Source organism: Arthrobacter sp. SlRoot2-15 (assembly GCF_059739345.1).
In genome coordinates, this window is sequence record NZ_AP046058.1 from 2,431,638 (window position 1) to 2,487,623 (window position 55,986).

A 55,986-nucleotide genomic window follows, 5' to 3' on the forward strand; every position below is an offset into this window, starting at 1 on the left:
ACGAGAGCTGCGGTCGTGGGAGGGCGTTGGTGGTCCAGGGAACCGTTCGGCGCGGACTGGGGCGTCGGTTTGCCGGAGATGGCCGCTATGCGGGGTGGAATTCCGGCCGTGTGTGGTGATTGGCCGTTGCGAGGGTTGGGATACGGGCCGTGTGTGGCGAATGGAGCGGGTGCCTCGCAGAGGGCTACGTCGGACGTCGGGCCGCCTCGGCGGGGCAGTGGGCCGAATCCGTGGCGGAATCGGCGGAGGGTCGCGGTGGGCTACTTGACCTCGTCGGTGCCCTGCGTGGTGTCGCCGCTGGCTTCGCCGGATTCCGGGTCGCGGGAACGGCCGGGGTCGTCGCCAAGCTCACGTTCCTTGGCGTCCAGCTCATCCTTGAGCTTCTTGAGCCGGTCGGCCTCCGCCTGGTTGCGGCGGCGCAGCTCCAGGTTGCGGAGGAAGTCGGGATCGTCATCCGGAGCGGTCGGGTGGCGGTAACTGGCAGGTGCGGCGGCACTGCCGCGGGGCCGGCCGATGAGGAACCAGAGCGCGGCGCCGAGGACCGGCAGGACGATCTGCACCACGATCCAGGCAGGCTTCGAAATGCCCCTGGCCAGGCGTGCGTCGGTCCGGATCAGGTCGATCAGCCCGTAGACAAACACGACCAGCAAGACGATGGGTACCACGACACGGAGCATAGCTTCAGTTTAGCCTCCATGCGAGCTTCCGGCTTAGGACCGGGGAACCGGGGGCCGGGCGGGGACGGCTAAACTGGGAGGGTGGCTTTCCTGAAATACTCCCTGATCCGTCTGGCGCTGTTTGTGCCGTTGTTCGCACTGTTCGTCTACCTGCAGCTGGGCTGGCTGCTGGCAGCGCTCTGCGCCGGAATGATGGCCTTTGCCATCAGCTTCCTGTTCTTCCAGAAGCAGCGTGACGCGGCCACAGCTTCCATTCGCCACCGCTTCTCCGGCCAGGCCAAGCCGCTGCGCAGCGCGGGGGAGGCCGAGGACGCCGCCGCGGAAGACCGCCTGGTGGACGAGCACCCGGACGTCACCGTGCGCACGGACAGCCGGCCCAAGGACTCCTAGCTCCCACCGCCGCCGAATGCGCGGCGGGCCGCTGCCGGCATGCGCGCCGCGGCTCCCACCGCCGCCGGAATGCGCGCCGGGGCACCTGCCGGACCAGGGGGCCGAAACATGCTGGCCTGGGCCAGGCCGGCGCCCCTAAACTCGGCGCCCCAGAACTCCCGGCTGCCGGCGATTGCCGGCAAACGCCCTAGAACCCGTGGCTCAGCACCAGGCCGAGTGAGAACAGCACGGCGTAGCCAAGGTTGATGAGGCCGGTCTGCTTCAGCACGGGGATGAGGCTCTTGCGGCGGCGCCCCGCGATCATCAGCCAGGACGGCATCAGGATGGTCGGGATGAGCAGCAGCACAACAAGCATCCACGGCTGCCGGGGCGCGAGCACAATCACCAACAGAATCGCGACTGCCAGCATCAGTACGTAACTTTCCCGGGCGTGTTTGTCGCCCAGCCGGACGGCCAGCGTCTTCTTCCCCGCGACGCGGTCGGTGGGAATGTCTCGGACGTTGTTGGCCATCAGCAGGGCGCAGGCGATCAGTCCCGTACCGATCGCACCGATGACGGCCGCCAGGCTGATCCGGCCGGCCTGGGTATAGGTGGTGCCCAGCGTGGCCACCAGCCCGAAGAACACAAAGACGAACACGTCGCCCAGGCCGAGGTAGCCGTAGGGGTTCTTGCCCCCGGTGTAGCCCCACGCGGCCAGGACGCAGCCCACGCCCACGAGGATCAGCCACCACGCCTGCGTAATGATGACCAGGGCCAGGCCGAACAGCATGGCCAGTCCGAACGCCGCGAACGCAGCCCGCTTGACGTGCGCCGGCACCGCCGCCCCGGAACCGACCAGGCGGAGCGGGCCCACCCGGTCCTCGTCGGTGCCGCGGATGCCGTCGGAATAGTCATTGGCGTAGTTCACGCCGACCTGGAGCAGAAGCGCCACCATGGCGGCCAGCACTGCGTTGACCGGACGGAACCCATCCAGCTCATAGGCGGCTGCGGAACCGATCAGGACCGGCGCGATCGCGGCCGGCAGGGTGCGCAGCCGGGCGCCCTGGATCCATTGTGCGGCTGTGGCCACGTTCAGTACCTCGTTGGTTTTGGTGACGATCTGGTTGGACAGACTTGGTTGAAGCTTTTCTATTTTCCCTGATGCAGGGCTTCCAGCCGAACCGTCATGCCCAGCCGGTCCGGTTTTCCGTTCGGAAGCATCAACAGTTCCGCCGCGGTCAGCACGGTTTTTGGGACCCGGGCGCCCGTCAAAGCGCCCGTTCCGCCGGCTGCGAACCGCGCCCTGAAGTCATCGGACGCCCCGGGGGAAGGATCGGCCAGCACCACGTAGGCCGCCAGCGCCTGGCCCCATTCGGCGGACGGAACCCCGGCCACGAATGCCGCCCGCACGCCGTCGAGCCGCTCCAGCTCCGCCTGCACGTTCGCGGCGGACACCTTGACGCCGCCGGTGATCACGACGTCGTCCGCCCGGCCCAGCACGGTCAGCGTGCCGTCCGCAGCGAGCTCTCCGAGGTCGCTGGTGCGGTACCAGCGGACCCCGTCGTTCTCGACAAACGCGTCCGCGCTGAGTTCCGGGGCGCCCAGGTACCCGGCGGCGATGGTGGCGCCGCCCAGCAGGATGCGCCCGTCCTCGCCCAGCTTGACCTCGACGCCGTCCAACGGCACGCCGTCGTAGACACAGCCACCGCAGGTCTCGGCGGAGCCGTAGGTGGTCACCACCCTGACGCCGGCGTTGCGGGCCGCGGCGAGCAGCTCTGCCGAGGCGGGGGCGCCGCCGAGCAGGACCGCGTTGAAGCGGCGGAGCGCGGCCAGGGTCTGCGCGGAGGGGGACTCGAGCAGCCGCTGCAGCTGGGTGGGCACCAGCGAGGTGTAGCGGAGTTTGTCCGTGAGCTCCCGGGCTGCGGCGGTGAAGGCCTCCGGGGTGAAGCCGCCGGAGAGGTCCATCGCCCAGGGCCGGGTGCCGGCGAACAGTGACCTGACCAGCACCTGCACGCCGGCCACGTACTGCACCGGCAAGGCGAGCAGCCACTGGCCCTCGCCCTTCAGGGCGATCGCCGTCGCCATGGAGGAAGCCGCGAGGGCATCCACCGTGAGCACCGTGGCCTTGGGCGTCCCGGTGGAGCCGGAGGTCCGCACCACCACCGCGGCATCCTCAAAGCCGGGGGTCTCCACCAGGCTGACGACGGGGGATCCGTCCGGACCGGCGGAGAGTTCGACGGCGGGCCCCTCCCCGTGAAGGGCGGCTGCGAGGGCCGCGAGGGCGGGCTCGATGTTGACGGCAGTCACGTGCGGCGCCTCAGAAGTAGTACGGGAACTGGGACCAGTCCGGATCGCGCTTCTCCAGGAAGGCCTCCTTGCCCTCCACCGCCTCGTCCGTCATGTACGCCAGCCGCGTTGCCTCGCCGGCGAATACCTGCTGGCCGGCCAGGCCGTCGTCGGCGAGGTTGAAGGCGAACTTGAGCATCCGGATGGCCTGCGGGGATTGCCGGGCGATGTCGGCAGCGTATTCCAGCGCCACGTCCTCGAGCCGCTCGTGGTCCACGGCCTCGTTCACCGCGCCCATCCTCACCATGTCCTCGGCGGAATATTCGCGGGCCAGGAAGAAGATTTCGCGGGCAGCTTTCTGGCCGATCTGGCGGGCCAGCAGCGCCGAGCCGTAGCCGGCGTCAAAACTGCCGACGGTGGCGTCGGTCTGCTTGAACTTGCCGTACTGGCGGGAGGCGATGGTCAGGTCCGAGACGACGTGCAGGGAGTGCCCGCCGCCGGCGGCCCAGCCGTTGACGACGGCGATGACCACCTTGGGCATGGTCCGCATCAGCCGCTGCACCTCGAGGATGTGCAGCCGGCCGGCGCGTGCCGGGTCGATGCTTTCCTTCGTCTCGCCATCGGCATAGCGGTACCCGTCGCGGCCCCGGATCCGCTGGTCGCCGCCGGAGCAGAACGAGTGGCCGCCGTCCTTGGCGGAGGGGCCGTTTCCGGTGAGCAGCACGGTGGCCACGTCCGGGCTCATCCGGGCGTGGTCCATGGCCCGGTAGAGCTCGTCCACGGTGCCGGGGCGGAAGGCGTTGCGGACCTCGGGCCGGTTGAAGGCGATCCGGACCGTGGGCAAGTCGCGGACCACGGTGCCGTCCGCGGAGCGCTCCACCTGCCGGTGGTAGGTCATGTCTTGGAAGTCGTCGAAGCCGGATACGGTGCGCCAGCGGGTGGGGTCAAAGACGTCGGATACCTTGGCGGGGATTTCGTTGCTCACAGACCGAGTCTAGTAATCGGCTCAGCTGATGCAGAACTCGTTGCCTTCCGGGTCCGCCATGGTGTGCCAGGAATGCGGTCCCTCGTTGGCGGTCCAGAGGTACGTGGCGCCGCGGGCCTCGAGGGCGGCGCGCACCTGGTCCTTGTCCGCGCCGGCCAGGTTCACGTCCCAGTGCACCCGGTTTTTCACGGTCTTGGCCTCCGGTGCGGTCTGGAACAGGATCCTCCGGGTGGCCGGCTTGGCGTCCAGGTCCTCGGGTGGCCGGATGGCGGCGCCGGTGCGCCAGACCAGTTTGCCGTGGTGGAGCTTGGTCTCGGACTCCGTGGCGAAGCCCTGCTCGATCATGGAGCGGATGAAGTCCTCGTCCTGCGGCTCCACGGCCCAGTCGAGGGTTTCGGCCCACCATTCGGCGAGGCCGTGGGGATCAGCGCAGTCGACAGCGATCTGGATGTTCAATGCCATGGGAAGAACCTACGACGCCGGCGGCCCCGGCGCTAGGGCTGCGGCGCCGGCGGTTCGGCGCAAGTCCGTCCGGGCTTACTGCAGTTGCTCGAGGACTTCCGGCGGAATGGCGTAGATGAAGATGACGGCCAGCAGGTTTTTCGCCGCGTGGACGAAGTAGGAGAACATCACGTTTTTGCCGGTCCAGACGTAGACCAGCACCAGGATGGCGCCCATCGCGAGGTACGGCATCAGGACGGGCAGCGACAGCGCCTCCTGGCCCACGATGTGCACGGCCGCGAACAAGGCGACGGAGAGCCCGCAGCAGAGCCAGATGTTCAGCTTCCCGCTCAGTTTGCCGATCAGCAGGTGCCGGAAGATGTACTCCTCCACGAAGGGGCCCACCACCACCAGCAGCGGCACCATCAGCCAGGCCGGGACCTGCTGCATCAGGGCCTGCAGTCCGGCCTGGTTCACTGAGGTCTGCGGCGGCCCGGTCAGGGCCACCAGCACGGCGGTCAGGATCATCGCGGCGATGACGGACAGCGGCACCATCAGCAGCGTGAACCAAGGCCGCGTGGCCAGGACCCGCAGGTCCCGGCGCGCCACGTGGCGCGCCGCGGCCAGGGCGAGCAGGCCGATGACCCCGTAGAAGACCAGATTGACGGCGTAGGACGCCACGGCCGGGTTGGGGGAGAGCTGCAACAGCAGCGGGGCCAGCAGCCCGGACGCGGTGGCGAAGAAGGCGCTCACCGCCGTGTAGATCGCCGCCGTCGCGTAGTCCAGCCGGGAAAAAACGTACAGCTCCGGACGTGGTGCGGGTAGTTGACGGAGAGCGGTGCCCATGGCATCAGCCTAGCTCCCCGGAGGGGCCCGCGATGTTGCCCGCGTCACGGTCCGGCACCGAAAGCTAGTACTATGGATGAGCCGCGCGACGCTGCGAGCCATTGCGGGCTCCGGCACCACCGCTGACCCCACATCCCGGGCTTACCCCCTGATGTGGCGCGCCCCGGCCTGCCTGCCCGTCCCGGCGAGACCCCGACCCCAAGGAACAGTTGTGCCACAAAGTACTTCCACAGAACCCCAGAGCACGACGGCGTCACCCGCCGTCGTCGACTCGACCCTCAGCGCCGAGGGCTACAAGAAGTCCCTGAGCGGCCGCCAGGTCACCATGATCGCCATGGGCGGCGCCATCGGCGTCGGACTCTTTATGGGAGCCGGCGGACGCTTGGCCTCCACCGGGCCCGCGCTGATCTTCTCCTACGCGATTGCCGGCGTCATCGCGTACCTGCTGATGCGTGCCCTGGGCGAGCTCATCATGTACCGCCAGACCTCCGGCTCGTTCGTCAGCTACGCCGGCGAGATGTTCGGCAAGAAGGGCGCGTACCTCTCCGGCTGGATGTACTTCATCAACTGGGCCATGACCGGGATCGCGGAGCTGATCGCGATCGGGCTGTACTTCCAGTTCTTCTTCCCCAACGTGCCGGTGGAACTGACCGCGATCGCGGCACTGCTGCTCCTGGTCGGTGTGAACCTCCTGAGCGTCAAGGCGTTCGGTGAATTCGAGTTCTGGGCCTCCGTGCTCAAGGTCGCGGCGATCCTGATCTTCCTGGCCGTGGGCACTTTTATGGTGGTCACCAACGCCAAGGTCGGCGAGGGCCACGCCTCGGTGAACAACCTCTTCGCAGCCGACGGCGGCATGTTCCCCAAGGGCGCGCTGGTGATGATCCTGGTGCTCAACGCCGTGATCTTCGCCTACAACGCCATCGAACTGGTGGGCATCACCGCCGGCGAGATGGAGGACCCGGCCAAGGAGGTCCCGAAGGCGATCCGCGCCGTCGTAATCCGCATCGTGGTGTTCTACGTCGGTTCCGTGACCCTCCTGGCCATGCTGCTGCCCTCGGACCAGTACAAGGCCGGCACCTCGCCGTTCGTCACCGTGTTCGGCCAGATGGGCCTGCCGTGGATGGGCGACGTGATGAACATGATCGTGATCACTGCGGCACTGTCCTCCTGCAACTCGGGCCTGTACTCGATCGGCCGGATCTTCCGCACCATGGCCAACAACGGGCACGCCCCGCAGTGGCTGACCCGGATGTCCAGGAGCCACGTGCCCTACGCCGCCATCCTGGCGATCGGCGCGGTGTACCTCGTCGGCATCCTGCTCAACATCTGGCTGGGCGGCTCGCACGCCTTCGACCTCGCGCTGAACACCGCCTCGATCGGCGTGATCTTCACCTGGGGTTCGATCTTCGCCAGCCAGATCGCGCTACGGAAGACCAAGGGCAACGCCTCGTCCCTGCCCATGCCGGGCTCCCCGTGGACCAGCTGGGCCGGGCTTGTGGCGCTGCTGGCGATCACCGTGCTGATCGGTTTCGACACCATGACCAGCAAGAGCGGCGAAGTTTTCCAGTTGGGCCTGTGGACGCTTGCGACCATCCCGTTCTTCGCGGTGGTGCTCTGGCTCGGCTGGCAGAAGGTCAAGCACAACGAGCCCAAGAGCGAGCTCTTCAGCTAGTCCCCGCCCCATCGATTGCTCCGTAACCGCCGTTCTGGGACTCCAAAAGGGCGGTTACGGAGCAATCGATCCGGGATTCTTCAGGTACTGGGCGAAGTGATCCTCGATCCGACGCCAGGCCTCCGGGGCGGACTGCGGATCCGGGCCGATGCCGAGCACCCGGAACAGCGGGCGCAGCGGCCTCGGCCCGGCCTCGGCGTCGTTGAGGAAGGCGTGCCCGGCCGTCTCGAACTCCTTGACGTCGTGCTCGATGCCCAGCTGTTCGAGGACCGACTCGAGTTGTGCCGCCGCCCCGGGCAGCGTCCGGTCCCTGGCTCCGAAATTGGCCACGATGGGGCAGGCGCCGGCGAGTGCCGTTTCCGGGTCCCTGGGCAGCCTGCCGTAGTTCACGGCCGCGGCGTCGAAGCCGTCGTTGGCCATCAGCAGGGCAAAACTGCCGCCCATGCAGAAGCCGATCACGCCGATCTTCCCCGTCGTGCGGCCGGAATCCAGCAGCCACTGCCGGGCCGCCGCCAGGTCCGTAAACGCCCGCCCCTGCCCGGCCGCCAGGGACCGCATGGTCGCCACGAGGCAGCGGCGCGCGCCGCCGTCGCTGTACAAGTCCACTGCCAGGACCAGATACCCGGAGGCGGCCAGCCGCTCGGCGTGCCGGACCGTGATGTCGTCGAGCCCGAAGGCTTCATGGACCATCAGCACGCCGGGGAAAGGCCCGGCCCCCTCGGGCTCGGCCACGTAGCCGTAAAGCCGCGGTGAGCCGCCGGCGGTGCTGCTGGCCGCGCTGAGGTCCAGGTTGTGCCGAACAGTCTCCGGCGCCCCGGGCCGGCCGGCGGGATTCCTGGCCATGTGCACTCCTCTGTCTGCAGACGGATGTTGCCTGGGGACAGTCTTGCATCCGGACACACAAAACGGCGCCGGGCATCCCCCAAAGGAATGCCCGACGCCGTCGAGGTTAAGGACTAGTCGCGCTTGACCGCGTCCTTGACGTTCTCGCCGACCTTCTTGGCGTCGGCGACGACCTGGTCCTTCTGGCCTTCGGCCTTCAGGCGGTCATTGCCGGTGGCGTCGCCAGTAGCTTCCTTGGCCTTGCCGCCGAGGTGCTCCGCTTCGTTCTGAATCTTGTCTCCGATACCCATGGTGTGTTTCACCTTTCGTTTCCGGTTGAAATTCAACGCATTTTCACCATAACACAAAGCATGCTTACTAATTCAAGTCCTTTCTCGGATCATTCGATCCTGCCCCGGCTGAAGGGTCGCTGGCGGACCCGGATAGGCTCGAACCATGAAGCCCAAAATCATTGCCCCGCGCCTCACGCCGGTGCGACTGGCGGACCTTGTGGAGGATCCGGCCCCGGACTTCCGGCGCGGCGAACGCTACGACGGCGTCCGGTACAGCCGGGCGGCCGCAGACGGGCTGGAGCTCAGCGGCACGGACTTCGCCGAGTGCGAGTTCGACGGCGCCTCCTTCAACGAGACGCAGCTGCGCGGCGCCGGCTTCCGCGACTGCGTCCTCGCCGAGGTGTACGCGCCGGTGTTCACCGCCGCGCGCTCGAGCCTGCGCGACGTCGAGATCCGCAACCCCCGCTGGGGTTCGGCGGAACTCTATGAAAGCGGCTGGCAGTCCGTGCGGATCGACGGCGGGAAGCTGGACTACGTCAATCTCCGCGGCTCCAAGCTCGTGGACGTGCAGATCAGCGACTGCATCATCAACGAGCTGGACCTGGGCTCGTGCACGGCCACCCGGGTGGCGTTGAAGAACTGCACCGTCGGCAGCCTGGACTTCAGCGGTGCCCGGCTCAAGGACTTCGACCTGCGCGGCACCGATTTCCGGTCGTTGAGCGGCCTCGACTCGCTCACAGGGCTGGTCGTCGACGAGTACCAGCTGACCCTGCTGGCGCCGTTGCTGGCCGGACAGCTCGGCATCACCGTCGCCTGAGCCGCCGCGTCATCCGGGGACGCCCGGTTGACCCCCTTGCCCTGCCGTGTAATCTTTATAGAACGAACGGTCGGTAATTTCCCCTGCTGCCGGCCCTGCTCCCTTGGTGAAGGATGTTCTCATGGTCGAGGCTTTTCTTGTTGGCGGTGCCCGCACTCCCGTGGGGCGGTACGGCGGGGCGCTCTCCGCTGTCCGTCCGGACGACCTGGCGGCGCTGGTGGTCCGTGAAGCCGTGGCCCGTGCCGGAGTCGACCCCGACGCCATCGACGAGGTCATCCTCGGCAACGCCAACGGCGCCGGTGAGGAGAACCGCAACGTCGCCCGGATGGCCACCCTCCTGGCCGGCCTTCCGCTGCACATCCCCGGCATCACCGTCAACCGGCTCTGCGCCTCGGGCCTGAGCGCCATCATCATGGCCAGCCAGATGATCAAATCCGGCGCCGCGGACATCGTGATTGCCGGCGGCGTCGAATCCATGAGCCGCGCCCCCTGGGTGCAGGAGAAGCCGCAGACTGCCTTCGCCAAGCCCGGCCAGATCTTCGACACCTCCATCGGCTGGCGCTTCGCCAACCCGCTGTTCCAGAAGGGCGAGCTCTCCCGGGACGGCAAAATGACCTACTCCATGCCGGAAACCGCCGAGGAGGTCGCCCGCGTGGACGGCATTTCCCGCGAGGACGCCGACGCGTTCGCCGTCCGCTCGCACGAGCGCTCGCTCGCCGCGATTGCTGCCGGCCGCTTCACCGACGAAATCGTCCCCGTGACCGTCAAGACCCGCAAGGGCGAGACGGTCGTGGACACCGATGAGGGCCCCCGCGCCGGGACCACCCTGGACGTGCTCGCCGGGCTCCGGCCCGTCGTTGCGGGCGGCTCCGTGGTCACCGCCGGCAACTCCTCCACCCTGAACGACGGCGCCTCCGCGATCATCGTCGCTTCCGAAGCAGCGATCAAGAAGCTCGACCTCACGCCGCGGGCCCGCATCATTGACGGCGCCTCCGCCGGGTGTGAACCCGAGATCATGGGCATCGGCCCCGTCCCCGCTACGCAAAAGGTCCTCGCCCGGAGCGGGCTCGACGTCGGCGACCTCGGCGCCGTCGAGCTCAACGAGGCCTTCGCCACGCAGTCCCTGGCCTCCATCCGCCGGCTCGGCCTGGACCCGGAGATCGTGAACCGCGACGGCGGCGCCATCAGTCTGGGGCACCCGCTTGGTTCGTCCGGATCCCGGATTGCCATCACCCTGCTGGGCCGGATGGAACGCGAGGATGCCAAGATCGGCCTGGCCACCATGTGCATCGGCGTCGGCCAGGGCACCGCCATGCTGTTGGAGCGCGTCTAGTGGCCGCCGCGGCGCTTGAGCCGGGCGGCTTCGCCACGCTCCTGGTCGAAGAACGCGAAGACCGGGTGGTGGTGCTGCTCAACCGCCCCGAGGTCCGCAACGCGATCGACCAGCAGATGGTCGACGAGCTGCATCGGGTCTGCGCCTACCTGGAGCAGACGCCCAAGGTACTGGTGATCGCGGGCACGGAGGGTGTGTTCGCCTCCGGCGCGGACATCGCCCAGCTGCGCGAACGCCGCCGCGACGACGCGCTGCAGGGTATCAACTCGACCATCTTCGTCCGGATCGCCAAGCTGCCCATGCCGGTCATCGCGGCCATCGACGGCTTCTGCCTCGGCGGCGGCGCCGAATTGGCCTACGCGGCCGACTTCCGGCTCGGCACGCCCGGGATCCGGATCGGCAACCCCGAGACCGGCCTCGGCATCCTGGCCGCCGCCGGTGCCAGCTGGCGGCTCAAGGAGCTGGTGGGGGAGCCCGTGGCCAAGGAAATCCTGCTGGCCGGCGCGGTGTTCCGCGCCGACCGCGCGCTCGCCGTCGGACTCATCACCGAGATCCACGAGCCCGAACAGCTGATGGACGCGGCGCACGCGCTGGCGGACCGGATCGCGCAGCAGGACCCGCTCGCGGTGCGGATCACCAAGTCGGTGTTCCATGCCCCGGCGGAAGCGCACCCGCTGATCGACCAGCTGGCGCAGGGGATCCTTTTCGAATCGCAGGCGAAGTTCGACCGCATGCAGTCATTCTTGGATAAGAAAAAAGCTAAGAAGTCAGCCAAGGAATCAGACCGGAAGAAGCAGCCATGAGCAACTCCGCACGCCCCGCGAACCTGCCCACTACCGTCGGGGTGCTCGGCGGCGGCCGGATGGGCGCGGGCATCGCCCACGCCTTCCTGATCAAAGGCGCCAACGTCCTCGTCGTCGAACGCGACGAGCAGTCCGCCGAGGCCGCCCGCGAGCGGGTGGAATCCGCAGCGGCCAAAAGCATCGAACGCGGCGCCACGGACGGCAACCTCGACGAAATGGTCGCCCGGCTCTCCGTGACCGTGGACTATGACGATTTCAAGGACCGGCAGCTCGTCATCGAGGCCGTGCCCGAAGAATGGGACCTCAAGGTGGCCTCGCTGCGCGGGATAGAGGAACGGCTCGCGCCGGACGCGTTCCTCGCCTCCAACACCTCCTCGCTCTCCGTCAACGGCCTGGCCCGCGAGCTGAAGCGCCCGCAGAACTTCCTGGGCCTGCACTTCTTCAACCCGGTCCCCGCGTCCACCCTGATCGAGGTGGTCCTGGGCGAACAGACGTCCGAGACCCTCGCCCAGGCTGCCCGCGGCTGGGTGGAGGCGCTGGGCAAGACCGCGGTGGTCGTCAACGACGCCCCCGGATTCGCGTCCTCGAGGCTGGGCGTCGCGATCGCCCTCGAAGCGATGCGCATGGTGGAGGAAGGCGTCGCCTCGGCCGAGGACATCGACAACGCCATGGTCCTTGGCTACAAGCACCCCACCGGCCCGCTGCGCACCACCGACATCGTCGGCCTGGACGTCCGTCTGGGCATCGCCGAATACCTGGCCTCCACGCTGGGTGAGCGCTTTGCCCCGCCGCAGATCCTCCGGGACAAGGTGGCCCGCGGCGAACTCGGCCGCAAGACCGGCAAAGGCTTCTTCGACTGGACCGCCTGAGCCGGACCCGGGCGGACATTCATTGGGGGATTCGTCCGGGCCGGTCAGGCGCCCGGGCCTACTGCGCGGCCCGCGAGTCGAGGGCCCTCTTCATGCCGTCCATGGCGGGTCCAGCCAGGGACTGGAACGCCGGCCGCACGATCGGTTCGGCGAGCCTGCGCCAGCCTTTGAGCTCGAATTCCGCGGTGTACCTGACTTCAGAGCCGGGTCCCGAGGGCTCCACCTCGATGGTGTCCACCGAGATGACGGCTTTATTCTCGCCGCGCAACGTGATCCGGCTTTCAGCGAGCTCCACCACTGCGTAGATCAGCGTCTGGCGCTTGCCGCGGAACTCGGCCTCCGCCTCGTACCGGTGGCCCACCGCGACGGGTCCGTCGGTAAGCTTCCTGACCACCGGCGTTCCGGGATCCCATTCGGGCGTGTGCTCGAACGCCGAGAGGTACTCGAAGGCTTCGCCGGCCTCCAGTGTGGAGCGGACCGTGCCGGTGACTGTGATCATGGGCCCAGCCTACCCAGAAGTCTGCGATTGGACAGCGCGCCGGCGGCCTGTCCATCGCGGGGGCCGGGGCCGGCCGGGAGGAGCGCCACCGCACTTAGGATGGTTCCGTGAACCGCATTCAACCCCTCACCCTCACCGGCCAGTACGTGGTGCTGGAGCCACTGAGCCAGGACCACCACGACGGCCTGGTGGACGCCGTCCGCGACGGCGACCTCTGGAAACTCTGGTACACCTCGGTCCCTGCACCGGAAGCCGTGGCCGCCGAGATCGACCGGCGCCTCGCGCTGCAGGGGAACGGCTCGATGCTGCCCTTCACCACCCGGCTGCTCGACCCGGCCACCGGCGCCCCGGGCCGGGTGATCGGGATGACCACCTATATGAATATCGACGCCGCCACGCCCCGGGTGGAGATCGGATCCACCTGGAACGCCGCCTCCGCGCACGGCAGCGGCAGCAACCCGGACTCCAAGCTACTGCTGCTGCGGCACGCGTTTGAGACCCTCGGCTGCCCGGCCGTCGAATTCCGCACCCACTGGCTCAACCATCAGTCCCGCGAGGCGATCGCGCGGCTGGGCGCCAAACAGGACGGCGTCCTGCGCAGCCACATCCGGACGGCCGACGGCGTGCTGCGCGACACCGTGGTGTTTTCCATCCTGGAACATGAGTGGCCGATGGTCCGGAGTGCCCTCGAGTTCAGGCTGGCGAAGCGGCGCTAGGGTGCCGAATAGGCTCCGGCGCTGCTCAGTGCCGTGTAGTACGCCTGGTAGCCCTCCGAGTTCGGGTGGAAACTGTCGGGGCTGCCCGGAATGGCGCCGTTGATCCACGGGTCTGCGGAGTAGATGCCGTGCCCGGCGAAAGCGGTCCGGACGTCGACGTACTTCACCCGGCTCGCCGCGGGGTCGGCGGCAGCCGCGGCCAGCGCGATGGATCCGTTCAAGCCGTCCGCCAGGTCCGTGGCCTGGTAGATGAACTGGGACGCCGGATCGGTCCGGCCTGCGGGGATCGGATCGAAGAGGTAGGGGTATCCGGTGAGGACAATCCTGGCGTTGGGAGCGGCGGCCTTCACACTCTGGATCATCGCGGCCACCTCCCCGGCCAGCTCGCCGCTGACGATCTTGGCCCTCGCGGCAGCGCTGGCAGCGGCGCACGCCGCGGCAAAGGAAGGATCGAAGATTGCGCTGCCGCAGCTGGTGACGATGGCTCCGAAACCGAGGTTGTTGCCGCCGGCGGTGATGGTCACCAGCTCCGTGGTCCTGTTCAGCTGTACCAGCTGGGTTGCCACCACTTCCTGGGTCGTTTTGCCGCTGCAGGCCGCGTTGGTGACGAGTTTGATGGCCTTGGTATCGGCCGCCAGTTGGGAGTAGGCGTTCACGCTGCGGTAACACGTTGCGTCTGCGTACGGCCCCGCGCCCTGACCCGCGGCGTAGGAGTCGCCCAGGGCGATGTACTTTGTCTTGTCCACGGCCTGTGCGGGGGCGGCGGCCAACCCGGCGGACATTGCCAAGGCGGCGAGACCGGCAGCCAAAGCCGTACGACGGCGTCGAAATTTCAGAGTTCCCATGGTGTTCCCCTCAGTAAGCACACGGTCCAGCACCCTTGACGGGATCCCAGTCCCCCCAGAGAGCTGAAAAGAGCCCGGCAGCTGCCGGGTCCACCGCCACCCTACGCGGGCCCCGGAACGCGGCACCGTGCCAATGGTCCCGTGCTGGCCACCTTTCGCGGTCTCCCACCCCCGTGGAGCGGAGCCCGCGGGTGTGCTTAGCTTTCAGGATGACGATCCCCGCCACGCCCGCCCGGGCCGCCACCGGAACCGCTGCGTCCGGCGCGGTGGGCTGGGACGGGGCGGTCAACGCCTGGCATGTTGCCGGCAGCGTTTACCGGATGGGGCGCCGGGAATGGCTCACCGAGACCGGCTGGCAGCAGGCCTACGACGGCGGCATCCGTACGGTGATCGATCTCCGCAACCCGGAGGAGATCCGCCGCCGCGACACCGACCCGCCGGTACGCGAGGAGGCCCTGGCGGCGTTCGACGTCGTGCACGTCCCCACGGAGGACCCCTCTAACAGTGAATTCCGTGCCCTGTGCGTCCCCTACCTGAACGACCCGGCGTCCTACCCGGACAACGCCAGGATCTTCCCGGGCAAGCTCACGGCGGTGTTCCAGGCCGTGGCAGCGGCCCGCGGCGGCGTCGTGATCCACTGCTCGGCGGGCCGGGACCGCAGCGGCATGATCGCGGCCATGCTTCAGGACCTTGCCGGAGCCGGGGAGGACGCCATTGCCCTGGCCTATGAACGCGCCCTGCGGTCCATCAACGAACACCACCGCGTGGCCGCCACCCCGCATCCGCACGAGCGGTACCTGCCCGAGGACATCCTCGCGCCGCTGGTCGCCCGCCGCCGGGAAAGCCTCCTGCGCTTTGTGCGGCAGGTGAAGACCGCAGAGTTCCTAGGGCACAATGGGGTAACAGTCCGGCAAATGGCCGCCATTTTGGCTAAATTGGGGCGCTAAAGTAACCGGGTGAAGACTCCCAAATACGCGCTGGCCGTGCGAATGGCGGCAGCCGCCGTTGTGCTCGCTGGCTCGTCTCTGGCCGTCCCCGCATTTGCCGAGACCGGGCAGACCGGCTCTGCCACACCGTCCCCGGTTGCGTCCCCAGGCTCCGCACCCACATCTCCCGCCCTCAGCGACGCCGGGCTCGCGGAGGCCATCCGGAGGGATCTCGGCCTGACGCTCGAGGAATTCAACGCCGCGGGACAGCTGGCCAAGCGCGCCGCCGACGCCGCAACAACCCTGCGCGGGCTCCCAGGGTACGTGGGCATGAGCCTTGTGAGCGGCAAAATCGTCGTCCGGGGAAGCGGCGCGGAGCTGCAGTCCCGGATCGCTGAGCTGAACGCGGCGGGCCCGACCGCGGATTTCGTGCTTGAAGTCCCCGTCCCAGCCGCCGCGACGGGGCAATCGTCCGTCCGGCCGGAGGCCTCGAGCGTGGACGAACTGTTCGAGGCCTACGTCCGCGAGGTCGGGCCCGCCGGGCTGCAGGCCGTGGCCTACGCCGACGGCCACTTTGTCATCCGGACCGGGGGGACCAACACAGCCGAGGCGGCGCTGCCGGACTTTCTGGACCCGCAGCCGCCCGCAACGTCCGTGACTCCCGTGCCAGGCAAAATTACAGCCGCAGCTTTCGTGGCGCGCTTTACGAATGTCCAGCTGGAAAAGGGTGCCCCGGTCACCACCCAGGCCCAGGTCACCTCGGACCTCTTCGGCGGACAGGGCTACGTCACGGACAGCAACTTCACGTGCTCTGCCGGCTTCGGAGCCTTCAACCGCACCACCGGAGCGCCACTCATCCTGACCGCTGGCCACTGCGCCGGCGACGGCGCCAGCCACGCCACGGCCATCGAGCCGGCCACCGCCTCGAAGGCCGGGGGTGCGACGACGGCCAAGCCTGCTGTCCTCGCGCCGCTCGGAACCTTCGGGTTCAGCCAGTTCGGCGGCCCCGGCAATACAGCGACTACCGGTACTAGCGCCAGCAACATCGGGACGGACATCGCCGTGATCAATGACCTTGCAGCCGGCGTCAGGGTACAGCCAGCTGTGACCAAGTGGCGCGGCGTCGGGCCGGCATATAACAGCGCGGACCCCGCAAACCCGGGGCCCACCGCCGTCAAAATCATCGGAGCGATGGCCCCGAAGGTGGGCCAGCCCGTGTGCCGGTCCGGCCAGACCACCGGGTGGAAGTGCGGCACCGTCGACTCGGTCGGGATCTGGCTGATTCCGGGACCGAAGAGCCTGTCGCCAAACTTCGCCAACGACCTTCGTGCGGTCAGGGCTTTCGATTCCACCACGGTCACGTCGGACGGCGGTGATTCCGGTGGCCCCTGGATCAGCGGCAACTTTGCAGTGGGAACCCATACCGCGGCGGAGAAGCAAGGCACCACCCAGTTGCGTGCCATCGCGGCCACCCTCGAGGACGCCCTGGAGTTCGTCCCGGACGTGCAACTGCAACTCTTCCTGAACAAACCGGAGCTCGTGGATCCGGCCAACCCGGTGGTGACGACCGGGGCGGCCATCACCGGCCGTGTACCGGCGGCCCCCGCCTCCGCCGTCGCGGCGGGCTCGACGGTGCGCATCACGGTGCCCGGCCAGCCGCCGTCGGACGTACCGGTAGACGGGGCGGGACACTGGTCCTTCCCCGCTCCTGCGACCGCAGGCCGCCTGACCTTCACGGCAGAGACGGTCAACGGCTTTAGCCGGTCCGGTGCGGTCACTCTTGCCGTCGACGTCTCCGTGCCGGACCCGGCTGGCGCTGCTGCTGCGTCGGCGGCCCAGCATGATCCCGGCTTCGTGCCCGCCCCGGCCGACCAGCCGGCCGCGGCGGCCACTGATCCGGTCGGCTCCGCGCAGCCCTTCGAGCTGTCCGACGACGAGGCCGACGGTGCTGTGTGGGCCGCAGCGCAGGGTGGCCTTCCAGGGCAGACCGACGTCGTTCCGGAGATTCAAGCCAAATCGCCGGCCGAGGTGTCGACCGCTGCGCCGCCCCGGGCCGCTGCACCGGCGGGTCCGCCGGCAAGGTCCGGACAGGGGGCGGGGCCGGGCACCGAGTGGCTGCTGCCGGCTGCCGGCCTGGCGGGCGGTTCAGTCCTGCTGGCCAGCGTGCTCATGATTGCCGGCCGCCGCCGGGCCGTGAGGGCCGGCACTAACAGCCGGTCCTAGGCCTTCCGCTCCAGCAGCAGGTTGGTGATCCGCAGCGTGCAGAGCCGCTGGCCGGCCTCGTTGGTGATCAGCACCTCGTGGGTGGTCACCGTGCCGCCCAGGTGAAGCGGCGTGGCCGTGATGGTGATGGTCCCCTCCCGGGCCGACTTGTGGTGCGTCGCCGAAACGTCCACGCCCACCGCGGTCTTGCCCAGGGTGCTGGCGTGAATCACCGCGGCCCAGGAACCCACAGCCTCGCCGACGGCCAGCGAGGCGCCGCCGTGCAGCAGGCCGAAGGACTGCCGGTTGCCCTCCACCGGCATCGTGGCGACCACCCGCTCCACTGACTGCTCCACAATTTTGACCCCCATCTTCTCGTCGAGTTCGCCGAGCGTGATCTTCCACGGCTCACCGGCGGGGGAATCGGGGGTCATAGCGTCTCCTTGGGGCTTGGGCCCGCCTCGGGCCGGTCGGTCCTGCCACTACTAGTGTGCCGCAGGGCTCCTTCATGTACTGTAGACATATTACCGAACGGACGGTCAGTAATGCACTGGCCGTGTTGATCTTGCCCCGCGTTGGAAGGACCCGTCAACGATGACCACCACTGCAACAGCTCCGGAACCCTCAGTCGGCACCGTCGAGATCGTCCCCAGCTTCATCCGGAACTCGTGGTGGACCCCCGACGCCGCCTCCGCAGCCGGAGCGGCCTCGGTCCTGGACGCCAGTACCGGCGAACTGCTGGCCAAGGTGAGCACCGAGGGCCTGGATCTCGCCGCCGTCGTGGACTACGGCCGCACCACCGGCCAGGCGGAACTGGGCAAGCTGACCTTCCACCAGCGCGCCCTCAAGCTCAAGGAGCTCGCGCAGTACCTCAACGGCCGCCGCGACGAGTTCTATGCACTGTCCGCGCAGACCGGCGCCACCAAGGTCGACTCGATGATCGACATCGACGGCGGCATCGGCGTGCTCTTCACCTTCGGCTCCAAGGGCCGGCGCGAGCTGCCCAACGCCCAGGTGGTCGTGGACGGGCCCATGGAGGTGCTCTCCCGTGACGGCTCCTTCGCCGGCGAACACATCTACACCCGGATCCCCGGCGTCGCCGTGCAGATCAACGCCTTCAACTTCCCGGTCTGGGGCATGCTCGAAAAGCTCGCCCCGGCCTTCATCGCCGGCGTGCCCACGATCGTCAAGCCCGCCACTCCCACCGGCTACGTCGCCGCGGCCGTGGTGAAGGCGATCGACGAATCCGGCATCCTGCCCGAGGGCTCGCTGCAGCTCGTCTCCGGTTCCGTCCGCACCCTGCTGGACCACCTGGACTACCGCGACCTCGTCGCCTTCACCGGCTCGGCCTCAACCGCCAACACGCTGAAGTCCCACCCCAACGTGGTCAAGGGCGGCGTCCGGTTCACCTCCGAGACCGACTCCCTCAACGCCGCCATCCTGGGCCCGGACGCCGTCAAGGGCACGCCGGAATTCGACGCCTTCATCAAGTCCCTCGTCACCGAGATGACCGCCAAGGCCGGCCAGAAGTGCACCTCGATCCGCCGCGCGATTGTGCCGCAGGAGCTGGTGTCCGACGTCGTCGCCGCCGTGGGGGAGCGGATCTCCGAACGCGTTGTGCTCGGCGACCCCCGCGCCGACGGGGTCACGATGGGCGCCCTCGCCTCCCTGGAACAGCTCGCCGACGTGCGCGCCGCCGTCCGGTCGATGCTCGATGCCGGCGGTGAACTCGCCTACGGCACCCTCGATTCGCCGAAGGTCACCAGCGCGGACGGCAGCGTCGGCGTCGTCGACGGCGGCGCGTTTATGTCCCCGGTGCTGCTCAGCTGGGCCGATCCGGAGGCCGAGGAGGTCCACTCGCTCGAAGCCTTCGGCCCGGTTTCCTCGGTGATCGGCTACACGGACCTGGCCGACGCCGTCCGCCTCGCCGCCCGCGGCGGCGGCTCGCTGGTGGCCTCGGTCTGCACCAACGATCCCGCGGTGGCGCAGCAGCTGGTCACCGGGATCGCGGCGCACCACGGCCGCGTGCTGATGCTCAACCGCGAAGACGCCCGCAGCTCCACCGGCCACGGCTCCCCGGTCCCGCACCTGGTCCACGGCGGCCCGGGCCGCGCCGGCGGCGGCGAGGAGCTCGGCGGCATCCGCTCGGTCATGCACCACATGCAGCGCACCGCGATCCAGGGCTCGCCGAACATGCTGACGGCCGTCACGGGTGTCTGGCACACCGGCGCGGACCGCAACTTCACCCTCGAGACCGAGGGCCAGCACCCCTTCCGGAAACCGCTGGCCACGCTGCACATTGGCGATGCCATCCGCTCGGAGCTCCGCGAGGTCTCGCTGGAGGAAATCACCAAGTTCGCCAACTCCACCGGCGACACCTTCTACGCCCACACCAACCAGGAGGCGGCGGAGGCCAACCCGTTCTTCCCGGGCATCGTCGCGCACGGCTACCTGCTGCTGGCTTGGGGCGCCGGGCTGTTCGTGGAACCAGCACCGGGCCCGGTGCTGGCGAACTACGGCCTGGAGAACCTGCGCTTCATCACCCCCGTGGCGGCCGGCGACTCCATCCGGGTCACCCTGACGGCCAAGAAGATCACCCCGCGTGAGACCGACGAGTACGGCGAGGTGGCCTGGGACGCCGTCCTGACCAACCAGGACGACGAGATCGTGGCCACCTACGACGTGCTGACCCTCGTCGAGAAATAGCCCTTCCGCCCCTCCCGTTGCCCTATCACGTATGGCTGCCCAGACGCCGGAATAGCAGCCATACGTGATAGAGCAACCGTGGAGGGGCGGGCTCTTTAGCCCCTCCTTCGGCGTAAAATTTGGTTCGTAGGAGGTGGCGAAATGACCCTCGTATTAGATAAAGCCACAACGGTCCTGCCAGTCGATGATGTGGAGCGCGCCCACCGCTTTTATGCGGACACCCTGGGCCTGCCTCACCGTGGAGTGACAGACGACGGAAGTGAACTGTTTGGCTCGGCCGGCGGCCCGATGCTGCAGCTGATGCCAGTCCGGGATGGAAAGCATTCAGAGCACACCACTCTGAGTTTCGAAGTCAGCGAGATCGAGCGCACCGTCAAGGAGATGGAAGCCAAGGGCGTCATGTTCCAGGACTATGATCTCCCCGACCTCAAGACAGAGAACCACATCTGCATTACGGATTCCGAGAAGTGCGCCTGGTTTATGGACACCGAGCACAACATTCTTTGCGTGCACGAGAACATCACCACGGCAGCCGACTACCAGCTCTGAGCGGCAGCTCCACTGCGTCCAGCCTGAGGAAACGGCACCCCGGAGTCCGGGGTGCCGCCTTGCGTGTGAGGGCTGGTCGGGTCGCCGGGCGGGGGCACATTGACACGGACACGCCGGTCTTAGCCGGCGAAACGCGCGCCGAGGCTTTCAAAGTGCCCCCGGACCGCCGCCGTCGCCGTCGGCTCTCTGACCCGCGCCGGAACGCGGCCCGGGCAACAACGGCCGACGCCGTCACGGCGTCCAGTTCCTCGCCGTCGTCGGTGTGCCTGCCGAACCCGGTTCCGGGGTCCAGCGACGCCGCGGCTCGCGCAGACTCTTTTGGCGGCGGGTTCGTCCGGGGGCACATTGACACGGACACGCCGGCGGTCGAAGGCGGAATCCCTGCCGCAACCCGCAAAGTGCCCCCGGACCCCTGCGGCAGGCGCCGGAGGAGGCTAATCCGGGACGTGCAGGCCGTGGAACGCCATGGTGATGACGTCGTCGGCCAGCTTCTGCGGCGACAGGGAACCGCCGGGTTTATACCATTCGACGATCGAGTTAATGGTGCCGAACAGCAGCCGGGTGACCGTGCGGGGGTCAATGTCCTGGCGCAGCGAGCCCTCGTCGCGGGCCGCGGAGATAAGGGCCGCCACCTTGTGGTCGAAGGTGCGGCGGCGTTCGAGGGCGTCCCGTTCGATCTCGGTGTTGCCGCGCAGCCGGAGCAGCAGCGTGACGAACGGCAGCCGCTCCACCAGGACCGAGATGGTCTCCCGCAGCACGAACTCCAGCCGGGCGTCAGCGGAGCCGGTCTGCGCCTCGGGGCGGTCCAGGATGGCCTCAAGGCCGCCCAGGGCGTGGTTCAGCGCGAGCTTCAGCAGGTCTCCCTTGGACGGCACATGGTGGTAGATCGCGGACTTGGAGATGCCCAGGTTCTCGGCGAGAATGCCCATTGAGGTGGCGTCGTAGCCGTGGCGGTTGAAGACGTCGACGGCGATCAGCAGCACCGACTGCTGGTCATAGCCGGGGCGGCCGCGCTTGGTGCTGGTTACTGTGCTGGGCATACTCGCTAGTTTCTCATGAACGGTCGGTCAGTCCGGCCGGGTGGGCCCTGACGGACGCACCCGGCCGGGCTTCTCCGGCGGCGGAGCGCACGGGCCGGGTCAGGCCTTGGGGCGCATGTCGTAGATCCGGCGCAGCTTGCCGTTGGAACGCTCCAGCGAGCCCGGTTCGACGACGTCGACGGTGCAGGAGGATCCGACGTGGATCTTGATCTGCTGCTGCAGGACCTTCGCGGCCGAGGCGACCACCTCGGCGGTGACGGACTCGCGGCGTTCGATCCTGACGGTGAGCTGGTCCATCCGCTGGCCCTCGGGACGGGTGAGTTCGAGCTGGAAGTGCGGGCTCAGCTCCGGGATCCGGAGGGCGATCTCCTCGATTTGCGACGGGAACAGGTTCACGCCGCGCAGGATGATCATGTCGTCGCTGCGGCCGGTGATGCGGCCCATGCGGCGGTGTGCGGGGCGGGCCGTGCCGGGCAGCAGGCGGGTGAGGTCCTTGGTGCGGTAGCGGATGATCGGCAGCGCTTCCTTGGTGAGCGAGGTGAAGACCAGCTCGCCGGGCTCCCCGTCGCCCAGGACCACCGAGGGGTCAAAGGCGTCGATGATTTCGGGGCGGAAGTGGTCCTCCCAGATGTGGCTGCCGTCCTGGGTTTCCACGGCCTCGCCGGCGACGCCGGGTCCCATGACCTCGGAGAGCCCGTAAATGTCGCAGGCCTTGATGTTCATGGTGGTTTCGAGCTCGTGCCGCATTTCCTCGGTCCACGGCTCGGCGCCGAGGACGGCGTACTTGAGCGAGGTGGAGGCCGGGTCAATGCCCTGCTTCATCATCGCGTCCGCAATGGTCAGCAGGTAGGTGGGGGTGGCCAGGATCGCGTCCGGCTTGAAGTCCTGGATGAGCGTGATCTGGCGTTCGGTCTGGCCGCCGGAAATCGGGATGACGGTGCAGCCGAGGGCCTCGGCGCCGGCGTGGGCGCCCATGCCGCCGGTGAAGAGGCCGTAGCCGTAGGCGTTGTGCACCTTCATCCCGGGCCGGACGCCGGAGGCGCGCAGCGAGCGGGCCACGAGCTTGGCCCAGTCCGCGAGGTCCTTCTTGGTGTAACCGACCACGGTGGCGCGGCCGGTGGTGCCGGAGCTGGCGTGGATCCGGGCCACCTCCTGCTGCGGCACGGCGAACATGCCGAACGGGTACTCCAGGCGCAGGTCCTCCTTGGTGGTGAAGGGGAACTTGCCCAGATCGGAGAGCTCACGGAGGTCGGTGGGGTGCACGCCGGCCTCGTCGAACTTGCGCTTGTACAGGGGGACGCGGTCGTAGGCATAGGCCACGGTGTGCTGGAGCCGGCTGAGCTGCAAGGCCTCGAGCTCGTCGCGGGAGATGGTTTCTTCGCGGTCCAGGACGGCGTCGCTGGCGGCGAGGGCAGATTCAGCGGTGGGGGTGGTCATCTGGGGTTCCTACGTTTCTATTTCTTGGAGATGGTGCGGCTGCGGCCGCGGAACTCGGCGATGAGTTCGCCCGGGACGGCGTCGGAAGGAAGTTCGCCCGGGACGGTTGGGGATGCGGCGCCGGCCGGTGCCTGCGTCGTTGCGGGGTCCGCGGCGTAGATCTGGACGTCGTACAGGCCGCTGCGGCCGGTGCTGGCGCGGTGGTTCGCGACGGCGGTCAGGATCTGCCCTCGGAAGGCCGGTTTGATGAAGTTGATGTCCACGCCGGACGCAACCGTAATGGAGCCGGCGTCGGACGCCTCCGGGGCCGCCGGGTTGCAGGCAAGGGCGAACGCGGTGTCGCCGAAGGCGAAGATCATTCCGCCGTGCGCCATGCCGAAGCCGTTGAGCATTTCCTGGCGCAGCGGCATCCGGATGGTGGCGTGGCCGTCGTCGAGCGCCAGGACCTCAATGCCCATCCACTCGGAGGCGTAGTCGTCTTTCAGGATGGGGTGGGTGTGCCCGGAAATCGTCAGTCCAGCCATGCGTCGTTGCCTCCAGCTTTATTTACCGAATGTTCATTAGGTAATCCCATCCGGGTGCCTGCTGTCAAGGGGTGTAAGTATGCTGGGACACATGGCCAAAGGAATCTATGTCAGTGCGACCACGCCGGGATCCGGGAAGTCGCTGGTTGCCTTGGGCCTGGCGGACACGCTGCACCGGCACGCGGACCGCATCGGTTTCTTCAAGCCCGTGGTCCACGGCCGCGCCGACGCCGATCCCATGGTCGCGCTGATGAAGTCCCGCTTCGACCTCGACGACGACCGCTGCCGCAGCGGCCTCACGTTCGCCGAGGTCCGCGGCCTGCTCGCGGAGGGAAAGCGCGAGGAGATCGACTCGCGCTGCGTCGAGATCTTCGCGGAAATGTCCCGGCACTGCGACGTGGTGATCATCGAGGGCACGGACCTGACCGGCCAGGACGCCGCCGTCGAATTCGACCTCAATGCCCGGCTCGCCAACAACCTCGCGGCGCCAATGGTCGCCGTCGTCGGGGCGAAGGGCCGCACCGTGGCCGAAACCGCTGACGCCGTCGAGGTGGCCCGCAAGGAACTCCTCGCCGAGCGCTGCGCGCTGCTGGCGATTATGGTCAACCGCGCCGACCCCGCGGACCTGGAGGCCATCGCCGCGGCGGTCCGGCCCGGCGCCTCCGGCCGCCCGGTCTATGTTTTCCCCGAACTCGAGGACATTGCCCGGCCCACCACGGGCGAGGTGGCCTCCGCGCTGGGCCTCGGCCAGGTGGCCGGCCTGCCGGACCTGGAACGCGATGTGCACTCGGTGAAAGTGGCGGCCATGAACGTGGCCAACTTCCTGCACGTGCTAGACGACGGCGCGCTGGTGATTGTCCCCGGCGACCGGGCGGACGTGCTGGTGGCCTGCCTGGCCTCCTCGTTCTCGCCGGAATTCCCGGTGCCGTCCGCGCTGATCCTGACCGGCGGCCTGGCCCCGGATCCCACCATTTACTCGCTGCTGGCGCAGGCTCCGTTCCCGATCTTTGCCGCCCCGGACGACACCTACGTGACTGCCAAACGCGTCTCCGAGGTCCGCAGCGAGATTTGGTCCGGCCACCGCCGCAAGGTGGCCTCCGCCCTGGGCCTGTGGGCCCGGCGCGTGGACGAGGCCGAACTGCTGGAGCGGCTGCACCTGCCCCGGCCGGAGCGGATGACGCCACTGCGGTTCCTGCACGACCTGATCGAACGGGCCCGTTCGCAGCGCCGCCACATCGTCCTGCCGGAGGGCACCGACGTCCGGATCCTGCGGGCCGCGGAGATCCTGCACCGCCGGGACGTCTGCGAGCTCACCGTGCTGGGCCGCGAGTCCGAGGTCCGTGAGCTTGCGGCCACGCAGGGGATCGATCTCGGCGGCATCAACATCGTGGACCCGGCCACCTCCGAGCTGCGCCAGGGCTTCGCACAGAAATACGCGGAGCTCCGGGCCCACAAGGGCGTGGACCTGGCGAAGGCGCTCGAGGTGATGGAGGACGAGAGCTACTTCGGCACCATGATGGTCCAGCTGGGGGTGGTGGACGGCATGGTCTCCGGCGCAGCGCACACCACGGCGCACACCATCCGCCCGGCGCTGGAGTTCGTGAAGACCCGCGAGGGCGTCAAAATCGTCTCTTCGGTGTTCCTGATGCTGATGCCTGACCGGGTGCTGGTCTACGGCGACTGCGCCGTGAACCCGGAGCCGAACGTGGAGCAGCTCGCGGACATCGCGCTGGCCTCCGCCGAGACCGCCGCCCAGTTCGGCGTCGAGCCGAGGGTGGCGATGCTGTCCTACTCGACCGGCGGGTCCGGGGCCGGGGAGGCGGTGGACGCCGTCCGGCAGGCCACCGAGCTGGTGCGCCAGCGGCGCCCCGATCTCGCGGTGGAGGGGCCCATCCAGTACGACGCCGCCGTCGACGCCGCCATCGCCGAGTCCAAGATGCCCGGCTCCACGGTTGCCGGCCAGGCGACGGTGTTTATCTTCCCGGACCTGAACACCGGTAACAACACCTATAAGGCGGTCCAGCAGTCCTCCGGGGCGGTCGCCGTCGGGCCCGTGCTGCAGGGGCTGCGCAAACCGGTGAACGACCTCTCCCGCGGCTGCACGGTGGATGACATCCTGAACACGGTGGCCATCACCGCGATCCAGGCCCAGTCGGTCCAGCCCTTGCCCGCGCAGCCCGCGCTGCAGCCCGTCGACTCCAAGGCCTAGGAGGCCCCCTTGCTCGTGCTCGTCATCAACTCCGGCTCGTCCTCGCTCAAGTACCAGGTCCGCGACGTCGAGGCCGGCAGCGTCCTCGCCGAGGGGCTCATCGAGAAGATCGGGATGGGCAACGGCGGCGAGGGCGACGGCGAGATCGAGGGCCCCCGCGACCACGCCGAGGCGCTGGAACAGGTGGACGGGGCGATCCACGAGGCTCTCGGTGACCGGCCGCTGGACGCCGTGGGCCACCGCGTGGTGCACGGCGGGGAACGGTTCTCCGAACCCGTGCTGGTCAACAATGAGATCACCCGGGCCATCGAGCGGCTGAACCCGCTGGCGCCGCTGCACAACCCGGCCAACGTGCTCGGTATCCGCGCCATCGCCAAGAAGTGGCCGGAGCTGCCGCAGGTGGCCGTCTTCGACACAGCCTTCCACCGCACCCTGCCCGAGCACGCCTGGCGCTACGCCGTGCCGGACGAGCTGTACACCAACCACGGCATCCGCCGCTACGGCTTCCACGGCACCTCGCACGAGTATGTTGCGAGCCGGGCCGCGGCGCTGCTGGATGTGCCGGTGGAGGAGTTCGACGCCGTGATCGCCCACCTGGGCAACGGCGCGTCCGTCACCGCCATCCGCGGCGGCAAGTCGATTGACACCTCGATGGGCTTCACCCCGCTCGAAGGCCTCGTGATGGGCACCCGCTCGGGCGACCTTGACCCCTCGATCCTGGTCTTCCTCGGCCGGGCCGGCTGGTCCGCCGAGGACCTCGATTCGATGCTGAACCGCCAGTCCGGGCTCAAGGGACTCGCGGGCAACAACGACATGCGCTCGGTCGTCGAGGCGGCCGAGGCCGGGGATGCCCGCTCCGCCATGGCGCTCGCCGTGGCCTCCTACCGGCTCTCGAAGTACATCGGCGGCTACCACGTGGCCGTCGGGGGAGCGAAGGCGCTGGTGTTCACGGCGGGGATCGGCGAAAACTCGCACCAGTTCCGCAGCCTGGTCGCGGAACGGCTCGGCGCGCTCGGCGTGGAACTCGACGCCGGCCTGAACCGGGAACGCTCCAAGGAACCCCGGGTCATCTCGACGCCGGAGTCGGCCCTGCCCGTGCTGGTGGTGCCAACCGATGAGGAGCGCGCGATCGCGGAGGCGACCGCCGCCGTCGTCGCCCTCTCCACGGGTGAACCCAACTAGCTAGCAGCAGGGGCCGTTTTGAGTGCTCAAAACGGCCCCTGCTGCGAGTCAGTTGGGAACGGGACCTAGGCTGGGGGACATGACCGAACTGAACCTGCCCCTCCGCACTGACCGGCTGGTGCTGCGCCGCTTCGAGGCCTCCGACCTGGACGCCTACCACGCCTACCACTCGCTGCCCGAGACCGCCCGGTTCCTCCCCGGGGAGGCGAAGAGCTACACCAAGTCCATGGAGTCTGTGGGCAAGTACGCCAACTTCGTCTTCGAAAAGGAGGGCGATTGGATCTGCCTGGCTATTGAGGCCGCGGACTCGCCCGGCCTGCTCGGGGAAGTGGTGCTCAAGTGGCTGCCCGGCTGCGGGCAGGCCGAGATCGGCTGGAGCCTCGCCCCGGCGGCCCGCGGCAGGGGCATCGCGTCCGAGGCCGCCCGGGCGCTGCTGAAGCTGGGCTTCGAGGACCTGGGGTTTCACCGGATCGACGCCAAGCTGGACGCCCTCAACACGGCCTCCGCGGCACTGTGCGAACGCCTCGGCATGCGGCTGGAGGCCACCCAGGTGGACAAGTGGCACTACAAAGGGCAGTGGGCCACCGAGGTCGTCTACGCCATGCTCGCCGACGAATGGCAGTCCGGGCAGCCGGGCTGACGCTCCCGCCCAGTTACTCCCATCCGCACCCGCCCGGGACGGCCGCACCCCGCCGAAAGCCAGGGCCCCCGTCGGTCTCAGACGAGTGCCGGCGCCGGTAACTGGGCTGGAGCGTTGGCGTTCGGGAGGAGTTGGCTGGCCACGGTGGCGCCACGGGGATCACCGCTTCGCCAAGAATGGCCGACATGGGGGTACCGTGGCGGCCATCTCTGGCAAACCCTCGTTCCTAAGCGGTTCACACACCTACGCCCCGGCCAGTGATGCCGGGCAGCAGTCGGCAGCCGCCAGCTCCCGACGACGGCCTATGGGGCGGGCGAGCGGTCTACTTCAGCCCGGCGCCCGGCAGCAGCTCCGTAGCGCCGAGGGAGTCCGCGACGAACGCGTAGTCCCAGGCGCGTTCCTTCCATTGCACGTAGCGGCCGGACGCGCCGCCGTGGCCGCCCTCCATTTCGATCTTCATCACGATCGGCTCGCTGCCGGTGTTCACCTCGCGCAGCCGCTGCACCCATTTGGCGGGCTCCACGTAGAGCACCCGGGTGTCGTTGAACGAGGTGACCGCCGCGATCTTCGGATACGCCGCGGCCCGGACGTTCTCGTACGGCGTGTAGGACTTCATGTACGCGTACACCTCCGGGTCCGTGATCGGGTTGCCCCATTCCTCCCACTCCAGCGCCGAGAGTGGCAGCTCCGGGTCCAGGATGGTGGTCAGGGCGTCCACGAACGGGACGGCCGCCACGATCGCCGCGTACTTTTCCGGCGCCAGGTTGGCCACGGCGCCCATCAACAGGCCGCCGGCGGAACCGCCCATGGCCGCGATCCGGGCCGGATCCACCCAGCCGGAGCCGGCCAGCCAGTCGGTGGCCGCGATGAAGTCCGTGAAGGTGTTCTTCTTGTGCAGCTTCTTGCCGTCGTCATACCAGTGCCGGCCGAGCTCGCCGCCGCCGCGGATGTGCGCGATCACAAACACGATGCCGCGGTCCAGCAGCGAGAGCCGCGGAATGCCGAAGCCCGGGTCCATGCTCATTTCGTAGGAGCCGTAGCCGTAGACCAGGCCCGCCGCCGTCGCGTCCTGGCGCACCGAGGCGTGCCGGAGCACCGAGAGCGGGATACGGGTGCCGTCCGCGGCCACCGCCCACTCCCGGGTCGCCACGTAGTCGGCGGCCGAGTAGCCGCCCAGCACCGGGCTCTCCTTGCGCAGCAGCAGTTCGCCCGCGGGCTGCTCCGCCGTGGGCAGCACAAAGTCGTACACCCGTGACGGCGTGAAGTAGGAGGTGTAGCCCATCCGGATCACGGGCGCCTCGTAGTCGGAACCGGCCACCCCGGCCGTGTACAGCTCCTCGTCGAAAGCCGGTTCCACCGGCGCGCCCTGGTCCGCGGTGCCGAGCCCGGCCAGCGGCAGGACCTGCACGCGTTCGATCGTGTCCTTGCGGATGGACAGCACGAGGTGGGTGGCGGTGACGCCGGCACCGTTGACGCGCACCTGGTCGGAGTGCGCGACGACGGTCCGCCAGTGCTGCTCGGCGAGCGGCTTTGCGAGCTCTGCCGGGTCCACGAGCGAGACCATCGAGTTGATGGCGTCCTTGTTGTGCGTGATCAGGATGGTTTCCTGCGCGGCTCCCGCGGCGTCGGCCAGCACGAACGGCTCGGCCTCGTAGAGGATGCGCTCGTCGCGTGAGATCACGGTGGTCAGCCCGGCGTCGGGGGCGTCAAACCGCAGCAACCGGGTCTCGCTGAACTCGGAGCAGCCGATCCCCAGGACCAGGTGGCGCCGGTCCGCGGAGAGCTCGAAGCCGAGCCACATGGCGACGTCGTCCTCCTGGTAGATCACCTCGTCGTCGGTGACGGGGGTGCCCAGCACGTGGGCCTTGACCTGGTAGGGCCGCCAGGACGCGTCCACCACGGTGTAGAAGATCCGGGTGCCGTCGGGGGAGAAGGAGAGGCCGTAGAAAACGTTCTCGATCATGTCCGGCAGCAGTTCGCCGGTGCGGAGGTCCTTGATGCGCAGTGTGAACCGCTCGTCGCCGGCGTTGTCCACGGCGTAGGCGTACAGGTTCCCGTCGATGGTCACGGCGGACCCGCCGACGGCGAAGAAGGGCTTGCCCTCGGCCTCGAGGTTGCCGTCCAGGAGGACTTCCTCGCCGGCAATGTCGACGCCGACCTCGACGGCGGGCGGCGTCCAGTCCGCCACCGGGTCGCCGCTGTCCTGGGCGCGGACGCGGCACGCGATGCCGTATTCCTTGCCTTCAACCGAGCGGGTGTAGTACCACCAGCCGTCCTTGCGGTTCGGCACGGAGAGGTCCGTCTCCTGGGTGCGGCCCTTGATCTCTTGGAAGATGGCCTCGCGCAGCGGTTCCTGGTGGGCGGTGACCGCCTCCTGGTACGCGTTTTCGGCCTTCAGCAGTTCCACGACCTCGGCGGATTCCTTGTCCCGCAGCCATTCGTAGTTGTCCTCAAAGACGTCACCGTGGTGCGTGCGGGGCACCGGTACCTTCTTGGCGACGGGGGGCTGAGGGGAGGGCTGCACGGAAGTCTGCGTCATGGACCCAATCTACCGCCCGGCACCTCCTGGACCGGTCCCCCCGGACCGGATGGGGCGCACCCTTAGTTCCCGTTCTGGAAACCGTGGGAGGCCACATAGTTGGCGAGCCCGCCGGAGGCCAGCGCGGCGGCCACCTCGGCGGTGGCGCCGGGATTCTGCAGCACAATTGACTGGCCGTCAGAGCTCGTGCCGATGCCGGCCGTCGGAAGCGTGAAGAACGTCCCGTTGCCTGCCGGGACGCTGCGCAGGCTGAAGGCCAGCCGTTCCAGGGTTTCCTGCGTCAGCCCCGGAGTCACCGAAACGTGGGGCAGCACGCCTGTCACGAACGAGTGAACCGTCCCGCGGTCCACCAGGACGCCGCTCCCCAGCGCCTTGGCGAGCACGGCCTTGAGGAAGGTCTGCTGGTTCCGGACCCGCTGGTAGTCGCCATCGGAGAACGCCTTGCGCTCGCGGACGAAATCGAGGGCCAGGGCGCCGCTGAGCTTGTTCACGCCAGGCCCGAAGTAGTGCTGGGTCTCAATGGTGCCGGTGAAGGGCCGCGTCACGTCGACGTCGATTCCTCCCAGCACGTCGATCAGGGCGGCAAAGCCCTCGAAGTCGACCATCACGGTGTGCTGGATCGGCTGGCCCAGCAGGGACTCCACGGTCTGTGTCTGCAGCGGAATCCCTCCGCGCTCAAGCCCGGCGTTGACCTTCGCCCCGCCATAACCGGGGATGTCCACCCACAGATCGCGCATGAGCGAGATGCCGTAGATGCTCTGCCGGTCGGCCGGGAGGTGGAGGAAGACCAGGACGTCGCCGCGCTGGTCGGACCCGTTGCCGGCCAAGGCCTCGCCGCGGGCGTTGACGCGGCTGTCGCTGCCGATCAGCAGGATATTCAGGTCCGTCGGGGCCGGTTCAGGCGTGGGGGTGGGCGTCGGCGTCGGGGTGGGGGTCGGCGTCGGCGAAGCGGTGGTGGGAGGGGCGGCAGTGGGCGGGGCTGCCGCCTCGGGCTTCGGCAGGGACAGGACCACGGCCGTGATGACGACGGCGATCACCAGCAGGGCCGCGGCCGCCGCGGCGGCCAACCTCCGACGCCGGTTCCAGCCGTCAGCCGCCGGGAGGGCTCGCCCGTCAGGACCTTGCGGGTCCGGCGGTTCCTGTGCCATATAGTCCCTCTAGTTGCCGTGGCCGAAGTTCTTGGCGTCAGTGTACTCGCCCAGTTTGTCGGCGGTGAGCGCCGCCTTGATCTCCTCGATGGCAGCGACATCCGGCAGCACGATTGACTGGCCGTCTGCGGAGGTGCCAATGCCGGCGGTGGGAAGGGTGAAGGAGACCGCGTCTCCGCCCCGGACGCCGCGGAGGCTGAACGCCAGGCGGGCCACCTCGACGGAATCCAGGCCGGGAGCAACGCTGAGGTAGGGGGAAACGGCGCTGAGCACGTTGTGCAGGGTAACCGGGTTTCCGAGAGTGCCGCCGTTGAACGTTTTCGCGATGACTGCCCGCAGGAAGGTCTGCTGGTTGCGCACCCGCTGGTAGTCGCCGTCGGCGAAGGCGTAGCGCTCGCGGACGAAGGCCAGGGCCTGGGCGCCGTTGAGCATGTTCTTGCCTTCGGTGAAAGCGTATTTTCGGTTGCGGTCGGCGGTGAAGGGCACCTTCACGTCGACTTCGACGCCGCCGAGGGCGTCGGTGAGGCCCTTGAACCCTTCGAAGTCGATGCTGACCACGTGGTCGATCCGCTGCTGGAGCAGTCCCTCGACCGTCCGGACCATCAACGGGACTCCGCCCAAGGCCAGGGCGGCGTTGATCTTGGCCTTGCCGTGGTCCGGGATGTCGACCCAAAGATCGCGCATCAGCGAGACGCTGTAGACGTGGCTGCGGTCCGAGGGGATGTGCAGCAGCATGAGTGTGTCTGAGCGCTGGTTGGATGCCTCCCCGGCGGCCGCCTTGGCCGACGCCCCGCCCTGGGACGTGTCGCGGCTGTCGCTTCCCATCAGCAGGATGTTCATCGGCCGTTCCGCGCCTACGGGGACGGTCGGGGGAGCGACGCGGAGGGCATCGGGGGGAAAGGCGTTTACGATCTTGATGGTTTGGGTGTCGTAGATCTGCGCCAACGAGTGCAGATAGGCCCCGACCGCGCTGGAACCCATCAGCAGGACGGTCAGGACCGCGACCAGAAGCGTGCGTCGCCGGAGCTTCCGCCCGCCGGTTTGGGCCGCCGGCACCAGCTGCGTCGACACCGGCAGACGTCCGGGGCCTTGTGTTTCCATCAAATCAAATGCTGCACGCGTCGACATGAGCGTCCCCTGAACTTCGTGCAACGTCCGGCGAGGATCGTCGGGAGACCCCGCTGCAGTCGGTCAGGCAGACGCTATCCGGCGGACCTTGGGTTTTCCTTGAGTCCTCTGGTCCTTGACTCGCTTCCCGCCTTCCGCATATCCTGAACGAACGGTCGGTAATTATTTATCGGAAACGCATAGGAGCAACCATGGCATCGCAGACCCTGCAGTCAGTGCCCGCCGGGCCATCGCCGGCACGGCACGAAATGAGCCCCGAGGACGCGGCCCGCCGTGATGCCGAGGGCCAGGCGTATTTCGACAAGGTCATGGCGGAGGATTCGCGGATCGAGCCCCGCGACTGGATGCCCCCGGCCTACCGCAAAACCCTGCTGCGCCAGATCTCGCAGCACGCGCACTCGGAGATCATCGGCATGCAGCCGGAAGCCAACTGGATCTCCCGCGCCCCGAGCCTTAAGCGCAAGGCGATCCTGATGGCCAAGGTTCAGGACGAGGCCGGTCACGGCCTGTACCTGTATTCCGCCGCCGAGACCCTCGGCCAGCCGCGCGATCAGATGATGCAGGACCTGATGGACGGCAAGGCCAAGTATTCCTCCATCTTCAACTACCCCGCCCGCACCTGGGCGGACATGGGTGCCATCGGCTGGATGGTCGACGGCGCCGCTATCGCCAACCAGGTGCCGCTGTGCCGCGCCTCCTTCGGCCCCTACGGCCGCGCCATGGTCCGCGTCTGCAAGGAAGAATCCTTCCACCAGCGCCAGGGCTTCGAGATCCTGCTCGAACTTTCCCACGGCACGCCCGAGCAGAAGCAGATGGCGCAGGACGCCGTGAACCGCTGGTACGCCCCGGCGCTGATGATGTTCGGCCCGCCGGATGACGACTCGCCCAACTCCAAGCAGTCCATGGCCTGGAACATCAAGCGCTTCAGCAACGACGAGCTCCGCAACCGCTTCGTCGGCATGATGATGGAGCAGGTCAAAGTCCTGGACCTGACCCTGCCGGACAAGGACATCCGCTTCAACGAGGAAACCCGCAAGTGGGAGCACGGGCCGCTGGACTGGGATGAGTTCCACGAAGTCCTGGCCGGCCGGGGACCGTGCAACGCCCAGCGCCTGGAACGGCGTCGCGAAGCCCACAACAACGGCGCCTGGGTGCGCGAAGCCGCTGCCGCGTACGCGGAAAAGCAGGCCCGGAAGCAAGCAGAGAAGGAATCCGCAGCATGATCCCCAATGACTCCCCAACCTCGCAAGCTCGGCCGAAGACCCCTGTCATCGTGGCCCCAACCCCCGAACCGCACGCAGGCAACGTCTGGCCCATCTGGGAAGTTTTTGTCCGCTCCAGCCGCGGCCTTTCCCACGTCCACGCCGGCTCCCTGCACGCGCCGGATGCCGCCATGGCCCTGCGCAACGCCCGCGACCTCTACACCCGCCGCAACGAAGGCGTGTCCATCTGGGTAGTCCCCGCGGACGCGATCGCCTCGTCCGACCCGGACGCCAAGGGCGCGTTCTTCGAGTCGCCGCAGGGCAAGGACTACCGGCACGCGACTTACTACACCAAGAGTGAGGGTGTGAAGCACCTGTGAGCACCTCATCTGAAACGGCAGCAGAAACAACCGGCCATGGCGACCTCAACGTCGGCGTCGCGGGAGCAAGCGGCACTGGCGAGGCCACCGCCAGCGCCACCCGCATCACCCCCGGCAACGCCCTCCGCCCGGAGGACATCGCCCTGGCCGTCAGCCGCGGCACCGCCAAGCCCAGCGAGGACGTTGCCGAGTTCGCCCTGCGCCTGGGCGACGACGCACTGGTCCTCTCGCAGCGCCTGGGCCACTGGATTTCCCGCGCCCCGGAGCTCGAAGAGGACATCGCCCTGGGCAACATCGCACTGGACCAGCTGGGCCACGCCCGGTCCTTCCTCAGCTACGCCGGCGGCGCCCTCGGAGAGGACGGCTCGGCCCGCAGCGAGGACGACCTCGCCTACTTCCGCCGCGAGCACGAATTCCGCTCCGTCGAGATCTTCGAAATCCCCAATGGCGACTTCGCGGTCACCATCGCCCGGCAGTTCGTGGTGAGCTACTACCAGTTCGAGCTGTACCGCCGGCTCGTCGAATCCACCGACGCCACCCTCGCCGGCATCGCCGCCAAGGCCGTCAAGGAAGTGGACTACCACCGCGACCACAGCGCCCAGTGGGTGCAGCGCCTGGCGCTCGGCACGGATGAGTCCCGCGCGAAGATGATCCACGGCTTCAAGGTCGTCTGGCCCTACGTCGACGAGCTGTTCCGCGACGACGAGCTCACCGCCCGGCTCAGCGAGACCGGCGCCGCCGTGCAGCCCTCCAGCCTGCGTGCCGACTTCGACCGGCTCACCGGCGAAGTGCTCGCCGAGGCGGAACTCGACGTTCCGCAGGTCCAGCCCGCCCCGGGCGGCGGACGCCGCGGACTCCACTCCGAACACCTGGGCTACCTGCTGGCCGAAATGCAAGTGCTGGCGCGCGAATTCCCCGGAGCGAGCTGGTAACCATGCCGGAGATGTATGTCAGCCATCCCACGGCCGCGTCGTCGGCTCACGGGGAGCAGAAGACTGCAGAGCAGAAGGCCTGGGACCTCGCCGCCACGGTCTGCGACCCGGAAATCCCGGTCCTGACGATCGAGGACCTCGGAATCCTGCGCGACGTCGCGGTGACCAAGGAACCAGCCGCCGGCGACGGCGGGATGGTCCCCACGGTCCACATCACCATCACGCCCACCTACTCCGGCTGCCCCGCCATGGACACCATCCGCGACGACCTCACGGCTGCCTTCACCCGCGAAGGCTACCCGAGCGTCAACGTGGAGCTGGTGCTGTCCCCGGCGTGGACCACCGACTGGATGAGCGAGGCCGGCAAAGCCAAGCTGGAGGAGTACGGCATCGCGCCGCCCTCCGGACACTCCAACGCACTGCGGCACGCCGGCCCTGTCCGGCTGTCCCTCGCCGTCAAGTGCCCGCAGTGTTCGTCGCTGAACACCAAGGAACTCACCCGCTTCGGCTCCACCTCCTGCAAGGCGCTCTACGTCTGCCAGGACTGCAAGGAACCGTTCGACTACTTCAAAGTTTTGTAAGGAACAGGTGCCCCCATGACTGTTGTCCGCCAGACCGCCGCTGAAACGGCTGCAGCCACCGGCCGCCGTCGTGCGTCCTTCCATCCGCTGGCGGTGGACGAGGTCCGCCGCCTCACCGACGACGCGATCGAGGTCACCTTCGGTGTGCCGGCTGAGCTGGCGGGCCAGTTCGACTACCTTCCCGGCCAGTACGTCGCGCTGCGCACCACCTTGCCGGACGAGTCCGGCGAACCGAAGGAAGTCCGGCGCAGCTACTCCATCTGCGCCGAGCCGCGCAGCTTCGACGACGGCAGCAGCGAAATCCGCGTCGCCATCAAAAAGGACCTGGGCGGCGTGTTCTCCACCTGGGCCAACGCCGAGCTCAAGGCCGGCGATGTCCTGGACGTGATGAGCCCGATGGGCGCCTTCGTGTCCAGGCACGGCCGGGACGGCAAAGAGCAGAACCTGATGAACTCGATGAACCACCCGGAGGAGATGGCCGAGGCGATGGCGGGGGAGGCCGGCTCCTTCGTCGCGATCGCCGCCGGATCCGGCATCACCCCGGTGATCGCCATCGCCCGCACCCTGCTCGCGGCACACCCGGACACCCGTTTCGACCTGATCTACGCCAACAAGGCTGCCATGGACGTGATGTTCCTCGAGGAGCTTGCCGACCTGAAGGACAAGTACCCGTCCCGGCTCGCCCTGCACCATGTGCTCTCCCGCGAACAGCGCATCGCCCCGCTGCTCAGCGGCCGGATCGACGCGGAGAAGCTGCAGGCCCTGCTGGGGACCGCCATCCACGCCGACGACGTCGACGAGTGGTTCCTGTGCGGCCCGTTCGAGCTGGTCCAGCTGTGCCGGGACACCCTGGCGGCGCGCGGCGTCAACCCGGACCACATCCGCTTCGAACTGTTCACCACCGGCAAGCCGGACCGTCCCGAGGGCAACGCCGGCCGGCCGGTGATCGTGGACGAGTCCCAGGCCACGTACAAGATCACCTTCAAACTCGACGGCCTCCAGGGCGAGGTGGCCAGCCCGACGCACGCCCGCGAATCGATCCTGAACGCGGCCCTCCGGGTCCGGCCCGACGTGCCGTTCGCCTGCGCCGGCGGGGTCTGCGGCACCTGCCGCGCCAAGGTGGTCACCGGCTCGGTCACGATGGACGAGAACTACGCCCTGGAACAGGATGAACTGGACAAGGGCTATGTGCTCACCTGCCAGTCCCATCCCACCACCCCCGAAGTCACCGTCGACTTCGACGTCTAAGTTTCTTCGACGCCCGCCCCACGCAGCCAAGGAGCCGCATGATTTCCCTGACCATCGCCGACGCCGTCGCCGAGATCGTCCTGGACGCACCGCAGAAGCTGAACTCACTCGATGAGCAGGCGCTGCAGGATCTGGCACAGGCGTACGACGACGCCGCCGCGGCCGCCGCTCGCGGCGAGGTCCGGGCGCTGCTGCTCCGTGGCGAGGGCCGCGCCTTTTGTGCGGGGAGGGACATCGCCGGTGTTACCCCGGAAAGCGACGACGCCCAGGCCTACCTGGGCGGGCTGGTCCAGCCGCTGCTGAAGAAGATGAGTGCCTTCCCGGCCCCCACCTTCGCCGCTGCGCAGGGAGCCTGCCTCGGCGTGGGGCTCGGGCTGCTGCTCGCCACGGACGTGGTGTACGTTGCCGAGAATGCCAAGTTCGGGTCCCCCTTCGCCAAGCTGGGCGCCACCCTGGATTCCGGCGGGCACTGGTACTTCACCGAGCGGCTCGGCATGCACCGCACCCTGGACCTGATCTACACCGCCGAGCTTATGAGCGGCTCCGAGGCGGTGGCGCAGGGGATGTTCAGCCGTGCCATGCCGGCGGACGAACTGTTGGAGACCACCCGCGGCATCGTCGCCCGGGTGGCCGCCGGTGCAATCGGCGCGTTCAACGCCAGCAAGGAGCTGGTGGCGCACCTCCGCGACCAGCGGCTGGGCCTCTGGGAAGCCATGGAAGAAGAGAACGCCGAGCAGGCCCGGCTCTGCAAGAGCGAGGACTACGCCGAGGGCTTCCGGGCGTTCCAGGAGAAGCGCACCCCTGTTTTCAAGGGCTAACGCCCTCCCGGGGCGGCCCGGACGGGCCGGGCTGCCGCGGTACTTGTCTTTCATTGCAGCCATTCTCATTTTCAGAACGCGCTTGTACAGTGCGGATATGACGTTGGGGAAACCGGTTCGAAAAGCTGTTATACCCGCGGCCGGATTGGGGACGCGCTTCCTGCCGGCCACGAAGGCGATGCCCAAGGAAATGCTGCCGGTGGTGGACCAGCCGGCCATCCAGTACGTCGTCGAAGAGGCGATGCGGGCCGGCCTGAGCGATTTGCTGATGATCACCGGCCGCCAGAAACGGGCCCTCGAGGACCACTTCGACCGGGAGCCCACCCTCGAGCGGACGCTTGAGGACAAGGGCGACCTGGACCGGCTCGAAGCGGTCAGGTACGCCTCCAGCCTCGGACCGCTCCACTATCTCCGCCAAGGCGATCCGAAGGGGCTGGGGCACGCGGTCCTGTGCGCCCGCCAGCACGTGGGCGATGAGCCGTTCGCCGTGCTGCTGGGCGATGACCTAATCGACGAACGCGATGAACTGCTCACCGCGATGATGGACGTGCAACAGCAGACCGGCGGGTCCGTGATCGCCCTGATTGAGGTGGACCCGGCGCAGATCAGCGCCTACGGGTGCGCGGACATCTCACCGGTGCCCGGGCAGGAGTACTTCCAGGTCAACAGCCTGGTCGAGAAGCCCTCCCCGAAGGAAGCGCCGTCGAACCTGGCCGTGATCGGCCGCTACGTGCTGCACCCGGCCGTGTTCGATGTCCTGGAGGACACACCGCCCGGGCGCGGCGGGGAAATCCAGCTGACCGACGCCCTGCAGGTCCTCGCCACGTCCGACGCCGACGGCGGCGGGGTCCACGGGGTCATCTTCCGGGGCCGCCGCTACGATACCGGAGACAAATTGAGTTATCTCAAGGCGGTCATCTCGATCGCCTCCGAGCGCGTCGACTTCGGCGAGGAACTCAAGACCTGGCTCAAGGCCTTCACGAACTGACGGGTCCCGCCTGCGCCGGGCCGGGCACCTCGGCGGCTACCGGCGTCCTGGCCGGCTTGCGTCCCACCAGCGCCGGGGGCGCCTGGAGCAACCACCAGAGCGGGCCGGACCGGATCAGCTTCCCGAGCCACACCGTGGCCACCACGATCGGGATCGTCATGAGCGGCGGCAGCAGCGCATTCGAAAGGGGCAGGTTCGACTGCAGGAGATGCAGCAGGCCGCTGACCTTGACCAGGGCGCTGATCACCGAGATCAGGAAGATGTGGAAAATGTAGACCGGCAACGTCTGGCTGCCGAGGTTTTGCAGCCAGCGGGGGACCCGTGCGTCCATCCGTACGAGGGCCACCAGTTGCGCCATGGCGAACAGCGCCAGGCAGGACAGCGGCACCTTCAGTTCGAGTTTCAGGTCGAAAAGCATCATCGGGGCCACCAGCGCGGTGTACGCGGCGGCGGCCAGGGACAGCCGGCCGTACGAGGCCGAAGCCATCAGCCGGTCCCAGAGGCCCCGGCCGTGGACACCGAGGTAGAACCAGACGAAGTGGGTTGCCAGCGAGGGGACCTTCAGCGCGTCCAGCGGGGCCGTGACGATCGGCTGCGTCAGTGGCTCCAGCAACGGCGAGAGGGCGCTGAGCAGCGCCAGCGGGATCAGGACGTAGGCGCTGAACCGGCCCAGCGCCCGCGTCAGGAGCCAGGACGCCAGGAAGAAGACCGGCAGCGCGTAGAGATACCAGAACGACGTCGGGAGCAGCAGGCTCAGGACCAGGTCGCCGGCGGAAGGGGCCGGGGCGCCGTTGCGCGAGAGAGGCAGCCAGAGCCGCATCAGGAACAGGAACGTCCAGATGAGGTAGACGTAGTACAGGCCGAGGGTGCGCTGCCGGGACTGGCCCAGGCCCTTGCCGAGGGCGCTGACGCTGAGAAGCCCGGAGATGAAGAAGAAGAGCGGCATCCGGATGGGGCTCAGCGCCTCGCTCACCGGCCACCAGAAGCCCACGACGTCGCCGTTGACCTGTGTTTCCATAAAAAGCGCGGAGTGGAACAACACCACCAGCACCATGCAGAGACCCTTGGCGAAATCCACCCACGGCAGCTTCACCCGGCGCGCATCATTCGCGCGGAGACCATTCTCGACGGACAGGTTAATCCCCCCCATACATGCGGCCTCTGACCCTGCTGCCGCCTGAGCCGCCAGCCTACGGGATGGCCGTTTGCCCGTCCATAGTCTTACGGTGGCGAGGCCTCCGGGCGCCGGGCGGAGGGGTCGGACACGGCCGCCTAACGGGTATCCAGGTCCTCGAACACCAGGAAGGTCTGGGTGTCCAGCACCCCGGGCATGGACTGCAGCTGGTCAAAGATCACCCGGCGCAGGTCCACGTTATCCACCGCGCGGACCAGCAGGATCACGTCGAAGTCCCCGCCCACGAGGGCAATGTGGTGCACCTCGGGGATGGCGCGGAGCAACTCCCGCAGTTCCCGCCAGGAATGCTGGCGCACCTTGAGCGTCACATAGGCCGAGGACTTCAGGCCGGCCTTGATCGGATCCACCAGCGCCGTGAACTTGGTCAGCACACCTTCGCCGGTCAGCCGGGCGATCCGGGTATAGGCGTGGGCCCGGGAAATATGCACGTTCTCCGCCACCTGGGTCACGGACATCCGCCCGTCCCTGGTCAGCTCGGCGATGATGTTCCGGTCCACGTCGTCCAGCGGTACCGCCTGCTCCGGTTCCGTGCCTGCCATTTGTCTACAACCCCCGCCGGTAATCCAGCTCACACTTACATTCTGTCTTCAAGATTAGGGCAATATTCGGGACTTCTCCATGATTCTGCCCGGAGGTGGATACGAAATAGCATCCCGGACCATACTGGAGGCGAATAGTGGCTACAGAAGGACGGACCAATGACGATCTCCGCAGACCACACTGCGCAGCAGCCCTCGAACGCGGAGGAGCCCGCCGCGCCGGCGGAAAACGCCGCCAGCGAGGCCGTGCGCAAGTTCGGCATCACGGTCGAGGACTACATGCTCCCGGCCCGCCACCCGATCCAGATCGTGGGCCCGGACGGTGCCCTGAATGCGGACACGGAGCAGGGCGCGCAGCCCGGCCACGAATACAGCCTCCCAAGCGATGCGGAATTGCTGGCCGCCTACGAGCAGCTCGTCGTCGGACGCCGCGTCAACGACCAGAACTCCGCCCTGGTGCGGCAGGGCCGGATGGCCGTCTATCCCTCGAGCCACGGCCAGGAAGCCTGCCAGGTCGCGGCGGCGCTCTGCCTGTCCGACGGGGACTGGATGTTCCCCACCTACCGCGACTCGGTGGCCGTGATGGCCCGCGGGGTGGACCCGGTCCAGACCATGACGCTGTTCCGCGGCGACTGGCACGGCGGCTACGACCCGGCCAGGCACAAGGTCGGCATCCAGTGCACCCCGCTGACCACCCAGCTGCTGCACGCCGTCGGAGTCGCCCACGCGGCCAAACTCCGCGGCGAGGACACCGTTGTCCTGGCCATGTGCGGCGACGGCGCCACCAGCGAAGGCGACTTCCACGAGGCGCTGAACTTCGCCGCGGTCTTCCACCTCCCGGTGGTCTTCTTCGTCCAGAACAACCAGTACGCCATCTCCGTACCGCTGGCGCACCAGTCGGTGGCGCCGTCGCTCGCGCACAAAGCGGTCGGCTACGGCATGGCCGGCGAACGCGTGGACGGCAACGACATTGTGGCCCTCCTCGCCGTGCTGGGCCGGGCCGTGAAGCTGGCCCGCGAGGGCTCCGGCCCGCTGCTGGTGGAAGCCCACACGTACCGGATGCAGGCCCACACCAACGCCGACGACGCCACCCGCTACCGCCAGGACAGCGAAGTGGCCGAATGGGTGGCCAAGGACCCGCTGAGCCGGATGAAGACCTATCTGACGGACCGCGGACTGCTCGACGACGATGGCGCCGCCCGGATCGCCGACAAGGCCGAAACGGTCGCGACGGCGCTCCGCGAAGGCCTCAGCGAAGACGTCCCGGTGGAACCGCTGGACCTGTTCAAATTCGTCTTCTCCACCCCCACACCCCAGCTGAGGGAACAGTCCGCCCTGCTCGCCGACGAGCTCTCCCGGGAAGAGGCCGCGAAATGAGCCCCACCGTCACCACGTCCTCCGAGGCGAACGGCAACGTTAGCGCCGCGACCGCCCGCGCAGCCGCGAAGGCCGCCGTTGAAGCCGAAAAGTCCGGCCCGCAGACCATCACCCTGGCCAAGGCGCTCAACACCGCCATGGCCGACGCGATGCACGCGGACGAGTCGGTCCTGGTCTTCGGTGAGGACGTCGGCATGCTCGGCGGCGTCTTCCGCATCACGGACGGTCTCACGAAGACCTTCGGGACGAGCCGCTGCTTCGACACCCCGCTGGCCGAGTCCGGCATCGTGGGCATGGCCGTGGGTATGGCCATGAACGGCATGCGCCCAGTCATCGAGATGCAGTTCGACGCGTTCGCCTACCCGGCCTTCGAACAGATCGTCAGCCACGTCGCCAAGATGCACAACCGCACCAAGGGCGCCATCAAGCTGCCCATCGTCATCCGGGTCCCGTACGCCGGCGGCATCGGGGGAGTGGAACACCACTGCGACTCCTCCGAGGCGTACTACGCCCACACCGCCGGGCTCAAGGTCTTCACCCCGGCCACGGTCGCGGACGGCTACCGGATGCTGCGCGAGGCCATCGACTCCGATGATCCCGTGATGTTCATGGAGCCCAAGAAGCTCTACTGGTCCAAGGACCAGGTGGACCTGGACGCGCTCCGTGCCGAGCACGCGGCGAACACCGAACGGGGCACGTCCTCGGAGGGCCGGGCCGCCGTCGCCCGCCCCGGCACCGACGCGACGCTGATCGCCTACGGACCGTCCGTCCCGACAGCGCTCGCCGCCGCCGCGGCGGCCGCCGAGGAAGGGCGCTCGCTCGAGGTGATCGACGTCCGCTCGATTGTGCCGTTCGACGACGAGACAGTCTGCGCCTCGGTCCGCAAGACCGGCCGTGCCGTGGTCATCGCCGAGGCCCACGGCTTCGCATCGGTGGCCTCGGAAATCGTGGCCCGGGTCCAGGAGCGCTGCTTCCACCACCTCGCCGCCCCGATCCGCCGGGTCACCGGATTCGACGTGCCCTACCCGGCGCCGAAACTCGAGCACTATTACCTGCCCGGCGTGGACCGCATCCTCGACGCCGTTGACGACCTCCAGTGGGAAGACTGACCATGAGCGAACCGAAAGTATTCCTCCTGCCGGACCTCGGCGAGGGCCTCACCGAAGCCGAGCTCGTCAACTGGCTCGTGGCCGTGGGCGATGAGATCCGCGTCGACCAGCCGATCGCCGAGGTGGAGACGGCTAAGTCCATGGTGGAGGTTCCGTCCCCGTACGCAGGGACCGTCGCCGTGCTGCACGGCGAGCCCGGGCAGACGCTCGACGTCGGGAAGCCGCTGATCTCGGTCACTCCGGTTGAGGGTTCTGCTGCTGGTGCTGCTGCCGACTCGCCGGCTGCTGTTGCTGCCGAGGCTTACCGCGAGGAGGAGAAGGCCGGGTCCGGGAATGTGCTGATCGGGTACGGGACACCGGGCGGGCATGGGGTTGCTCGGCGGAGTCGGGCTCCGAAGCGGGCCGTTGCCGAATCGCTTTCCGGGGTGTCCGAGGCTGAGAAGGCTGCCGATGATTTGGTGCTGATGCGGACGCGGGTTCCTGGGAAGTTGGGGGCGGTTATTTCTCCGCTGGTCCGGCGGATGGCTCGGGACCATGGGGTTGATTTGGGGGAACTCCAGGGGTCGGGGGCCAGCGGGCTGATCATGCGGCGCGACGTCGAGGCCGCCATCAAGCCTTCCGCAGCGGATCATCCGGCCGAGGCTCCGGCCGGAACGGAAGCCCCGGCCCCGGCCGGCGGCACCGACTCGCGGACCGGGCTGGGCATTGCCGGGCGGACTCCGGTGCGCGGCGTGCGCAAGGCCGTCGCGGCGAACATGGCGCGCAGCCGGTCCGAAATCCCGGAAGCCACCGTCTGGGTGGACGTTGACGCCACCGCGCTGGTGGAAATGCGGGCCGCGCTGAAAAAGGCGGACCCGCACAATACTCCGGGGCTGCTGGCGTTCATCGCACGGTTTGTCACCGCCGGGCTCAAGAAATACCCGGCGCTGAACACCCGGATCGTGACCACCGAGGACACCGCCGGCGGGGCATCCCAGGAGATCGTGGCCTTCGACGGCGTCAACCTCGGATTCGCGGCCCAGACCGACCGCGGCCTGATGGTCCCCTCGGTGCGCAACGCGGACAAACTCAGTGCCCGCGAACTGGACGCGGAGATCCGCCGCCTCACCGCCGTCGTGCGCGAGGGCAAGGCGACCCCGGCGGAGCTCGGCAGCGGCACCTTCACGCTGAACAACTACGGCGTCTTCGGCGTCGACGGTTCGGCGGCGATCATCAACCACCCCGAGGTGGGGATCCTGGGCGTAGGGCGCATCATTGACAAACCCTGGGTGGTCCACGGCGAGCTCGCCGTCCGCAAGGTCACCGAGCTGACCCTCACGTTCGACCACCGCGTCTGCGACGGCGGGACCGCCGGCGGCTTCCTGCGCTTCGTGGCCGACGCGATCGAAAACCCGGGGTCGGTGCTGGCGGATCTGTAGTGCTGCCTTGGATAGCGCTTAGCCGGTCTTATGTTGCCTCTGTTAGGAGTGGCCCTAATGGACTGAGGCGGCAGCCGTTCTTGCGCGTTCTTTTCGTGGCGCGTACTTCTCGCCGAAGAGAACAAGCCGAGCTGCCCTTGAGGGACGAGTGATGATCTGGAGAATTATTGGCAGTCCAATGCCTAGCGTTAGTCCTATGGCGAAGAGCGCGAACTCATTGCCCAGCCCGATCGCCTCAGAACCTATCCAGACCGCCTGTAGGGCAAAGTAGTGGAACAGGTAGATGCCGAAGGCGTAACCGCCCACCCAAGATAGGAAGCCGTTCGTTAGGGTCTTCCTGAAGTGGAAGAGGACGAGTATTGACGAGGCGCCGATCACCACAGCTAAGGCGCGGTCTAAGCGGATATCCTCGATTTCGAATGCCCCAGTGAGCGTCATCATTCGCGGCGCAAAGGTAGCTGTGAATAGGGCAACGAGCGCGGAAAGCGAGAGCAAGGACAGTTCTGGGGCGAACCTCTTTAGTCCGTACCCGATCAGGAAGAACGGCAGGAGTCGAAGGGCCGGGCCGATTCCACAGAGTGCAATAGATGGCACGAGCGAGCTGATGTAAAGGAGTGCCGAGAGTGCCGTCGCGGCGAGCCAATAACCCTTGGTCTTCAGGGCTCCGAGAGCATCCAGCATGCCCGTAATGAGGAAAATCAGGAAAATGGCCTGCAGGAACCAAATGTGATCGGTGCCCAGTAAGTAGGGTTTCCACCAGTCCCCGGGCCCGATACCCGAGGTGCTAGATGGGTTCAGGAGCTTAGCCAGGAACACAAGAGTGCCGACCACCAGCAGTGGCAGGAGCACGCGCCTGACCTTCGCCCTGACGAGCGAGCCGTACTGCGGCCAGTCCTGTGTAGGTCGGGCCGCGTAGACGAACCCCGAGAGTACCGTAAAAAGTGGCATACGGATGTCCTGCAAGCCCCAGAAAATGAAGCGCCAAGGTGAGTCGTCGGGTGCCTGCATGCCGTCGTCTGCTTCCGCTCCGACGACATGGCCGGCCACCATGAAGATGACGGCTATGCCACGCAGGGTGTCAATGGATAAGTCCTTCTTTTTCCCCCATGTTTTCATGGGCGTAATCTTAATCCAGTTGGGCGTTTTCTGGGTTGGCGTAGCAGAGTCTGCGCTCTGCTTCGCCAAAACCTAATGGTTACGGCAGTTCGTATGTGATGTCGATCCACAACTCGAAGGCCGTTGTCCGCAGGCTGGCGGTGTCGATGCCGCCGAGCGAGGCAGCCCCCTCAATGCCGAGCGGGATTTCTGGTGACCCACCGGCCGAATAGGAGACCGTCCTCTTTGTCACGTTGGCGAGCTGCCAATAACCCACCGTTCCAGCAGCGATGTTGTCAGATGACGACGCGAGGGGACGCCCTGTGATTTCGAGGGTGCCGGCAATAGTTGAATCGAACGTGCCTGCCAACCGGACGAAGCGCGGGCGATTTTTCCGTCAACGATGATCCGCCCGGTTTGCGCGGCATGCGTCGGCACCCCTGCTGTGGTGCTCCCACGAGTGCCGGGGTAAATGTGGTAACGCCCCTGCTTTCGCCCGTCGATGTAGTCCGCGATGCCGTTTGTGAAGCCGTTGTTGACGGTTCCCCTTGCCGTGAGGTTGGTTGCCGACGGGTAAGAAAGCTGACGGGCGAGTCCGGAATGCCGTCAGTGCTGGTGCGGTCGGTGGTCGCGCCGATGCCGTCCGTGTTGTCGTACGCGACGCCTGGGTTGGCGTTTGCGAACGCCGCCATTATGTTGGTTGGCGCCCAGAACCCGCGGCAGTTGATGAAGCGGGGGTGGGGAGTGTGGACAGATGAGTTCTGGCTACTAAATTCACACAAGCGAGCTCAAGCGCATCTCCAGGCACCGGGCCTCGCACATCGCGCAGCTGTCCGAATTAGCAGTCCTGGCCGCAGTCACACTTGTTGTGGTCTGCCTCGCGATGACCCGCACGTGCTAGCGGCGTAGCCGGTTCGCGGCCGGGCGCCGGAAAAAACGCCTGCCGGTCGGCTCCGGGCCCCGGTCGGCTGCGTTGGGTAGAATCGAGGCCTGAACATCGCACCAACCATGCCGGCGCAGCGCCGGACTACGGAGATTTCATGTCACGATGGCTCGAGGTCGGTCAGGACAACTATGTGCTGACCACCCAAGGATCCCTGCTCAACACCGGGCTGATCGTAGGCACCGAACGTGCCATGGTGATCGATACCGGCGGCGGGCCCCGGCAGGGCCGCGAGATCCTGGACGCCGTCCGGGAAAAGACCCTGCTGCCGCTGGTGGTGGTCAATACGCACGCCCACTACGACCACTTTTTCGGCAACGCCGTGTTCGCCGACAGCGGCGTGAGCGAGTTCTGGGGGCACCAAAACTGTGCCGCCGAGATTCAAGAGAACGGTGACGCCCAGCGGCACCTCGTGGAGGCGGCGGAACCGGAAATGGCCGCCGGCGAGGGGACCTCCGTGGAACTCGTGGTCCCGAACGCGATTGTCAAGGACCAGCCGGTCCTGGTGGATCTGGGCGGTCAGACGGCCACCCTGTTCTACCTGGGCCGCGGCCACACCGACGGTGACCTGCTGGTGGGGACGGGCACCACGCTGTTCGCCGGCGACCTGGTGGAGCAGGGCGCGCACCCGTCTTTTGAGGATTCCTTTCCGGAGGAATGGGCAGATGCCCTGCGGCACATTTCCGCGTTGCGTCACCGTTACGAATTCCTGGTCCCGGGCCACGGCGAACCCTGCAGCGACCAGTTCGTAAAGACCATGGCCAACACCATGAGCACGGCGGTGCGGCAGGCCACCCAGGCCACCCGCGAGACGCCGAACGACGCCACCAAGGCGATCCCGATCCTGCCCTACGGCCCGGAGCAGTCGCGGTGGTTCATCCGGCGCCTGCAGGAAACCCGCGCGCACCACTGAGGGCTGCGAGAATCCTGTCCCCATGCTGCGCAAAGCCTGCGGAACCTTTTAGCGCGCCGAATCGACAACCCTCGAAGCCGCTGCGTAACCTCGTGGAGGACCCGCGTTCGAGGGGTCAATTCAGTCAGCGCTCAGCTCGCCCGGAAGATGCTGATCCCGGCCGCGCATCAATGGTGCCGCTGTACTCAGGAGGTCTCACCTTTGACATTGCCCGGCTATGTCCTTGGGCTCTGTGCCCTTCTAGGCAGCACGCTACTCCTCGCTGCTGTGTTCTATGTGGCGATTTGCGTGAAACGCAAGCGCCACGCGTCCGCCCTTCAACGTCAGGTGCCTTAGTTTTGCCGTACATCGATATTAATCCCCACCGCAGCCGGCCCAAGTGGTGGGCCTACGCCGCCTTGACGGTCCTCGCGGTGGCCACCGCCGCCGTCGTGGTCCTGGCGCTGGCACCCCGTTAGTCCAGACCCCGCTGGCCAGCGGGAGTTCGCTCAGACCAAGTGGTGTGGCCTGGAAATGAAGTACATGACTACGCGTGTGCGGGCACCCCCCGGTCGGTACCGTCGGAGCAGCGCACCTGCTCCGGCTTCTGGCCAGTCCAGGGGTTCTGCCACCGCGATCCTGCCGGGTGGGCAGCTGCCCTGAGGTTCCCTAGGGACCCAAAATCGGGCCCTGGTTGAACCGCCTAGTTTTAGGTCGGGCTGGTGCAGATGGCTCCCAGACGTCATGAGCTTTCGGGAAATCGTCGGAAGCTGCAAACGATCCTCAGGCTGCTGCTGGCGGCCATGGTCCTCTTGGTGGCTTGGCCGGCCGCGGCCATGCAGGGGCGCCAGGCGCCCGGGCCGGCTGCGGCGACGGCGGCCGCCGAGGTGGCCGCGGGCACTGAGGACTCGGTCGCGGAGCAAAAATTGGCCCCGGCCGGTGCCACTGTACCCAGTACCGTCCCCTCCAGCCCGGCGCCGGAGGTTCCGGCCGCCCAGGTCCCGGCTCCCGTGGCCGCGCCGGCTGCGCCAACAGACGCCGCTGCGGCCAGTCCCATCGAGAGCAACCAGTACGTTGTAGCGCCCGGGGACACCGTCGGCGCCGTCGCCACCCGGTTCGGACTGGATGTCGCCACGGTGCTGGCAGCAAACGGACTGGGCGCGTTCACTCCCATCATGCCCGGCCAGACGCTCAAACTCTCAGGTCCCGCGATAGCCGCCGCCGAGGCGGCACCCGCACCCTCAGAGGCTCCTGCTGCCGCCGCCGCGACGGCTGTTGCCCCGGCCGCGCGGACCATCCTTGTGGCCGGCTCGGGCGGACAGGCCATGGTGGACCGGTGCATCGGCCCCATCCACTTCACCCCGACCGATGCGTATTCGCTCTTCATCACCGAGCACGACTTCTGCGGAGGTTGGGCGAGGTTCTCGGGGATCAGCGTCGGCGAAACGGTGGTCGTCTCCGGCTACGGCACCTACACGGCAACGGGCCGCGGCCAGGTAGGACAGGGCGGCTCGACCAACGACGTCGCCGCGGTGTTCGGCGGGTTCCCGCGGGCCATCCTGCAGACCTGCATCCCGGGCACAAACCAGATGCTGCTGATAGCTCTCAACTAGCCTGGCCGCAGTGCGGCTTCTCCGCTGGTCCGTCGGGCATTGGGGCTGCACCTAGACTGGATGCTTGAAAGAAGTTCCAACAAGCGCCGCAGCGTGCTCCGCTGTGGGTCCTGGGGGGAAACCAGACCATGCCCGAACCGGTGGAAGACAACTCAGCTACCACTGCTGAAAATGCAGGACAGCCTGAACTCCGCCGCCGCCGCGACCTGCGTCGCGCCGACGGTGAGAACTCGGCTGCCCGGACAGGAACCATGCCGGTCGTCAATCCCCGCAGTGTCCCCGCGGAAGCCACGGAACCCCCCACCCGCCCGGCTCCGCCGCGCAGCAGCTCGTGGGCCCAAGCCGCGGAGGCCGCTGATGAGCGCTTTGGCTACCCGGCCACCGGCGCCACTCCGGTGATCAGCCAGGTTCCCGCGGCGCCACTTCCTCCCGCCAGCGCGCCGACGTCGGCGGCCCCGCAGGCACCAACAGCGCAGCCAGAACCGCACGAGACCGCGGCGGCCCCGAACCGGAGCCCGGACCCGGCCGTTGAATCTGCGCCCGGCAACGTGCCGCCGCCGCCGGCCCGTGCCACCCGTTCCGCCAGCCGGGCCGCCGCCCTGGCCGAGGCGCCGATCCCGGACTTCATCAGCTCGCCGGGCCTCTTCGTCCGGGAACAGAAGCCCCGGCCCGTCGGCGGGCTCCGCGGCACCCTCTACAACCTGACGGGCGGCAGCCTGAACCTGGGCCCGAGCGCCCGGCAGCGTGAAGAGGACGAGCTCGCGCGGCGGATTTCCCGCCAGCTGCAGGGCAGCTACAACACCGCGGTGCTGAGCCTCAAGGGCGGCATCGGCAAGACCTCCACCACGGTCGGCGTCGGACTGACCCTGGCCGAATACCGCGGCGACCCGCCGTGCGCCATCGACGCCAACCCGGACTCCGGCGACCTCGTGGAGCGCGCCCTCGGCGAAGGGATCTACCAGCAGCAGACCCCGCGGACCATCAGCGACCTGCTCCGCAACGTCGAATCCATCGACTCGCTGACCGCCCTGGCCCGGTACATGCACCATGCCGGACGCCTGCACCTGATCGCCGGGGAACAGGACCCGGAGGTCTCCGATTCGCTCACCGCCCAGGAATACCTGCGCATCCGCAAGCTGATCTCCGGCTACTACTCCGTGGCCCTCACCGACTGCGGCACCGGGGTGACCCACAATGCCATGAGCGGGATCCTGCAGTCCGCGGACAACCTCATCATCGCTGCCGGCTACGCCGTCAGCGGCGCCAAGCGCGCCCGGAGCACCCTGCACTGGCTCGCCAGCCACGGCTACGAGGACCTCGCGCGGAACGCCGTTGTGGTCATCACGGACAAGGACGAAGTCTCCTCAAGGGTGGACAAGGACGCCATCGAGGACCACCTCTCCGGCATCTGCCGCCAGTTGATCGCCGTCCCGCATGACCGCGGCGTGGCCGACGGCGACCTCGTCACCCTCGATGCTCTGCGGCCGGAGACGCGGCGGGCGTACCGGGAGATCGCCGCGGCGATCGTCGACGGCTACGTTTAGCCGCTAGATTTAGGCCATGAGTAAGTACGTCGAGGGCGAGGCCACCGTCCATCTGCAAGACCTCGTTGAGGGCACCGAAACCGTTGAGGACTTCTTGGATGGGCTCTCGGAGTTCGCTGCGTCAACCCTGAGCCACTTCGCCGGGACGGATATCGAATGCGGCGTGACCCTCCAACGACGCAGAAAGACGATGACCGTCGCAGGGTCCAGCCCCACCGCGGTGATGCTGGACCAGATCGAGCAGAGCCTGGGGGAGGGCCCCTGCATCGAGGCGCTGCGGACGAAGACCGTGGTGCTCCTTGCCGACGTGGCCACCGACCCGCGCTGGCCGGAATACCAGGAACAGCTCGCCGCGCACGGCTGCCGGAGCACCCTTGGCGTCCCGCTGGAAATCGGAGACGACTCCACGGCGGCGCTGAACTTCTTCGCTCCCGCGACCGGCGTCTTTACCGCCGAAGTTGTGTCCGAGGCCGCCGGATTGGCCGACATCGCCGGCCGGGCGCTGCGCCTGGCCGTCCGGATCGGGACCGCCCAGACCCGTGCCGAGAACCTGCAGGCCGCCATGGAGCACCGAACCTCCATCGACCTGGCGTGCGGCGTCGTCATGGCGCAGAACCGGTGCTCGCAGGAGGACGCGATGGCCATCCTCACCCGGGTCTCCAGCAACCGGAACCAAAAGCTCCGCGACGTCGCCGCCGAGGTGCTGGGGAACGTTACGGGTGAGGAAATCCACACGCACTTCGAGGGCTGACCCTGCGGCCTGCTGAACGTGCGGCCCTAGGATGAAGGGGATGACCACCACACGCCCCGCAACCTTCAGCCTCCGCAGCATCGCCGTCCCCGCCTTCGGCCCGGCCCTGCTGTTCAGCATCGGCGAGGGCGCGATCCTGCCCGTGGTGGCCCTGTCCGCCCGGGACCTCGGCGCCTCGGTGGCCGTCGCGGCGCTGATCGTGACACTGATCGGGCTGGGCTCGTGGTTCTTCAACCTGCCCGCGTCGCTCCTGACCCTGAAGTTCGGCGAGCGCTGGGCGATCGTCGGCGCGGCGGCCGCGAGCGCCGTCGCCCTCGCCGCCGCCGCCCTGGCGCCACTGGTGCCGGACGGGATCTGGCTGCTGGCCGCGGCGATGGTGGTGGTGGGTATGGCCGCCAGCGTGTTCAGCCTGGCCCGGCAGAAGTACCTGACCGAGGCGGTTCCGGTGATCCTCCGGGCCCGGGCGCTCTCCACCCTGGGCGGGGTGAACCGGATCGGCATTTTCATCGGCCCGTTCATCGGCGCGGCGGTAATGCCGTTCGGCGGCATCAGCGCGGCCTACTGGGCAGGCGTGGTGGCGATGGCGGCCGCCGCGGCCCTGTCTATGACCATCCCCGACCTCGTCGCGGCGGCCGCCCCGGCGGACGGTACCCCCGTCCGGCAGCCGACGCTGCGCAGCGTCGCGGCCTCCCACGCCGGGGTGTTCCTGAGTGTGGGCATGGGGGTGCTGCTGCTGAGCGCGCTGCGTGCCTCCCGCCAGGTGGTGATCCCGCTCTGGGCCGATCACCTCGGCATGGACGCGACCGGCGCCTCGCTGATCTACGGCCTCTCCGGGGCCATCGACATGCTGGTCTTCTACCCGGCCGGCAAACTGATGGACCGCAAGGGCCGCCAGTGGGTGGCGGTGCCCTCCACGCTCATTATGGGCACGGCCCTGCTGCTGATCCCGCTCAGCACCGGATTCGTGGGCCTGCTGCTCGCGGCGCTCCTGATCGGCTTTGGCAACGGCATCAGCTCCGGGCTGAACATGACCCTCGGCGCCGACTTCTCGCCGGACAACGGGCGCGGCCAGTTCCTCGGGATCTGGCGGTTCCTGGCCGACGCCGGCGCCACCGGCGGCCCGGTGCTGCTCTCCGGCGTCACGGCCGCCGCCTCCCTCGGGGCCGGGGTGGGGGCCACCGGCGTGCTGGGCTTCGCCGCTGCCGCCGTCTTCGCCATCACCATCCCCCGGCTCCGGCACCGCCGGAACTACTGAGGGTTCCCAGGCGCGCTTCCCCAAGCCGTTGTGTCCCAACTGACTCGCAGCTGGGGCCGTTTTCAGCGCCCAAAACGGCCTTAGCTGCGAGTCAGTTGGGTCCGGCGTCGTGCGGCGTGGCCGAACAACCACACCAGGGCGACCGTGGCGAGGTAGCCGGTAATAACGATCAGCGAGGTGCCTGCCCAGAAGTAGTTGGTGGTGCTGCCTTCCTGGCCCGGCCCGGGCGCGATTTTCAGCAGCGAGTAGGCGGCCACGGCGGCGGAGGCTAGCCCGGCCAGCACCGGGACGGCGACCCACAGCCGAGCGGACGCCCAGTGGCTGTTGTAGCCCTCCCAGACATTCCAGCGGCGTCCGGTGCGCATGATCAGCCAGCCCGCGGGCAGCGTGAAGGCCCCCACCACCAGGAACGCCGCCACCACATCGGCGGGCCGGTGCCACTGGTTGATGAGCGTGGACACCCCGGTGGCGACGGCGAAGCTGCCGCCCAGGAACCCCGCCAGCGGCCGCCAGCGCGGCGACACCATCAGGAACACTGCGGCCGCGGCGGAGGCGGCCAGCGTAGTGTGGCCGGAAGGGAGGGAATTGAGCTCAAGGGTCTCGATGCCGCGGAACGGACGGACCGGGACCAGGTCCTTGAGGACCTGGGTGGCGACGTTGGCGCCCGTGGCGGCCAGCACAGCGATGCCGGCGGCCCTCCAGCGGCGGCGGGCCACCGTCACGAACAGGACCACCACCGAGGCGATCAGCACGGACAGGGCCGGGAGCCAGTCGAGGAGTTTGTTGCTGGCTTTGCCGGCGGCGCCGTGGATTTCCACAGCCTCGACCAGCGCCGATTCGTCAATGAACTGGCCGGTGGTGGTGCGCACGAAGAAGTAATATGTGGCGGCGAGGGCGGCGGCGCAGCCAAGGGTTGCCAGCAGGAAGAGGAAGCCGGCGGCCCCGCCCGGACGGGAGGGCTCCGGGGCCGGCGGCGTCGAGGGGTGTCCGCCGGGACGCGCCGGGGCGCGTCCGGGGAAGCGGTCCCGCCTGATGCCGGGTGCCGCCTGACCGCTGCTGCGTTCCTGCCGAAAACTCATCGCTATACAGGTTCCCACAGAACGCTAGGACCTGCCTGACGGTCGGCCGGGAACCGGCAGGATTGACCGGCGGCGCGAACCGGACCAGAGTCGTCCCATGAGCAACCTGGAACGCGGCACCGACGCGGCCGCCGCAGCGGCACAGCACCCGGACCCCGCCTTCCCCCGCTTCCATCCTCGGCCGGCGCAGGGCTGGATCAACGATCCCAACGGCCTGTGCTACCTCGGCGGCAGGTACCACGTGTTCTTCCAGTACAACCCGGACTCGGCGCGGCACGACCGGATCTGCTGGGGCCACCTGAGCTCCCCGGACCTGCTCCGCTGGGAAGAACACCCCGTGGCGCTCCGGCCCCAGCCCGGCGGTCCGGACGCGCTGGGCTGCTGGACCGGCGTCGTGACAGACGACGGCGGCGTGCCCACCGCGGCGTCCTCGGGCGTCAGCACCGCGGGCGGGCACTCCCAGGTGGTCCTGGCCCGGGGATCCCAAGGACTGACGCAGTGGCGGCAGGAAGGGCAGGTGGCCGCGCCTGTACCCGCGGACCCCCACGTCACGGCGGTGCGCGACCCCTATCTCTTCACCTTCCACGGCCGGCGCTACGCCCTCCAGGGCGCTGGCCTGGCGTCAGGTCACGCGGCCGTGCTGCTCTACCGCGCCGACAAGCTGGACGACTGGCGCTACGAAGGCATCTGGTTCAGCACCGAGGATGCCCTGGCGGCCCGGCACCTTCCGGCGGAGATCTGGGAATGCCCGCAGCTGGTCCGTGTTCCGGACTCCTCCGGGGCGGAAACCTGGCTGCTGATGGTCTCCCTCTGGCTCTCCTCGGACTACCACCACCACTCCAACGGTGTGGGCTACCTGCTGGGGGCCCTCGCCGAGGACCCCGTCACCGGGCTGCCGGTCTTCACCCCGGCGAAAGGCGGCAAGGCGGACCTGGGGCCCGACTTCTATGCGCCACAAATCCTGTCCCTGCCGGACCGCGCCCTGCTGTGGGGCTGGTCCAACGAGGTATCGGGGCTGGACGGGCGCGCCGGTCGCGGGCAGGAGCAAACGGACGCCGCCGGCTGGGCAGGGCTGCTGACCTTCCCCCGGCAGCTGGCCGTGCACGGCGGCACCCTCGCCGTTGAGCCGGCGCCGGAGCTGCGCGGGTACCGGGGCGCGCTGCGCGCCAAGGGCGCCGCCGGAACACTGCGCCTGCCGGGAGGTGCAGCCGAAGCCGTGGTCACCGGCGGGGAGGGCAGGATCCGGCTCGTCCTGGCTTCCGCGGCGCAGTCCCGCCCGGTCTTCGCGGACACCGTGGCCGGCGGCGACGAGCTGAGGATCTTCGTGGACGGCTCGATTGTGGAGGTCTACCGCCACGGCTCGGTGCCGGCGACGCTGCGCGCCTACCCGGCGCCCGGTGAACAGTGGCGACTGGAACTGCCGCACGGCGCCGCAGCCGATGTCTGGGAGCTGCGGCAGCCAGCGACCACGTAGCGCTGCCGCCCAAGACAAGTAGCCGCTACTCGTGTCCGGCCCGGGGCGGCGTCCCTAAACTCGCAGGACCGGTGTGGCTGTTCCCGCCGGAAGCTCCTTGGGCGGGGCCGATGCAGACGAGTGACCTAAACCAGGAGCTCACCCCCAGTCGACGTCGGCCCGCCCAAGGCCCCACCCCGGCGCCGGTAGAGTACATCCATGCCCTCCAGTGCCGACACCCCTCCCGCTCCCGGCCTGAACCCCGGGGGCGTGGACGAACTCCTGGACGTGGCCCGGGTGGTTAGCCTGCCGATGCGGGTGAAGTTCCGCGGCATCACCCAGCGCGAGGCTCTGCTGCTGCCGGGCCCGCTCGGCTGGGGCGAGTTCTGCCCCTTCCCCGAATACGGCGACGCCGAAGCCTCCGGCTGGCTGGCCGCCGCGATCGAGGCCGGCTGGCAGGGCTTCCCCGAACCCCGGCGGACCAGCATCCCGGTCAACGCCACAGTCCCCGCGGTTGCCGCGGAGCGCGTGCCGGAGATCCTGGCGCGCTTCGGCCGGGTGGACGCGGTCAAGGTCAAGGTTGCCGAGCCGGGCCAGACGCTCGAGGACGACGCCGCCCGGGTAGCCGCCGTCCGTGCCGCGCTGCCGGACGCCGCGATCCGGGTCGACGCCAACGGCGGCTGGGACGTGCCGGCCGCCGTCGAGGCGCTGACCCGGCTGGCCGCCGTCGGGCTCGAATATGCCGAACAGCCGGTGCCGGACATCGCAGGCCTCGCCGAGGTGCGCCGCCGGCTCCGGGCCGCCGGCGTGCCGGTGCTGATCGCCGCGGATGAGAGCGTCCGCAAGGAGGACGATCCCCTGAAGGTGGCGCGGGCCGGCGCCGCGGACCTGATTGTGGTGAAGGTGGCGCCCCTGGGCGGCGTGCGGCGGGCCCTGGACATCGTGGCGCAGGCCGGGCTGCCCGCCGTCGTCAGTTCCGCCCTGGACACTTCCGTGGGGATCCGCGCCGGGCTTGCGCTCGCCGCTGCCCTGCCTGAGCTGCCCTATGCCTGCGGGCTGGGCACGGTGTCG

Annotated in this window: 53 protein-coding genes (1 of these 53 cut by a window edge); 31 read left to right on the forward strand and 22 right to left on the reverse strand. The window is 68.3% G+C overall.

Annotation, left to right across the window (positions count from 1 at the left end):
• Window positions 1-260: 260 nt before the first annotated feature.
• Entirely contained in the window at window positions 261-677 is a 417-nt protein-coding gene (locus AC6I9V_RS11190) for a PLD nuclease N-terminal domain-containing protein (protein ID WP_497899495.1), read from the reverse strand.
• 81 nt (window positions 678-758) lie between these two features.
• Between AC6I9V_RS11190 and AC6I9V_RS11195 the strand changes: the two genes are divergently transcribed.
• A complete protein-coding gene (locus tag AC6I9V_RS11195) occupies window positions 759-1,067 on the forward strand; it encodes a DUF4229 domain-containing protein (RefSeq protein ID WP_349412403.1) in 309 nt (102 codons plus the stop codon).
• A gap of 187 nt (window positions 1,068-1,254) precedes the next feature.
• Here the strand turns inward: AC6I9V_RS11195 and AC6I9V_RS11200 are convergent, their stop codons facing one another.
• The 5 genes from AC6I9V_RS11200 to AC6I9V_RS11220 all read right to left on the reverse strand — a co-directional run bounded on the left by AC6I9V_RS11200 (window position 1,255) and on the right by AC6I9V_RS11220 (window position 5,604).
• Window positions 1,255-2,136, reverse strand: coding sequence for a 1,4-dihydroxy-2-naphthoate polyprenyltransferase (locus AC6I9V_RS11200; protein ID WP_497899496.1), 882 nt, complete (start codon window positions 2,134-2,136; stop codon window positions 1,255-1,257).
• 59 nt (window positions 2,137-2,195) lie between these two features.
• On the reverse strand, window positions 2,196-3,353 hold the full coding sequence (locus tag AC6I9V_RS11205) for an AMP-binding protein (protein WP_497899497.1): 1,158 nt from the start codon (window positions 3,351-3,353) through the stop codon (window positions 2,196-2,198).
• A gap of 10 nt (window positions 3,354-3,363) precedes the next feature.
• Window positions 3,364-4,317, reverse strand: a complete 954-nt coding sequence (locus AC6I9V_RS11210; protein WP_497899498.1) for a 1,4-dihydroxy-2-naphthoyl-CoA synthase — start codon at window positions 4,315-4,317, stop codon at window positions 3,364-3,366.
• A gap of 21 nt (window positions 4,318-4,338) precedes the next feature.
• On the reverse strand, window positions 4,339-4,779 hold the full coding sequence (locus AC6I9V_RS11215) for a VOC family protein (RefSeq protein WP_349412399.1): 441 nt from the start codon (window positions 4,777-4,779) through the stop codon (window positions 4,339-4,341).
• 75 nt (window positions 4,780-4,854) lie between these two features.
• On the reverse strand, window positions 4,855-5,604 hold the full coding sequence (locus tag AC6I9V_RS11220) for a CPBP family intramembrane glutamic endopeptidase (RefSeq protein ID WP_497899499.1): 750 nt from the start codon (window positions 5,602-5,604) through the stop codon (window positions 4,855-4,857).
• A gap of 211 nt (window positions 5,605-5,815) precedes the next feature.
• On the opposite strand from AC6I9V_RS11220, the gene AC6I9V_RS11225 reads away from it, so the two are divergent.
• Complete coding sequence (locus AC6I9V_RS11225) at window positions 5,816-7,276, forward strand: amino acid permease (RefSeq protein ID WP_349412397.1); 1,461 nt, start codon at window positions 5,816-5,818, stop codon at window positions 7,274-7,276.
• Window positions 7,277-7,330: 54 nt separating this feature from the next.
• On the opposite strand, the gene AC6I9V_RS11230 is transcribed toward AC6I9V_RS11225, so the two are convergent.
• Both AC6I9V_RS11230 and AC6I9V_RS11235 read right to left on the reverse strand, forming a co-directional pair.
• A complete protein-coding gene (locus tag AC6I9V_RS11230) occupies window positions 7,331-8,119 on the reverse strand; it encodes a dienelactone hydrolase family protein (RefSeq protein ID WP_497899500.1) in 789 nt (262 codons plus the stop codon).
• Window positions 8,120-8,232: 113 nt separating this feature from the next.
• Complete coding sequence (locus AC6I9V_RS11235) at window positions 8,233-8,409, reverse strand: CsbD family protein (protein WP_146336704.1); 177 nt, start codon at window positions 8,407-8,409, stop codon at window positions 8,233-8,235.
• Window positions 8,410-8,554: 145 nt separating this feature from the next.
• On the opposite strand from AC6I9V_RS11235, the gene AC6I9V_RS11240 reads away from it, so the two are divergent.
• From AC6I9V_RS11240 to AC6I9V_RS11255, 4 genes are all read left to right on the forward strand, one after another.
• Window positions 8,555-9,208 carry a pentapeptide repeat-containing protein gene (locus tag AC6I9V_RS11240; protein ID WP_497899501.1) on the forward strand — a complete coding sequence of 218 codons (654 nt, stop codon included), beginning with the start codon at window positions 8,555-8,557 and terminating at the stop codon, window positions 9,206-9,208.
• A gap of 121 nt (window positions 9,209-9,329) precedes the next feature.
• A complete protein-coding gene (locus AC6I9V_RS11245) occupies window positions 9,330-10,541 on the forward strand; it encodes a thiolase family protein (RefSeq protein WP_497899502.1) in 1,212 nt (403 codons plus the stop codon).
• Complete coding sequence (locus AC6I9V_RS11250) at window positions 10,541-11,344, forward strand: enoyl-CoA hydratase/isomerase family protein (RefSeq protein WP_497899503.1); 804 nt, start codon at window positions 10,541-10,543, stop codon at window positions 11,342-11,344. Before AC6I9V_RS11245 ends, AC6I9V_RS11250 begins: the two co-directional genes overlap by 1 nt.
• A complete protein-coding gene (locus AC6I9V_RS11255) occupies window positions 11,341-12,213 on the forward strand; it encodes a 3-hydroxyacyl-CoA dehydrogenase family protein (protein WP_497899504.1) in 873 nt (290 codons plus the stop codon). The genes AC6I9V_RS11250 and AC6I9V_RS11255 overlap by 4 nt, the downstream gene beginning before the upstream one ends.
• A 58-nt stretch (window positions 12,214-12,271) precedes the next feature.
• Here AC6I9V_RS11255 and AC6I9V_RS11260 read toward each other — a convergent pair whose 3' ends face one another.
• Window positions 12,272-12,712, reverse strand: coding sequence for an SRPBCC family protein (locus AC6I9V_RS11260; protein WP_497899505.1), 441 nt, complete (start codon window positions 12,710-12,712; stop codon window positions 12,272-12,274).
• A 107-nt stretch (window positions 12,713-12,819) separates the two neighbouring features.
• Between AC6I9V_RS11260 and AC6I9V_RS11265 the strand changes: the two genes are divergently transcribed.
• Window positions 12,820-13,428: a GNAT family N-acetyltransferase gene (locus AC6I9V_RS11265; RefSeq protein WP_497899506.1), complete on the forward strand. Its 609-nt coding sequence runs from the start codon at window positions 12,820-12,822 to the stop codon at window positions 13,426-13,428.
• On the opposite strand, the gene AC6I9V_RS11270 is transcribed toward AC6I9V_RS11265, so the two are convergent.
• On the reverse strand, window positions 13,425-14,273 hold the full coding sequence (locus tag AC6I9V_RS11270) for an SGNH/GDSL hydrolase family protein (RefSeq protein WP_497899507.1): 849 nt from the start codon (window positions 14,271-14,273) through the stop codon (window positions 13,425-13,427). The genes AC6I9V_RS11265 and AC6I9V_RS11270 overlap by 4 nt on opposite strands.
• A gap of 209 nt (window positions 14,274-14,482) precedes the next feature.
• Here AC6I9V_RS11270 and AC6I9V_RS11275 point away from each other — a divergent pair, with 209 nt between their 5' ends.
• On the forward strand, window positions 14,483-15,220 hold the full coding sequence (locus AC6I9V_RS11275) for a tyrosine-protein phosphatase (protein WP_497899508.1): 738 nt from the start codon (window positions 14,483-14,485) through the stop codon (window positions 15,218-15,220).
• Between the two features lie 9 nt (window positions 15,221-15,229).
• A complete protein-coding gene (locus AC6I9V_RS11280; protein WP_497899509.1) occupies window positions 15,230-17,422 on the forward strand; it encodes a S1 family peptidase in 2,193 nt (730 codons plus the stop codon).
• Here the strand turns inward: AC6I9V_RS11280 and AC6I9V_RS11285 are convergent.
• Window positions 17,419-17,835: a PaaI family thioesterase gene (locus AC6I9V_RS11285; protein ID WP_497899510.1), complete on the reverse strand. Its 417-nt coding sequence runs from the start codon at window positions 17,833-17,835 to the stop codon at window positions 17,419-17,421. The genes AC6I9V_RS11280 and AC6I9V_RS11285 overlap by 4 nt on opposite strands.
• Before the next feature lie 160 nt (window positions 17,836-17,995).
• On the opposite strand from AC6I9V_RS11285, the gene paaZ reads away from it, so the two are divergent.
• Together paaZ and AC6I9V_RS11295 are read left to right on the forward strand one after the other, a co-directional pair.
• Entirely contained in the window at window positions 17,996-20,107 is a 2,112-nt protein-coding gene (gene paaZ, locus AC6I9V_RS11290) for a phenylacetic acid degradation bifunctional protein PaaZ (protein ID WP_497899511.1), read from the forward strand.
• Window positions 20,108-20,248: 141 nt separating this feature from the next.
• Window positions 20,249-20,656 (forward strand): VOC family protein, encoded by a 408-nt coding sequence (locus AC6I9V_RS11295; protein WP_497899512.1) that lies wholly within the window; start codon window positions 20,249-20,251, stop codon window positions 20,654-20,656.
• Window positions 20,657-21,090: 434 nt separating this feature from the next.
• Here the strand turns inward: AC6I9V_RS11295 and AC6I9V_RS11300 are convergent, their stop codons facing one another.
• From AC6I9V_RS11300 to AC6I9V_RS11310, 3 genes are all read right to left on the reverse strand, one after another.
• Window positions 21,091-21,696: a TetR/AcrR family transcriptional regulator gene (locus AC6I9V_RS11300; protein ID WP_349412384.1), complete on the reverse strand. Its 606-nt coding sequence runs from the start codon at window positions 21,694-21,696 to the stop codon at window positions 21,091-21,093.
• Between the two features lie 99 nt (window positions 21,697-21,795).
• Window positions 21,796-23,133, reverse strand: coding sequence for a phenylacetate--CoA ligase PaaK (gene paaK / locus AC6I9V_RS11305; protein WP_349412383.1), 1,338 nt, complete (start codon window positions 23,131-23,133; stop codon window positions 21,796-21,798).
• Between the two features lie 17 nt (window positions 23,134-23,150).
• Window positions 23,151-23,657, reverse strand: coding sequence for a hotdog fold thioesterase (locus AC6I9V_RS11310; RefSeq protein WP_497899513.1), 507 nt, complete (start codon window positions 23,655-23,657; stop codon window positions 23,151-23,153).
• 91 nt (window positions 23,658-23,748) lie between these two features.
• Here AC6I9V_RS11310 and pta point away from each other — a divergent pair, with 91 nt between their 5' ends.
• From pta to AC6I9V_RS11325, 3 genes are all read left to right on the forward strand, one after another.
• Window positions 23,749-25,866: a phosphate acetyltransferase gene (gene pta / locus AC6I9V_RS11315; protein WP_497899514.1), complete on the forward strand. Its 2,118-nt coding sequence runs from the start codon at window positions 23,749-23,751 to the stop codon at window positions 25,864-25,866.
• A 9-nt stretch (window positions 25,867-25,875) separates the two neighbouring features.
• A complete protein-coding gene (locus tag AC6I9V_RS11320; protein WP_497899515.1) occupies window positions 25,876-27,048 on the forward strand; it encodes an acetate kinase in 1,173 nt (390 codons plus the stop codon).
• 79 nt (window positions 27,049-27,127) lie between these two features.
• Window positions 27,128-27,688 carry a GNAT family N-acetyltransferase gene (locus tag AC6I9V_RS11325; protein WP_497899516.1) on the forward strand — a complete coding sequence of 187 codons (561 nt, stop codon included), beginning with the start codon at window positions 27,128-27,130 and terminating at the stop codon, window positions 27,686-27,688.
• Window positions 27,689-28,010: 322 nt separating this feature from the next.
• Here AC6I9V_RS11325 and AC6I9V_RS11330 read toward each other — a convergent pair whose 3' ends face one another.
• From AC6I9V_RS11330 to AC6I9V_RS11340, 3 genes are all read right to left on the reverse strand, one after another.
• On the reverse strand, window positions 28,011-30,227 hold the full coding sequence (locus tag AC6I9V_RS11330) for a S9 family peptidase (RefSeq protein ID WP_497899517.1): 2,217 nt from the start codon (window positions 30,225-30,227) through the stop codon (window positions 28,011-28,013).
• A 62-nt stretch (window positions 30,228-30,289) separates the two neighbouring features.
• Window positions 30,290-31,375, reverse strand: coding sequence for an LCP family protein (locus AC6I9V_RS11335; protein WP_497899518.1), 1,086 nt, complete (start codon window positions 31,373-31,375; stop codon window positions 30,290-30,292).
• A gap of 9 nt (window positions 31,376-31,384) precedes the next feature.
• Window positions 31,385-32,476 (reverse strand): LCP family protein, encoded by a 1,092-nt coding sequence (locus AC6I9V_RS11340; RefSeq protein WP_497899520.1) that lies wholly within the window; start codon window positions 32,474-32,476, stop codon window positions 31,385-31,387.
• Between the two features lie 218 nt (window positions 32,477-32,694).
• Between AC6I9V_RS11340 and paaA the strand changes: the two genes are divergently transcribed.
• From paaA to galU, 7 genes are all read left to right on the forward strand, one after another.
• Entirely contained in the window at window positions 32,695-33,726 is a 1,032-nt protein-coding gene (paaA, locus tag AC6I9V_RS11345) for a 1,2-phenylacetyl-CoA epoxidase subunit PaaA (RefSeq protein WP_497899522.1), read from the forward strand.
• Window positions 33,723-34,085 carry a 1,2-phenylacetyl-CoA epoxidase subunit PaaB gene (gene paaB, locus AC6I9V_RS11350; RefSeq protein ID WP_497899523.1) on the forward strand — a complete coding sequence of 121 codons (363 nt, stop codon included), beginning with the start codon at window positions 33,723-33,725 and terminating at the stop codon, window positions 34,083-34,085. The genes paaA and paaB overlap by 4 nt, the downstream gene beginning before the upstream one ends.
• Window positions 34,082-35,017, forward strand: a complete 936-nt coding sequence (gene paaC, locus AC6I9V_RS11355) for a 1,2-phenylacetyl-CoA epoxidase subunit PaaC (protein WP_497899524.1) — start codon at window positions 34,082-34,084, stop codon at window positions 35,015-35,017. Before paaB ends, paaC begins: the two co-directional genes overlap by 4 nt.
• A gap of 11 nt (window positions 35,018-35,028) precedes the next feature.
• Complete coding sequence (gene paaD, locus AC6I9V_RS11360) at window positions 35,029-35,598, forward strand: 1,2-phenylacetyl-CoA epoxidase subunit PaaD (protein WP_497900306.1); 570 nt, start codon at window positions 35,029-35,031, stop codon at window positions 35,596-35,598.
• A 15-nt stretch (window positions 35,599-35,613) separates the two neighbouring features.
• Complete coding sequence (paaE, locus tag AC6I9V_RS11365) at window positions 35,614-36,846, forward strand: 1,2-phenylacetyl-CoA epoxidase subunit PaaE (protein ID WP_497899525.1); 1,233 nt, start codon at window positions 35,614-35,616, stop codon at window positions 36,844-36,846.
• Window positions 36,847-36,884: 38 nt separating this feature from the next.
• Window positions 36,885-37,664 carry an enoyl-CoA hydratase/isomerase family protein gene (locus AC6I9V_RS11370; protein WP_497899526.1) on the forward strand — a complete coding sequence of 260 codons (780 nt, stop codon included), beginning with the start codon at window positions 36,885-36,887 and terminating at the stop codon, window positions 37,662-37,664.
• 97 nt (window positions 37,665-37,761) lie between these two features.
• Window positions 37,762-38,652, forward strand: a complete 891-nt coding sequence (gene galU / locus AC6I9V_RS11375; RefSeq protein ID WP_497899527.1) for a UTP--glucose-1-phosphate uridylyltransferase GalU — start codon at window positions 37,762-37,764, stop codon at window positions 38,650-38,652.
• Here galU and AC6I9V_RS11380 read toward each other — a convergent pair.
• Window positions 38,642-39,745, reverse strand: coding sequence for an acyltransferase family protein (locus tag AC6I9V_RS11380; RefSeq protein WP_497899528.1), 1,104 nt, complete (start codon window positions 39,743-39,745; stop codon window positions 38,642-38,644). The two genes, galU and AC6I9V_RS11380, sit on opposite strands and share 11 nt — an antisense overlap.
• A gap of 179 nt (window positions 39,746-39,924) precedes the next feature.
• Complete coding sequence (locus AC6I9V_RS11385; protein ID WP_146336735.1) at window positions 39,925-40,386, reverse strand: Lrp/AsnC family transcriptional regulator; 462 nt, start codon at window positions 40,384-40,386, stop codon at window positions 39,925-39,927.
• Window positions 40,387-40,545: 159 nt separating this feature from the next.
• Here AC6I9V_RS11385 and pdhA point away from each other — a divergent pair, with 159 nt between their 5' ends.
• Genes pdhA through AC6I9V_RS11400 form a run of 3 tightly spaced genes read left to right on the forward strand, consistent with a single transcriptional unit; the run spans window position 40,546 to window position 44,290 of the window.
• Window positions 40,546-41,763, forward strand: a complete 1,218-nt coding sequence (gene pdhA / locus AC6I9V_RS11390) for a pyruvate dehydrogenase (acetyl-transferring) E1 component subunit alpha (protein ID WP_497899529.1) — start codon at window positions 40,546-40,548, stop codon at window positions 41,761-41,763.
• A complete protein-coding gene (locus AC6I9V_RS11395; RefSeq protein WP_497899530.1) occupies window positions 41,760-42,872 on the forward strand; it encodes an alpha-ketoacid dehydrogenase subunit beta in 1,113 nt (370 codons plus the stop codon). Before pdhA ends, AC6I9V_RS11395 begins: the two co-directional genes overlap by 4 nt.
• 2 nt (window positions 42,873-42,874) lie before the next feature.
• Window positions 42,875-44,290, forward strand: coding sequence for a dihydrolipoamide acetyltransferase family protein (locus AC6I9V_RS11400; RefSeq protein ID WP_497899531.1), 1,416 nt, complete (start codon window positions 42,875-42,877; stop codon window positions 44,288-44,290).
• Window positions 44,291-44,344: 54 nt separating this feature from the next.
• Here the strand turns inward: AC6I9V_RS11400 and AC6I9V_RS11405 are convergent, their stop codons facing one another.
• Window positions 44,345-45,475: an acyltransferase family protein gene (locus AC6I9V_RS11405; RefSeq protein ID WP_497899532.1), complete on the reverse strand. Its 1,131-nt coding sequence runs from the start codon at window positions 45,473-45,475 to the stop codon at window positions 44,345-44,347.
• A gap of 10 nt (window positions 45,476-45,485) precedes the next feature.
• Window positions 45,486-45,755, reverse strand: coding sequence for a hypothetical protein (locus AC6I9V_RS11410; RefSeq protein WP_497899533.1), 270 nt, complete (start codon window positions 45,753-45,755; stop codon window positions 45,486-45,488).
• Between the two features lie 670 nt (window positions 45,756-46,425).
• On the opposite strand from AC6I9V_RS11410, the gene AC6I9V_RS11415 reads away from it, so the two are divergent.
• From AC6I9V_RS11415 to AC6I9V_RS11435, 5 genes are all read left to right on the forward strand, one after another.
• Entirely contained in the window at window positions 46,426-47,241 is an 816-nt protein-coding gene (locus AC6I9V_RS11415; RefSeq protein ID WP_497899534.1) for an MBL fold metallo-hydrolase, read from the forward strand.
• 794 nt (window positions 47,242-48,035) lie between these two features.
• Window positions 48,036-48,833, forward strand: coding sequence for a LysM peptidoglycan-binding domain-containing protein (locus tag AC6I9V_RS11420; protein ID WP_497899535.1), 798 nt, complete (start codon window positions 48,036-48,038; stop codon window positions 48,831-48,833).
• Between the two features lie 251 nt (window positions 48,834-49,084).
• Window positions 49,085-50,377, forward strand: coding sequence for a MinD/ParA family ATP-binding protein (locus AC6I9V_RS11425; RefSeq protein ID WP_497899536.1), 1,293 nt, complete (start codon window positions 49,085-49,087; stop codon window positions 50,375-50,377).
• Window positions 50,378-50,393: 16 nt separating this feature from the next.
• Window positions 50,394-51,128: a GAF and ANTAR domain-containing protein gene (locus AC6I9V_RS11430; protein ID WP_497899537.1), complete on the forward strand. Its 735-nt coding sequence runs from the start codon at window positions 50,394-50,396 to the stop codon at window positions 51,126-51,128.
• 40 nt (window positions 51,129-51,168) lie between these two features.
• Window positions 51,169-52,383, forward strand: coding sequence for an MFS transporter (locus AC6I9V_RS11435; protein WP_349412340.1), 1,215 nt, complete (start codon window positions 51,169-51,171; stop codon window positions 52,381-52,383).
• An 80-nt stretch (window positions 52,384-52,463) separates the two neighbouring features.
• Here the strand turns inward: AC6I9V_RS11435 and AC6I9V_RS11440 are convergent, their stop codons facing one another.
• Window positions 52,464-53,462, reverse strand: a complete 999-nt coding sequence (locus AC6I9V_RS11440; RefSeq protein ID WP_349412339.1) for a phosphatase PAP2 family protein — start codon at window positions 53,460-53,462, stop codon at window positions 52,464-52,466.
• Between the two features lie 97 nt (window positions 53,463-53,559).
• Here AC6I9V_RS11440 and AC6I9V_RS11445 point away from each other — a divergent pair, with 97 nt between their 5' ends.
• Window positions 53,560-54,936: a glycoside hydrolase family 32 protein gene (locus AC6I9V_RS11445; protein WP_349412338.1), complete on the forward strand. Its 1,377-nt coding sequence runs from the start codon at window positions 53,560-53,562 to the stop codon at window positions 54,934-54,936.
• A 198-nt stretch (window positions 54,937-55,134) separates the two neighbouring features.
• Window positions 55,135-55,986, forward strand: partial view of an o-succinylbenzoate synthase gene (locus AC6I9V_RS11450; protein ID WP_497899538.1) — the 5' portion only. 201 nt of this gene lie beyond the right edge of the window; the window shows 852 of its 1,053 coding nt (coding positions 1-852); the start codon lies at window positions 55,135-55,137; its stop codon lies beyond the right edge, outside the window.

Coding starts and splice junctions, on each gene's coding strand:
- AC6I9V_RS11335 (WP_497899518.1), bottom strand. CDS start 31,375: ATGGCACAGGAACCGCCGGACCCGCAAGGTCCTGACGGGCGAGCCCTC.
- paaK (WP_349412383.1), bottom strand. CDS start 23,133: ATGACCACCCCCACCGCTGAATCTGCCCTCGCCGCCAGCGACGCCGTC.
- AC6I9V_RS11370 (WP_497899526.1), top strand. CDS start 36,885: ATGATTTCCCTGACCATCGCCGACGCCGTCGCCGAGATCGTCCTGGAC.
- AC6I9V_RS11415 (WP_497899534.1), top strand. CDS start 46,426: ATGTCACGATGGCTCGAGGTCGGTCAGGACAACTATGTGCTGACCACC.
- AC6I9V_RS11330 (WP_497899517.1), bottom strand. CDS start 30,227: ATGACGCAGACTTCCGTGCAGCCCTCCCCTCAGCCCCCCGTCGCCAAG.
- AC6I9V_RS11300 (WP_349412384.1), bottom strand. CDS start 21,696: ATGCCCAGCACAGTAACCAGCACCAAGCGCGGCCGCCCCGGCTATGAC.
- paaB (WP_497899523.1), top strand. CDS start 33,723: ATGATCCCCAATGACTCCCCAACCTCGCAAGCTCGGCCGAAGACCCCT.
- pdhA (WP_497899529.1), top strand. CDS start 40,546: ATGACGATCTCCGCAGACCACACTGCGCAGCAGCCCTCGAACGCGGAG.
- paaA (WP_497899522.1), top strand. CDS start 32,695: ATGGCATCGCAGACCCTGCAGTCAGTGCCCGCCGGGCCATCGCCGGCA.
- AC6I9V_RS11215 (WP_349412399.1), bottom strand. CDS start 4,779: ATGGCATTGAACATCCAGATCGCTGTCGACTGCGCTGATCCCCACGGC.
- AC6I9V_RS11260 (WP_497899505.1), bottom strand. CDS start 12,712: ATGATCACAGTCACCGGCACGGTCCGCTCCACACTGGAGGCCGGCGAA.
- AC6I9V_RS11430 (WP_497899537.1), top strand. CDS start 50,394: ATGAGTAAGTACGTCGAGGGCGAGGCCACCGTCCATCTGCAAGACCTC.
- AC6I9V_RS11385 (WP_146336735.1), bottom strand. CDS start 40,386: ATGGCAGGCACGGAACCGGAGCAGGCGGTACCGCTGGACGACGTGGAC.
- AC6I9V_RS11240 (WP_497899501.1), top strand. CDS start 8,555: ATGAAGCCCAAAATCATTGCCCCGCGCCTCACGCCGGTGCGACTGGCG.
- AC6I9V_RS11275 (WP_497899508.1), top strand. CDS start 14,483: ATGACGATCCCCGCCACGCCCGCCCGGGCCGCCACCGGAACCGCTGCG.
- AC6I9V_RS11445 (WP_349412338.1), top strand. CDS start 53,560: ATGAGCAACCTGGAACGCGGCACCGACGCGGCCGCCGCAGCGGCACAG.
- AC6I9V_RS11310 (WP_497899513.1), bottom strand. CDS start 23,657: ATGGCTGGACTGACGATTTCCGGGCACACCCACCCCATCCTGAAAGAC.
- AC6I9V_RS11235 (WP_146336704.1), bottom strand. CDS start 8,409: ATGGGTATCGGAGACAAGATTCAGAACGAAGCGGAGCACCTCGGCGGC.
- AC6I9V_RS11400 (WP_497899531.1), top strand. CDS start 42,875: ATGAGCGAACCGAAAGTATTCCTCCTGCCGGACCTCGGCGAGGGCCTC.
- paaD (WP_497900306.1), top strand. CDS start 35,029: ATGTATGTCAGCCATCCCACGGCCGCGTCGTCGGCTCACGGGGAGCAG.
- AC6I9V_RS11190 (WP_497899495.1), bottom strand. CDS start 677: ATGCTCCGTGTCGTGGTACCCATCGTCTTGCTGGTCGTGTTTGTCTAC.
- AC6I9V_RS11230 (WP_497899500.1), bottom strand. CDS start 8,119: ATGGCCAGGAATCCCGCCGGCCGGCCCGGGGCGCCGGAGACTGTTCGG.
- AC6I9V_RS11395 (WP_497899530.1), top strand. CDS start 41,760: ATGAGCCCCACCGTCACCACGTCCTCCGAGGCGAACGGCAACGTTAGC.
- AC6I9V_RS11340 (WP_497899520.1), bottom strand. CDS start 32,476: ATGGAAACACAAGGCCCCGGACGTCTGCCGGTGTCGACGCAGCTGGTG.
- AC6I9V_RS11325 (WP_497899516.1), top strand. CDS start 27,128: ATGACCGAACTGAACCTGCCCCTCCGCACTGACCGGCTGGTGCTGCGC.
- AC6I9V_RS11245 (WP_497899502.1), top strand. CDS start 9,330: ATGGTCGAGGCTTTTCTTGTTGGCGGTGCCCGCACTCCCGTGGGGCGG.
- AC6I9V_RS11270 (WP_497899507.1), bottom strand. CDS start 14,273: ATGGGAACTCTGAAATTTCGACGCCGTCGTACGGCTTTGGCTGCCGGT.
- AC6I9V_RS11435 (WP_349412340.1), top strand. CDS start 51,169: ATGACCACCACACGCCCCGCAACCTTCAGCCTCCGCAGCATCGCCGTC.
- AC6I9V_RS11425 (WP_497899536.1), top strand. CDS start 49,085: ATGCCGGTCGTCAATCCCCGCAGTGTCCCCGCGGAAGCCACGGAACCC.
- pta (WP_497899514.1), top strand. CDS start 23,749: ATGGCCAAAGGAATCTATGTCAGTGCGACCACGCCGGGATCCGGGAAG.
- AC6I9V_RS11440 (WP_349412339.1), bottom strand. CDS start 53,462: ATGAGTTTTCGGCAGGAACGCAGCAGCGGTCAGGCGGCACCCGGCATC.
- AC6I9V_RS11295 (WP_497899512.1), top strand. CDS start 20,249: ATGACCCTCGTATTAGATAAAGCCACAACGGTCCTGCCAGTCGATGAT.
- paaZ (WP_497899511.1), top strand. CDS start 17,996: ATGACCACCACTGCAACAGCTCCGGAACCCTCAGTCGGCACCGTCGAG.
- AC6I9V_RS11255 (WP_497899504.1), top strand. CDS start 11,341: ATGAGCAACTCCGCACGCCCCGCGAACCTGCCCACTACCGTCGGGGTG.
- AC6I9V_RS11285 (WP_497899510.1), bottom strand. CDS start 17,835: ATGACCCCCGATTCCCCCGCCGGTGAGCCGTGGAAGATCACGCTCGGC.
- galU (WP_497899527.1), top strand. CDS start 37,762: ATGACGTTGGGGAAACCGGTTCGAAAAGCTGTTATACCCGCGGCCGGA.
- AC6I9V_RS11220 (WP_497899499.1), bottom strand. CDS start 5,604: ATGGGCACCGCTCTCCGTCAACTACCCGCACCACGTCCGGAGCTGTAC.
- paaE (WP_497899525.1), top strand. CDS start 35,614: ATGACTGTTGTCCGCCAGACCGCCGCTGAAACGGCTGCAGCCACCGGC.